This window comes from Caballeronia sp. NCF2, assembly GCF_023631205.1.
GTDB lineage: Bacteria > Pseudomonadota > Gammaproteobacteria > Burkholderiales > Burkholderiaceae > Caballeronia > Caballeronia zhejiangensis.
The window spans coordinates 1-56980 of sequence record NZ_JALQDN010000001.1 but is presented as its reverse complement, the minus strand read 5'-3'; the positions used below and the strand labels follow the sequence as shown (position 1 = coordinate 56980).

52 protein-coding genes and 1 pseudogene (1 of these 53 cut by a window edge) are annotated in these 56980 nt (G+C 64.1%); 25 read left to right on the top strand and 28 right to left on the bottom strand.

The window, feature by feature from the left end:
- The 10 genes from NCS02_RS00265 to mgrA form a co-directional block, all read right to left on the bottom strand.
- Positions 1 to 1072: the 5' portion of a vWA domain-containing protein gene (locus NCS02_RS00265; protein ID WP_033536462.1), read on the bottom strand. It extends 122 nt beyond the left edge of the window; only the first 1072 of its 1194 coding nucleotides appear in the window; the start codon lies at positions 1070 to 1072; its stop codon lies off the left edge, out of view.
- Positions 1069 to 1965 carry an AAA family ATPase gene (locus NCS02_RS00260; protein ID WP_008352332.1) on the bottom strand — a complete coding sequence of 299 codons (897 nt, stop codon included), beginning with the start codon at positions 1963 to 1965 and terminating at the stop codon, positions 1069 to 1071. The genes NCS02_RS00265 and NCS02_RS00260 overlap by 4 nt, the downstream gene beginning before the upstream one ends.
- 6 nt (positions 1966 to 1971) lie before the next feature.
- A complete protein-coding gene (locus NCS02_RS00255; protein ID WP_008352333.1) occupies positions 1972 to 2772 on the bottom strand; it encodes an FAD binding domain-containing protein in 801 nt (266 codons plus the stop codon).
- Between the two features lie 12 nt (positions 2773 to 2784).
- Entirely contained in the window at positions 2785 to 5166 is a 2382-nt protein-coding gene (locus NCS02_RS00250; RefSeq protein WP_250435380.1) for a xanthine dehydrogenase family protein molybdopterin-binding subunit, read from the bottom strand.
- A gap of 57 nt (positions 5167 to 5223) precedes the next feature.
- Positions 5224 to 5700 (bottom strand): (2Fe-2S)-binding protein, encoded by a 477-nt coding sequence (locus NCS02_RS00245; protein ID WP_008352336.1) that lies wholly within the window; start codon positions 5698 to 5700, stop codon positions 5224 to 5226.
- Between the two features lie 226 nt (positions 5701 to 5926).
- Positions 5927 to 7348, bottom strand: a complete 1422-nt coding sequence (bcaP, locus tag NCS02_RS00240) for a branched-chain amino acid transporter BcaP (protein ID WP_284504220.1) — start codon at positions 7346 to 7348, stop codon at positions 5927 to 5929.
- 157 nt (positions 7349 to 7505) lie between these two features.
- Positions 7506 to 8159, bottom strand: a complete 654-nt coding sequence (rqpR, locus tag NCS02_RS00235; protein ID WP_008352341.1) for a response regulator transcription factor RqpR — start codon at positions 8157 to 8159, stop codon at positions 7506 to 7508.
- Between the two features lie 10 nt (positions 8160 to 8169).
- A complete protein-coding gene (locus tag NCS02_RS00230) occupies positions 8170 to 9033 on the bottom strand; it encodes a sensor histidine kinase (protein ID WP_250457073.1) in 864 nt (287 codons plus the stop codon).
- A 343-nt stretch (positions 9034 to 9376) separates the two neighbouring features.
- Entirely contained in the window at positions 9377 to 10147 is a 771-nt protein-coding gene (locus NCS02_RS00225; RefSeq protein ID WP_008352345.1) for a ferredoxin--NADP reductase, read from the bottom strand.
- A gap of 498 nt (positions 10148 to 10645) precedes the next feature.
- Positions 10646 to 11689, bottom strand: a complete 1044-nt coding sequence (gene mgrA / locus NCS02_RS00220; RefSeq protein WP_008352347.1) for an L-glyceraldehyde 3-phosphate reductase — start codon at positions 11687 to 11689, stop codon at positions 10646 to 10648.
- Between the two features lie 234 nt (positions 11690 to 11923).
- Between mgrA and NCS02_RS00215 the strand changes: the two genes are divergently transcribed.
- Both NCS02_RS00215 and NCS02_RS00210 read left to right on the top strand, forming a co-directional pair.
- The gene (locus NCS02_RS00215) at positions 11924 to 12721 is read left to right on the top strand and encodes a mechanosensitive ion channel family protein (RefSeq protein ID WP_008352348.1); all 798 of its coding nucleotides are present in this window, start codon (positions 11924 to 11926) and stop codon (positions 12719 to 12721) included.
- Positions 12722 to 12781: 60 nt separating this feature from the next.
- Complete coding sequence (locus tag NCS02_RS00210) at positions 12782 to 12985, top strand: DUF3185 family protein (RefSeq protein ID WP_008352349.1); 204 nt, start codon at positions 12782 to 12784, stop codon at positions 12983 to 12985.
- Between the two features lie 12 nt (positions 12986 to 12997).
- On the opposite strand, the gene NCS02_RS00205 is transcribed toward NCS02_RS00210, so the two are convergent.
- On the bottom strand, positions 12998 to 13774 hold the full coding sequence (locus NCS02_RS00205; RefSeq protein ID WP_008352350.1) for a phytanoyl-CoA dioxygenase family protein: 777 nt from the start codon (positions 13772 to 13774) through the stop codon (positions 12998 to 13000).
- A 317-nt stretch (positions 13775 to 14091) separates the two neighbouring features.
- Between NCS02_RS00205 and NCS02_RS00200 the strand changes: the two genes are divergently transcribed.
- Positions 14092 to 14442: a hypothetical protein gene (locus tag NCS02_RS00200; RefSeq protein WP_174447735.1), complete on the top strand. Its 351-nt coding sequence runs from the start codon at positions 14092 to 14094 to the stop codon at positions 14440 to 14442.
- Between the two features lie 21 nt (positions 14443 to 14463).
- On the opposite strand, the gene NCS02_RS00195 is transcribed toward NCS02_RS00200, so the two are convergent.
- A complete protein-coding gene (locus NCS02_RS00195; protein ID WP_250457074.1) occupies positions 14464 to 15579 on the bottom strand; it encodes an alkene reductase in 1116 nt (371 codons plus the stop codon).
- 124 nt (positions 15580 to 15703) lie between these two features.
- Positions 15704 to 16891, bottom strand: a complete 1188-nt coding sequence (gene metK / locus NCS02_RS00190; protein ID WP_008352353.1) for a methionine adenosyltransferase — start codon at positions 16889 to 16891, stop codon at positions 15704 to 15706.
- A 254-nt stretch (positions 16892 to 17145) separates the two neighbouring features.
- Here metK and NCS02_RS00185 point away from each other — a divergent pair, with 254 nt between their 5' ends.
- The 12 genes from NCS02_RS00185 (at position 17146) to NCS02_RS00130 (ending at position 30262) form a co-directional block, all read left to right on the top strand.
- Entirely contained in the window at positions 17146 to 18030 is an 885-nt protein-coding gene (locus NCS02_RS00185) for a lipid A biosynthesis lauroyl acyltransferase (protein ID WP_008352354.1), read from the top strand.
- A gap of 50 nt (positions 18031 to 18080) precedes the next feature.
- The gene (gene dapF, locus NCS02_RS00180; RefSeq protein ID WP_008352356.1) at positions 18081 to 18962 is read left to right on the top strand and encodes a diaminopimelate epimerase; all 882 of its coding nucleotides are present in this window, start codon (positions 18081 to 18083) and stop codon (positions 18960 to 18962) included.
- 15 nt (positions 18963 to 18977) lie between these two features.
- Complete coding sequence (locus NCS02_RS00175) at positions 18978 to 19697, top strand: DUF484 family protein (RefSeq protein WP_008352358.1); 720 nt, start codon at positions 18978 to 18980, stop codon at positions 19695 to 19697.
- 2 nt (positions 19698 to 19699) lie between these two features.
- Positions 19700 to 20626 (top strand): tyrosine recombinase XerC, encoded by a 927-nt coding sequence (gene xerC / locus NCS02_RS00170; RefSeq protein WP_008352360.1) that lies wholly within the window; start codon positions 19700 to 19702, stop codon positions 20624 to 20626.
- A 35-nt stretch (positions 20627 to 20661) separates the two neighbouring features.
- Positions 20662 to 21861: a class I SAM-dependent rRNA methyltransferase gene (locus tag NCS02_RS00165; RefSeq protein WP_239294366.1), complete on the top strand. Its 1200-nt coding sequence runs from the start codon at positions 20662 to 20664 to the stop codon at positions 21859 to 21861.
- Positions 21862 to 21971: 110 nt separating this feature from the next.
- Complete coding sequence (locus NCS02_RS00160; RefSeq protein WP_250522792.1) at positions 21972 to 23045, top strand: CobW family GTP-binding protein; 1074 nt, start codon at positions 21972 to 21974, stop codon at positions 23043 to 23045.
- Between the two features lie 568 nt (positions 23046 to 23613).
- A complete protein-coding gene (dksA, locus tag NCS02_RS00155; protein ID WP_008352366.1) occupies positions 23614 to 24030 on the top strand; it encodes an RNA polymerase-binding protein DksA in 417 nt (138 codons plus the stop codon).
- A gap of 357 nt (positions 24031 to 24387) precedes the next feature.
- The gene (gene hslV, locus NCS02_RS00150) at positions 24388 to 24924 is read left to right on the top strand and encodes an ATP-dependent protease subunit HslV (protein WP_008352368.1); all 537 of its coding nucleotides are present in this window, start codon (positions 24388 to 24390) and stop codon (positions 24922 to 24924) included.
- 12 nt (positions 24925 to 24936) lie between these two features.
- On the top strand, positions 24937 to 26289 hold the full coding sequence (gene hslU, locus NCS02_RS00145; RefSeq protein ID WP_008352370.1) for an ATP-dependent protease ATPase subunit HslU: 1353 nt from the start codon (positions 24937 to 24939) through the stop codon (positions 26287 to 26289).
- A 334-nt stretch (positions 26290 to 26623) separates the two neighbouring features.
- Positions 26624 to 27706, top strand: a complete 1083-nt coding sequence (gene ada, locus NCS02_RS00140; RefSeq protein ID WP_250522791.1) for a bifunctional DNA-binding transcriptional regulator/O6-methylguanine-DNA methyltransferase Ada — start codon at positions 26624 to 26626, stop codon at positions 27704 to 27706.
- Positions 27707 to 27957: 251 nt separating this feature from the next.
- Positions 27958 to 29577 (top strand): glutamate--cysteine ligase, encoded by a 1620-nt coding sequence (gene gshA, locus NCS02_RS00135; protein ID WP_250497125.1) that lies wholly within the window; start codon positions 27958 to 27960, stop codon positions 29575 to 29577.
- A gap of 133 nt (positions 29578 to 29710) precedes the next feature.
- Positions 29711 to 30262: a hypothetical protein gene (locus NCS02_RS00130; RefSeq protein WP_008352375.1), complete on the top strand. Its 552-nt coding sequence runs from the start codon at positions 29711 to 29713 to the stop codon at positions 30260 to 30262.
- A 1-nt stretch (position 30263) separates the two neighbouring features.
- On the opposite strand, the gene NCS02_RS00125 is transcribed toward NCS02_RS00130, so the two are convergent.
- Together NCS02_RS00125 and NCS02_RS00120 are read right to left on the bottom strand one after the other, a co-directional pair.
- Entirely contained in the window at positions 30264 to 31826 is a 1563-nt protein-coding gene (locus NCS02_RS00125) for a DHA2 family efflux MFS transporter permease subunit (RefSeq protein ID WP_033536461.1), read from the bottom strand.
- A 119-nt stretch (positions 31827 to 31945) separates the two neighbouring features.
- Positions 31946 to 32440, bottom strand: a complete 495-nt coding sequence (locus NCS02_RS00120; protein ID WP_008352379.1) for a MarR family winged helix-turn-helix transcriptional regulator — start codon at positions 32438 to 32440, stop codon at positions 31946 to 31948.
- A 206-nt stretch (positions 32441 to 32646) separates the two neighbouring features.
- Here NCS02_RS00120 and NCS02_RS00115 point away from each other — a divergent pair, with 206 nt between their 5' ends.
- Complete coding sequence (locus NCS02_RS00115) at positions 32647 to 32922, top strand: hypothetical protein (protein ID WP_008352380.1); 276 nt, start codon at positions 32647 to 32649, stop codon at positions 32920 to 32922.
- Between the two features lie 186 nt (positions 32923 to 33108).
- Positions 33109 to 34641, top strand: a complete 1533-nt coding sequence (locus tag NCS02_RS00110; RefSeq protein WP_250522790.1) for an efflux transporter outer membrane subunit — start codon at positions 33109 to 33111, stop codon at positions 34639 to 34641.
- On the opposite strand, the gene NCS02_RS00105 is transcribed toward NCS02_RS00110, so the two are convergent.
- The 12 genes from NCS02_RS00105 to gspD form a co-directional block, all read right to left on the bottom strand.
- A complete protein-coding gene (locus NCS02_RS00105) occupies positions 34642 to 35421 on the bottom strand; it encodes a type II secretion system protein N (RefSeq protein WP_008352383.1) in 780 nt (259 codons plus the stop codon).
- The gene (locus NCS02_RS00100) at positions 35418 to 35921 is read right to left on the bottom strand and encodes a type II secretion system protein M (RefSeq protein ID WP_008352384.1); all 504 of its coding nucleotides are present in this window, start codon (positions 35919 to 35921) and stop codon (positions 35418 to 35420) included. Before NCS02_RS00100 ends, NCS02_RS00105 begins: the two co-directional genes overlap by 4 nt.
- Positions 35918 to 37264: a type II secretion system protein GspL gene (gene gspL, locus NCS02_RS00095; RefSeq protein WP_008352385.1), complete on the bottom strand. Its 1347-nt coding sequence runs from the start codon at positions 37262 to 37264 to the stop codon at positions 35918 to 35920. Before gspL ends, NCS02_RS00100 begins: the two co-directional genes overlap by 4 nt.
- A 36-nt stretch (positions 37265 to 37300) precedes the next feature.
- Positions 37301 to 38422 (bottom strand): type II secretion system minor pseudopilin GspK, encoded by a 1122-nt coding sequence (gspK, locus tag NCS02_RS00090; protein ID WP_250457078.1) that lies wholly within the window; start codon positions 38420 to 38422, stop codon positions 37301 to 37303.
- A complete protein-coding gene (locus NCS02_RS00085; protein WP_239294371.1) occupies positions 38419 to 39093 on the bottom strand; it encodes a PulJ/GspJ family protein in 675 nt (224 codons plus the stop codon). The genes gspK and NCS02_RS00085 overlap by 4 nt, the downstream gene beginning before the upstream one ends.
- On the bottom strand, positions 39071 to 39457 hold the full coding sequence (gene gspI / locus NCS02_RS00080) for a type II secretion system minor pseudopilin GspI (RefSeq protein ID WP_008352388.1): 387 nt from the start codon (positions 39455 to 39457) through the stop codon (positions 39071 to 39073). The genes NCS02_RS00085 and gspI overlap by 23 nt, the downstream gene beginning before the upstream one ends.
- Positions 39457 to 39930 (bottom strand): GspH/FimT family pseudopilin, encoded by a 474-nt coding sequence (locus tag NCS02_RS00075; RefSeq protein ID WP_008352389.1) that lies wholly within the window; start codon positions 39928 to 39930, stop codon positions 39457 to 39459. The genes gspI and NCS02_RS00075 overlap by 1 nt, the downstream gene beginning before the upstream one ends.
- 16 nt (positions 39931 to 39946) lie before the next feature.
- On the bottom strand, positions 39947 to 40417 hold the full coding sequence (gene gspG / locus NCS02_RS00070) for a type II secretion system major pseudopilin GspG (protein WP_008352390.1): 471 nt from the start codon (positions 40415 to 40417) through the stop codon (positions 39947 to 39949).
- A 152-nt stretch (positions 40418 to 40569) separates the two neighbouring features.
- Complete coding sequence (locus tag NCS02_RS00065) at positions 40570 to 40983, bottom strand: general secretion pathway protein GspC (RefSeq protein ID WP_175979674.1); 414 nt, start codon at positions 40981 to 40983, stop codon at positions 40570 to 40572.
- A complete protein-coding gene (gene gspF, locus NCS02_RS00060) occupies positions 40983 to 42200 on the bottom strand; it encodes a type II secretion system inner membrane protein GspF (protein WP_008352392.1) in 1218 nt (405 codons plus the stop codon). Before gspF ends, NCS02_RS00065 begins: the two co-directional genes overlap by 1 nt.
- A gap of 4 nt (positions 42201 to 42204) precedes the next feature.
- Complete coding sequence (gene gspE, locus NCS02_RS00055) at positions 42205 to 43692, bottom strand: type II secretion system ATPase GspE (RefSeq protein WP_008352395.1); 1488 nt, start codon at positions 43690 to 43692, stop codon at positions 42205 to 42207.
- Entirely contained in the window at positions 43689 to 46076 is a 2388-nt protein-coding gene (gene gspD, locus NCS02_RS00050) for a type II secretion system secretin GspD (protein WP_008352397.1), read from the bottom strand. The genes gspE and gspD overlap by 4 nt, the downstream gene beginning before the upstream one ends.
- 603 nt (positions 46077 to 46679) lie before the next feature.
- Between gspD and NCS02_RS00045 the strand changes: the two genes are divergently transcribed.
- Together NCS02_RS00045 and NCS02_RS00040 are read left to right on the top strand one after the other, a co-directional pair.
- The gene (locus NCS02_RS00045) at positions 46680 to 47123 is read left to right on the top strand and encodes a lytic transglycosylase domain-containing protein (RefSeq protein ID WP_033536472.1); all 444 of its coding nucleotides are present in this window, start codon (positions 46680 to 46682) and stop codon (positions 47121 to 47123) included.
- A gap of 139 nt (positions 47124 to 47262) precedes the next feature.
- Positions 47263 to 48525 (top strand): GTP-binding protein, encoded by a 1263-nt coding sequence (locus NCS02_RS00040; protein ID WP_250435363.1) that lies wholly within the window; start codon positions 47263 to 47265, stop codon positions 48523 to 48525.
- A gap of 80 nt (positions 48526 to 48605) precedes the next feature.
- On the opposite strand, the gene NCS02_RS00035 is transcribed toward NCS02_RS00040, so the two are convergent.
- The gene (locus NCS02_RS00035; RefSeq protein WP_008352404.1) at positions 48606 to 48884 is read right to left on the bottom strand and encodes an HU family DNA-binding protein; all 279 of its coding nucleotides are present in this window, start codon (positions 48882 to 48884) and stop codon (positions 48606 to 48608) included.
- Between the two features lie 298 nt (positions 48885 to 49182).
- Here NCS02_RS00035 and NCS02_RS00030 point away from each other — a divergent pair, with 298 nt between their 5' ends.
- The 6 genes and pseudogenes from NCS02_RS00030 to NCS02_RS00005 all read left to right on the top strand — a co-directional run.
- Complete coding sequence (locus NCS02_RS00030; RefSeq protein ID WP_008352407.1) at positions 49183 to 50217, top strand: VTT domain-containing protein; 1035 nt, start codon at positions 49183 to 49185, stop codon at positions 50215 to 50217.
- 18 nt (positions 50218 to 50235) lie between these two features.
- Positions 50236 to 52047, top strand: a complete 1812-nt coding sequence (gene mnmC, locus NCS02_RS00025; RefSeq protein WP_250522789.1) for a bifunctional tRNA (5-methylaminomethyl-2-thiouridine)(34)-methyltransferase MnmC2/FAD-dependent 5-carboxymethylaminomethyl-2-thiouridine(34) oxidoreductase MnmC1 — start codon at positions 50236 to 50238, stop codon at positions 52045 to 52047.
- 803 nt (positions 52048 to 52850) lie between these two features.
- Positions 52851 to 54053, top strand: coding sequence for a cation:proton antiporter (locus NCS02_RS00020; protein ID WP_008352411.1), 1203 nt, complete (start codon positions 52851 to 52853; stop codon positions 54051 to 54053).
- Between the two features lie 40 nt (positions 54054 to 54093).
- Complete coding sequence (locus tag NCS02_RS00015) at positions 54094 to 55206, top strand: YbdK family carboxylate-amine ligase (protein WP_008352412.1); 1113 nt, start codon at positions 54094 to 54096, stop codon at positions 55204 to 55206.
- A gap of 734 nt (positions 55207 to 55940) precedes the next feature.
- Positions 55941 to 56585, top strand: coding sequence for a MarR family winged helix-turn-helix transcriptional regulator (locus tag NCS02_RS00010; RefSeq protein WP_008352413.1), 645 nt, complete (start codon positions 55941 to 55943; stop codon positions 56583 to 56585).
- Between the two features lie 153 nt (positions 56586 to 56738).
- Positions 56739 to 56980 (top strand): annotated as a pseudogene (locus tag NCS02_RS00005) (glutamine amidotransferase); the annotation flags it as partial.

Below are 56980 nucleotides of genomic sequence, written 5' to 3'. Positions count from 1 at the left end.
CGCCTCGCGCGCGCGGCGTGAAATCGGCGAAACGCAGCAGCGGATTGAGCCACACCAGCCGATGCGCGAAACGCCTGAGTCTTTGCATCTCGGCATCGAGCACGTCGATGGCTTCGTGATCGAGGCCATCGGTGACGAGCAGCACCGTCGCCCGACCGGCCAGCACACGCCGCGCCCAGCGCCGATTGAACTCCGCGAGCGTCGCGCCGATGCGCGTGCCGCCGGACCAGTCCGCGACGTTCTGTCCGAGCGCGGCAATGGCGACATCGGGATCGCGTTCGCGCAAGGCGCGCGTCGCGTTCGTGAGCCGCGTGCCGAACAGGAACACTTGCAGACGCTCGCGCGATTGCAATAGCGCGTGACAGAAGTAGAGCACGGCGCGCGAATACGCGCTCATCGAGCCGGAAATGTCGAGCAGCAACACGAGCGGCGGTCTGCGCTCGACCGCCGCGCGATATTTCCACACGGTCCAGTCGCCGCCCGAGCGCACGGCGTGTCGCGCGCTCGCTTTGAGATCGGCATGCGTGCCGCGCGAGCCCGCCTTCAGCCTGCGCGTCGGCTCCGTCGCGAGCGGCATCCGATGCGCGCGAATCTGATGCCGCAGCGTGCGCCATTCGTCGGCGCTGAGCGTGTCGAAATCGCGATGGCTCAAGCGTTCCTGCGCGCTGAACGTGATGCGCGCGTGCGCCTCTTCCGGCTTCGATTCCGGCGGCGGCGTTGTCGACGATGCCGCCGCGCGCGTCGCCAACGCATCGGCGAGACGGTTGTTGCGCTTCGGCGGCGGCATGCCGCTCTTCACCTTCGGCAGCAACAGCGCGCGCAGCTTGCCTTCCCAGTCGGGATCGCGCCAGAAAAGATCGAACGCCGCATCGAAGATGTCGCGTTCGTCGCTCGCGTGGACGAGCAAACACGCGAGCGTCGCGCGCACATCGTCGCGGCGATTCAGATCGACGAAGCGCAACGCGTCGAGCGCATCGACCGCGTGCGCCGGCGACATGCCGAGCCCCGCGCCGCGCAGAAGCCTCACGAAATGCACGACGTTGCGCGCGAACGGTTCCATCGTGGTCGTCATGGCGTGGCCGCGAGGCATTGCGCGAGCGTATCGGCGTCCATGCGCGCGAGATCGTCCTGATACTTCAACAGCACGCCGAGCGTGTTCTGCACCGATTGCGGATCCAGTTCCGTCACCGACAACGCCGCGAGCGCGCGGCACCAGTCGATCGTTTCCGCGACGCCCGGCGCCTTGAAGAGATCCAGCGTGCGCAGCTCGTGCACGAACGCGACGGCGCGCTGCTGCAACGCCTGCCCCGCTTCGGGCGCGCGCGCCGCGACGATCGCCAGTTCGACATCGCGCTGCGGATAGCCGATCCACTGATAGAGGCATCGCCGCTTCAACGCATCGTGGACTTCGCGCGTGCGGTTCGACGTCATCACGACGAGCGGCGGTTGCGCCGCGCGCACCGTGCCGTACTCCGGAATCGACACCTGAAAGTCCGACAGCAATTCGAGCAGAAACGCTTCGAACGGCTCGTCGGCGCGGTCGATTTCATCGATGAGCAGAACGCGGCGCGCGTCGGGATTCGACGCATCGGGCAGCAAGGCCTGAAGCAGCGGACGCTTCAGCAGAAACTCGCTGCGATACAGCGAATCGTTCGACGGCGTTTCGCCCGACGCCTCCGCGAGCCGCAGCGCCATGATCTGCCGCGGATAGTCCCACTCGTATAGCGCGCTCGCGGTATCGAGCCCTTCGTAGCATTGCAGGCGCAGCAGCGTCGTGCCGCACAAGCCCGCCGCCGCCTTCGCGAGTTCGGTCTTGCCGACGCCCGGCTCGCCTTCGAGAAAGAGCGGCCGCTGCATCTTCAGCGCGAGAAAAAGCGCCGTCGCGAGCTCGCGGTTCGCGAAGTAGCGATGCTCGCGCAAGCGCGCGAGCGTCTCGTCGATGGATTGCGGCGCCTGTTCCGTCATCGCGAACTAGAACGACATCGCGCGCTCGATCGCGCGGCCCGCGAGCACCGGAATCAGATGCGCGCGATATTCGGCGCTCGCGTGCATGTCCGCGTTCAGCTCGTTGGGCGAGATCGTCACGCCGCGCGCCGATGCCACCGAAAAGTCCTTCGACAACGCCGCTTCCAGCTCCGCCGGACGAAACACCGAAGACGCCGCGCCCGTCACGCCGACGCGCACGCCGTCCTTGAACTTCGCGACGAACACGCCGACGAGCGCGAAGTGCGACGCGGGATTGCGAAACTTCTCGTAGCCCGCGCGCTCGGCCAGCGGAAACTCGACGGCCGTGATGAGCTCGTCGGGTTCGAGCGCGGTCGTGTACATGTCGATGAAGAAATCGTCCGCGGCGATGCGCCTTCTGTCGGTCACGACCGTCGCGTTCAGCGCGAGCACGGCTGACGGATAGCACGCCGCCGGATCGTCGTTGGCGAGCGAGCCGCCGATCGTGCCGCGCTCGCGGACCTGTCGATCGCCGATGCGTCCCGCGAGATCCGCGAGCCCCGGCAGCGCGCGCTGCACATCCGCGTTCGATGCGACCGCCGCATGAGACACCGCGCCGCCGATCGTGAGCTTGTCGCCGTCGAGCGTGACGTTTTTCATCGACGCGATGCGCGTCACGTCGACGAGCGCCGAGGGCTGTGCGAGCCGCAGGCGCATCGTCGGCAAGAGGCTTTGGCCGCCCGCGAGGAACTTGGCGTCGCCGTTGGCGGAAAGCACCGCGACCGCCGCCTTCGCTTCGTCCGCTTTCTGATAGTCGAATGAGTACATTTGCCGGTCTCCTCAGGCGCGTTGAGCGTTATGCATCGCGGTCCACACGCGATGCGGCGTCGCGGGCATCTGCAAGTCCTTCACGCCGAGCGGCGCGAGCGCATCGAGAATCGCGTTGATGACCGCCGGCGGCGAACCGATTGCGCCCGCTTCGCCGCAGCCCTTCACGCCGAGCGGATTGTGCGTGCACGGCGTGCCCTTCGCGGTCTCGACGGTGAAGTTCGGCAGATCGCTAGCGTGCGGCATCGCGTAATCCATGAACGAGCCGGAGAGCAACTGGCCGGTGCTGTCATCGTAGACGCAGCGTTCGAGCATCGCCTGGCCGATGCCCTGCCCCAGCCCGCCATGCACTTGCCCTTCGACGATCATCGGATTGATGACGTTGCCGAAGTCATCGACGGCCGTGAACTTTTCGATGCGCGTTTCGCCGGTGTCCTGATCGACCTCGACTTCGCACACATACGCGCCCGACGGATACGTGAAGTTGGTCGGATCGTAGAACGCGTTTTCGTTGAGGCCCGGCTCCATGGTTTCGAGCGGGAAGTTGTGCGGCACGTACGCGGCGAGCGAGACGTCGACGAACGATTTCGTGCGATCGGTGCCCTTCACGCGGAACACGCCGTTGGTGAACTCGATATCTTCCGCCGACGCTTCCAGCAGATGCGCCGCGATCTTCTTCGCCTTCGCTTCGACTTTATCGAGCGCTTTCATGATCGCGGAGCCGCCCACCGAAATCGAACGCGAGCCGTACGTGCCCATGCCGAACGGGATGCGCCCCGTATCGCCGTGAATGATCTCGACGTTCTCGATCGCGATGCCGAGCCGGTCCGCGACCACTTGCGCGAACGTCGTTTCGTGGCCCTGTCCGTGACTGTGCGAACCGGTGAAGACGGTGACGGAGCCGGTCGGATGCACGCGCACTTCGCCCGCTTCGAAGAGACCCGCACGCGCACCGAGCGCGCCCGCCACGTTCGACGGCGCGAGCCCGCACGCTTCGATGTAGCACGAATAGCCGATGCCGCGCAGCTTGCCCTTCTGCTTCGATTCGTCGCGCCGTTTTGCGAAACCCGCGACATCCGCGAGTTCCAGCGCGCGATTCAGGCACGCGTCGTAATCGCCGATGTCGTACGTGAGACCGACCGGCGTCGCGTACGGAAACTCGCGGATGAAATTGCGCCGCCTCAATTCGACGGGATCGATATTCAGCTCGCGCGCCGCCGTCTCGACGAGCCGCTCGACGACATACGTCGCTTCCGGCCGGCCCGCGCCGCGATAGGCATCGACGGGCACCGTGTTCGTGAAGACCGCTTTCACTTCGGCGTAGATCGCGGGCGTCGTGTACTGGCCCGCGAGCAGCGTCGCGTAGAGCACGGTCGGAATCGACGATGCGAACGTCGACAGATACGCGCCCATGTTCGCCGTCGTATGCACGCGCATGCCGATGAACTTGTTGTCCTTGTCGAGCGCGAGTTCGGCCTTGGTCACATGATCGCGGCCGTGCGCGTCGGAGAGGAAGGCTTCGGAGCGCTCGGCCACCCACTTGATCGGACGCCCGACTTTCTTCGATGCCCACGTCAGCGCGACATCTTCCGGATACAGGAAAATCTTCGAGCCGAAGCCGCCGCCGACATCCGGCGCGATCACGCGCAGCTTCGATTCCGGCAGCGACAGCACGAACGCCGCCATCAGCAAGCGCTCGACGTGCGGGTTCTGATTCGCGACGTAGACCGTGTAGCTGTCGTCGTGCTTCGAATAGCTCGCGTTGACCGCGCGCGGCTCGATCGCGTTCGGCACGAGCCGCTGATTCACGATATCGAGCGTCGTGACGTGCGCGGCTTTCGCGAACGCGGCGTCGGTCGCGGCCTTGTCGCCGTGGCCCCAGTTGTAGCAGACGTTGTTCGGCACGCTGTCGTGCACGAGCGGCTGGCCCGCGTCCGATGCGCTCGCCGTATCGACCGTCGCGGGCAGTTCGTCGTAATCGACCTCGATGAGTTCGAGCGCGTCCTTCGCCTCCTTCACCGATTCGGCGACGACGAGCGCGACCTGATCGCCGACGTGCAACACCTTGTCGTGCGCGATGACGGGATGCGGCGGCTCGTGCATCGGCGAGCCGTCGGTGCTGTGGATGAGCCAGCCGCACGGCAGTCCGCCGACGTTTTCGCCCGCCATGTCCTTGCCGGTGAAGATGCCGATCACGCCCGGCGACTTCAGCGCCGCTTCCATATCGATGCGCGCGATCTTCGCGTGCGCGTGCGGCGAACGCAGGAACACGCCGTAGCTTTGCTGCGGCATGACGACGTCGTCGGTGTACTGGCCCGCGCCCGTCAGGAATCGATAGTCTTCCTTGCGCTTCACGCCAGCGCCGATCAGTTTCTGTTGCTCAGGGGCATTCATCGCGATCTCCTTGGTCAAAGGCGCGATACATCGTGTGGAATGTGGATTGACGCGGAATCAGGCGCCCGCTTTCATGTTTTGCGCGCCCTGCAAGACCGCCTTGACGATGTTGTGATAGCCCGTGCAGCGACACAGATTGCCGTCGAGCTGCTCGCGCACTTCTTCTTCGGAGAGATTCGGCGATTGCGCAGCCAGCGCGCTCGCGCTCATCACCATGCCCGGCGTGCAGAAGCCGCACTGAAGGCCGTGACATTCCCTGAACGCCGCCTGCATCGGATGAAGCTGGCCGTCTTTCGCCATGCCTTCGATGGTCGTGACTTCCATGCCGTCCGCCTGCGCGGCGAGGATGTTGCACGACTTGATCGCGCGGCCATCGAGATGGACGGTGCACGCGCCGCACTGCGCCGTGTCGCAGCCGATATGCGTGCCGGTGAGCCTGAGTTGATCGCGGAGAAACTGGACGAGCAGAACGTGCGGTTCGACGGTGGCGGTCACCGGTTTCCCATTGACCGTCAGGCTGATGCTGAGCGCCATTTTCACTGTCTCCTAAGTGAGGACGATCCAGCTTCACGCCACGCACCTGCCATCTGCCGCCGTGAGCGTTCAGCCGGAATTGGTGTTATGTGTTTGTGACAATGAGTAAAACACAAATCGGCGGGCGTCGCTATCGGCGCGAACGTCCGTCCCAAACTCAAGGTTTTGCCGCTGCAAATGCAAAGCGCCGCCTCGAGGGCGGCGCTTTTGTGTCGAGCAAAGACGCTCAGTGCGTCACGGTCTCTCGCTGCTCGTGCGTTCGACGTCCGAGCACCGAATGGCGTCGCGAGTACAGGAAATAGATCGCGAGGCCGATCACGAGCCACAGCACGAACGCGATCCACGTCATCGCCTGAAGATTGACCATCAGGAACAGACACGACGCCACCGCCAGAATCGGCACGACCGGCACGCCGGGGCAGCGGAACGCGCGCGGCAAGTCAGGATGCGTGCGGCGCAGGATCAGCACGGCGATGGAGACCATCGAGAACGCGGCGAGCGTGCCGATGTTGATGAGCTCGGCGAGCACGTTGAGCGGCACGAGCGCGCCGATCAGACCGAAGAAAATGCCGACGATCCACGTCGTGAGGAACGGCGTCGCGTAGCGCGGATGCACCTTCGAAAGCCGCGCGGGCAAGAGGCCGTCGCGCGACATCGCGTAGATGATGCGCGTCTGGCCGTAGCTCATCACGAGAATCACGGTGAGCATGCCGAGCACCGCGCCGAGATCGATGAAGCCCGCGACCCAGTTCTCACCCGCGACTTGCAGCGCGAACGACACCGGATGCGGATTATTCGCGAACTGCGGCGCGGGCACGATGCCGGTCACGACGGCCGCGACCGCCACGTACAGCACGGCGCACACCGCGAGCGACGAGATGATGCCGATCGGCAGATCGCGCTTCGGATTCTTCACTTCCTCGGCCGCCGACGACACCGAATCGAAGCCGATGAACGCGAAGAACATGACGGCCGCCGCGCCGAACACGCCGGACCAGCCGTTCGGCATGAACGGCTGCCAGTTTGCCGGCTTCACATGGAACACGCCGACCGCGATCACGAGCAGCACGATGGTCACTTTGATCGCGACCATGATGTTGTTCAGGCGCGTCGATTCCTTCACGCCGACCGAAAGCAGCCAGGTGATCGCCATCATCACGAGGAACGCGGGCAGGTTGAAGAACGTGACCTCGCCGGGCAACGCGCCGGGCGCGGCGGTGAGGGCGGTCGGCAGCGAGATACCGAAGCCGGCGAGCAGCGACTGCAAGTAGCCCGACCAGCCGACCGAAACGGCGGACGTCGCGAGCCCGTATTCGAGCATCAGATCCCAGCCGATGATCCACGCGGCGAGTTCGCCGAGCGTCGCATACGAATACGTGTAGATGGAACCGGCGACCGGAATCGTCGACGAAAATTCCGCGTAGGCGAGGGCGGCGAAGCAGCACGCGATCGCCGCGATGATGAACGAAATCATGAGCGCCGGGCCGGCCTGGACGGCGCCGGTGCCGGTCAGCACGAAAATGCCCGTGCCGATGATCGCGCCGATTCCGAGGAACGTCAGATCCAGGGCGCCGAGCGTCTTTTTGAGCGATGTGCTGTGCGCGCCGGCCAGCATGTGCTCGATGTTTTTCTTGCGGAACAACGACATTGCGATGAGTCTCCTTCTGGCGCGCGCGAGCGGCCGTTACCTCGGGAAAACCCGATATTTTATCGGAGACTCAGAGATTGCCTATCCATTGAGCATGCAACGCAGAATTGCGGCAATTTGTTACGATCCACCCGTTTTATCTAGCACGAGATAAAACCTACCCGGCGATGGCGGGATTCATGTCGACGAGACGGTTGCTCATCACATAGAACGTAAGCTCTGCATTGTTCGCGAGCTTCATTTTCTCCAGCAACCGCGCGCGATAAACACTTACGGTCTTAACCGAAAGCGATAAGGCGTTCGCGATATCAGTGAGCCGTTTTCCCGAAGCAAGCATGCACAGCGTCTGATATTCGCGGTCCGATAGTTTCTCGTGCGGCAACCGGTCCGTATCGAGCGAAACGTAGGTTGCGAGGGCTTCGGCCATTTCAGGGCTCACGTATTTTCGGCCTGCGGCGACTTGCTGAATCGCGCCGATCATCAGCGCGGGGTCCGCCGTCTTCGACAGATAGCCCGCCGCGCCCGCCTTCAACGCGCGCACCGCATATTGATCTTCGCGATACATCGAAAACATCAGCACCGGCAGACGCGGGCTTTCGCGCTTGAGACGCTTCAACACGTCGATGCCGTTGATGTCCGGCAGCGAGATGTCGAGCATCGCGACATCGAGCGGGCGACGCGCGGCGAGCGCGAGCGCCTGCATGCCGGTCTCGGCCTCCAGCACTTCGGATGCGACGCCGCGTTCCAGCAGCAATTGCGCGACGCCGCGGCGCACGATGCCGTGATCGTCGGCGAGCAGGATTCTGAGCATCGCGGCGGCCTCAGGCGTTGACCACGCTGAGCGTGAACAGGCCCGGACCCGCCGCAGCCCACGGGAAACGCGCGCGCACGCAAGTGCCGGCGGGCTTCGCCGCCGCGACGCGCAGATTGCCGCCGAGCGCCTCGCAGCGCGCGCGCATCCCGGAAAGGCCGAAGCGTCCGCTCTTGCGACGCGCCGCCGCGCTGATGCCGACGCCATCGTCTTCGACGAGCAGGATCACGCCTTGTCCGTCGAGCGCGACGGACACGCGCGCATGCCCGGCGTGCGCGTGACGCGCGACGTTGCCGAGCGCTTCCTGCATCACGCGAAAGAGCGCGAGCGACATGTCGTGCGACATGCGATCGAGGCGCGCATCGTCGGGGCACGAGAAATCGACGGCGATCGCCGTGCGCGCGCCGAAATCCGCGATCCAGCCGGCCAGCGTGGCGGCGAAGTCGGCATCGAAAGTCGGCGTCTGCAATCCCTCGACGATGCGATGACTCGTCTCGCAGACATCCGCGAGCGCCGCGCGCGCCTGATGCAGCGCGTCGTCGAGCGCGGCGGGCGCATCGGCGGGCAGCCAGTGCTCGGCGCGAGCGAGCGCGATATTCGCGACGGTGAGCGCGGCGCCGCTCGCGTCGTGCAGGTCTTGCGCGAGCGCCTGGCGCGCGCGCTCTTCCGTGGCGGCGAGCAGCGCGGCGAGTTCCTGGACGCGGGCGGTGAGACGCTGAATCTGACGGTCGCCCTTGAGCTTGGCGTCGATCAGCGCGGAATAGGGTGAGGCAAACGACGCGCCGGAGCATTCCGGCGACGGTGACGGAACCGCGCGCAGCGGAGCGCGGCGAATCGGGTTCTCATCGAGCGTGATCGTGGCCGACGGGTTCATTCACTATCCTCGCTTCGAGCGCAACTGGAGCTACGTCCTCGGGTAACTCACGAGCGGCGTAACCGAATTTACACTCAGTAACATCGTTGACGGACTACGGGATGGCCTGCGCCGTCAAAAAGTAAACGCATCATATCTCAAAAAAATGATAAAGCCATGTCGCGCAAGGCTTCGGCGGTCGAACTTCATGTCGTTTGCCAAGTCCGCTGCGCATAATGCGTAGGAAAAAGACCTACCGACCGTGGTCAATTTGTAACAGCGACGCGCGTATGGTGATTTCGTCGAGGCGAAAAAAAACCGGAGCGCGAGGCTCCGGTTTGTGCAATCGCGACGTCGAGACAGCTTATCCGACGAACGCCTTTTCCACGACGTAGTGGCCAGGATGGTTGTTGCTGCCTTCCTGGAAGCCCATCGCGTCGAGCAGTTCGCGCGTGTCGCGCAGCATGTGCGGGCTGCCGCAGAGCATCACGCGGTCGTTTTCGACCGAGAACGGCTCGACCGAGAGATCGGCGAACAGCTTCTTGGTCTCGATCAGATCGGTGATGCGACCACGGTTCGCGAACTCCTCGCGCGTGACCGTCGGGTAATAGACGAGCTTTTCGGACACGATTTCGCCGATATGCTCATGCGCCGGCAAGTGCTCGGTGATGAAATCCTTGTACGCGAGTTCGTCGACGAAACGGCACGTGTGCGTCAGCACGATCTTTTCGTAGCGGTCGTAGACGTCCGGGTCCTTGATGATCGACATGAACGGCGCGAGGCCCGTGCCGGTCGACAGCAGCCACAGCGTCTTGCCGGGCAGCAGATTGTCGGCGACGAGCGTGCCCGTCGGCTTCTTGCCGATCAGCACGGAATCGCCCACTTTCAGATGTTGCAGGCGCGAGGTCAGGGGGCCGTCCGGAACCTTGATGCTCAGAAATTCGAGATGCTCTTCGTAGTTCGCGCTCGCGAGGCTGTACGCGCGCAGAAGCGGCTTGCCGTCGACTTCGAGACCCACCATCGTGAACTGGCCGTTCTCGAAGCGGAACGAGCTGTCGCGGGTGCAGGTGAAACTGAAAAGCGTGTCGGTCCAGTGATGGACGCTCAGAACGGTTTGAGAATTAAGGTTGCTCATGGCTTCTTGAACTGTGCTCTAACTGTGCGAAAGCGGTGACGCTCTGACGCTCGCGCCTGGCTGGCGGCGGATGCCACGCCGGGCCGATGTCGAAAACAAAGCGCGCTACGAGGGCGCAACGAGGGGCGCTGCGCTGTCCGAACGGGACGATCGAATGGTGAAGGTCGCCGATTGATCCGAAACCCGCGATGCGAGGACAGCGATTCACGCCGCGCCACGCGTGAACTTCGCGCAAAAAAACTGACAGCCCGGCGCAATCGGCTATTTTAACCCGATAGTCGTTTCGCGGTCCGAACGTCGATACGGCGGCGGTGGCGCGCACGCGCGCCTCGTGGGCGAACGTGCGTGCAGAAGAAATGCACTTTCGGCTGACTGCGCGGCCGGTGGCCGGCCTCGGCGGCAACTCTTATCGCTGCGGAAAAGCCGCCGAGTCCGCATGATAGCAACGGATGCCGCGCGTATCTCGAAATACCCTTCTGGCGAAAGGCCGCACGCGTGTCAGATGCGCTGATCCGTCGACGGTTTTTCCCACAGGTTGATGCCGCCTTCCTTCGCGTGCTGATCGATTTCCGCGAGTTCTTCCTTCGAGAAATCGAGATTCTTCAGTGCGCCGACGTTCTCGACGACTTGCTCCGCGCGGCTCGCGCCGATCAGCACCGAGGTCACGCGCCCGCCTCGCAGCGCCCACGCGAGCGCCATCTGCGCGAGGCTCTGGCCGCGCTTCTGCGCGAGATCGTTGAGCTTGCGGACGTGCGCGAGGTTCGCATCGCTCAGATGTTCCTGCTTGAGCGAGCCGCCGCCCGGTTTGTTGACGCGCGCGTCCTGCGGCACGCCATTCAGATACTTGCTGGTCAGCAGACCTTGCGCGAGCGGCGTAAACGCGATGCTTCCCGCGCCGATGTCGTCGAGCGTGTCGAGCAGGTCTTCTTCGATCCAGCGGTTCAGCATGTTGTACGACGGCTGATGGATCAGCAGCGGCACCTTGTGCTCGGCAAGCAGCTTGGCCATCTCGCGTGTTTTGGACGCCGAGTACGACGAGATGCCAACGTAAAGCGCCTTGCCCGAATGCACGGCCGTCGCCAGCGCGCCAGCGGTTTCTTCGAGCGGCGTATCGGCGTCGAAACGGTGCGAATAGAAGATGTCGACGTAATCGAGGCCCATGCGCTTCAGGCTCTGGTCGAGGCTCGCCAGCACGTATTTGCGCGAGCCGCCGCCCTGGCCGTACGGACCGGGCCACATGTCCCAGCCGGCTTTCGAGGAGATCAACAGTTCGTCACGATAAGGGCGGAAGTCGTCCTTGAAGATGCGCCCGAAGTTCGTTTCGGCGCTGCCGTACGGCGGGCCGTAATTGTTCGCGAGATCGAAATGCGTGACGCCGAGATCGAACGCCGTGCGCAGGATTTCACGTTGCGTGGAGATCGGCGTCGTATCGCCGAAGTTGTGCCACAAACCGAGCGACAACGCAGGAAGTTTCAACCCGCTCCTGCCACAAGTGCGGTATTGCATTTGCGTGTAACGCTCGGAGGCTGCTTCGTAGGCCATGACGGATTTCCTCTGCGGATGGCGAATTGAACGGACTGGAACGGACAACGTGCCTTTCACGCGGCACGCGCGGACACGCACGCTGTCGAGGGCGTCAATGGTAAGCCAATCGGGGCTGGGCGCGCACGGCACGCGATGCCGTCCCGCTATTCGGTATAGGCCGGATGGCCAGCAAGGGGAACGATCCAACGCGATCGCGGACAAAAGCAGATTCGTTTTGAAGGACCGCTACCCATGGATTCGATCGACAGACTTCGCCCCGCTTACGATTCGTTTAGTGCAATTGCCGTGACTTACGGCATCGATATTCTGCTGGCGCTGCTGATTCTCGCGGTCGGCTGGTGGATTTCGAACGCCGTCGCGAACACCCTGCGCCGCACGCTCGCTCGCACCAATGTCGATGCCACGCTCACCCCGGTGCTCGCCAGCCTCGCGTTGTGGGCGATCCGCGTCGTCGCGATCGTCGCCGCGCTCGGCAAGCTCGGCATTGCCGCCGCCAGCATCCTGACCGTGCTCGGCGCTGCCGGCCTCGCCATCGGCCTCGCGCTGCAGGGCACGCTGCAAAACATCGCGGCCGGCCTGATGCTCCTGCTGCTGCGCCCGTTTCGCGTCGGCGATTACATCGAAGGCGTCGGGACGACGGCGGGCACGGTCAACGAGATCGGACTTTTCACGACGCGCCTCACGAAAGCCGACGGCATCATCATGTTCGTGCCGAACAGCCTCATTTGGGCGAACGCCATCACGAACTACAGCGCGAACGATCGGCGTCGCGTCGTCATCAACTTTCAGGCACAGCATGGGCTGAAGGTCGAGCGTGTGCTCGAGGAACTGCGCAAGCTGATGAGCGACGATCCGCGCATCGTGCAGGACGGGCCGTCGGCGCCGTGGGTCGCCGTGACCGATTACACGGACACCGGCGTCAAATACAACCTCGGCGCGTGGACGAGCAGAAGCGATCATCAGTACGTGATGGCCGACCTCCTGCGCAAGATTCAGCCGTACACGCGCGAGCAGGCGCAGGCGGCGTGAGTGGACGCGCGAGCGCCGACCCGCTAACCTGACGCGCTTTTCCAGCCAAGAGACCACGCCATGACCCGAGCGATTTCCGTTGCGCTGCTAGTCGGCGGCGTCGTGCTGCTGTATTTCGGCGGCCAGTCGTTTCATTCGCTCTCCAGCGACGTCGCGCGCTTCTTCACCGGCTCGCCCACGAACAAGACCATCTGGCTGATCGCGGGCGGCATCGTCGCGTCGCTCGCCGGGCTGATCGGCCTCACGATTCCGTCGAAACGCTGAAACGCTGCGACGTCAAACGAGCGGCACTTCCGGCTTCGACGCCGAGCGCGTGCCGGGCAGCGCCGCGTTGCTCGCGCCGCGATACGTGAACACGAGCGAGAACTTCACCTGATCGGTGAGGTTCTTGCCCGCCGAATGCAGCGTGTTGCAGTGGAAGAACACGACGTCGCCCGGTTCCAGCGCGGGCGACACCGCCGTGCGGATCAGCGCGGCATTCTCGGGCAAGTCGGAGCGGAAGAATTTCGCGTCGTCGAAGCGATCCGATGTGAACGGCAGCTTGTGCGACATCGGCACGAACCACAGCGCGCCGTTTTCCACCGTTTCGTTGCCGAGCGCGACCCACGCGGAAACGAGATCGTCGCGCTCGAACGCCCAGTAGCGCACGTCGCGATGCCAGCCGGTCAGGCTGCCGTACGCCGGGTGCTTCGTCATCATGCAGTTGTGATGCGCGCGCGACAAATACGGCGTCTCGCCGAAATACAACTCCATCCATCCGCGCACTTCCGGCGATGTCGCGAACTCCGCGTAAAGCGGATGCCGCGCGTAGGCGTCGAGCAGGCGGCGCACGGTGTGTCCGCCGGGCGCGTCCTTCGAATCCGGCGCGCCGGGATATTTCAGATCGGCCTCGAACTCGACCGGCGCGGCGGCCTCGGCGAGTTGCCGGCGCGCGACTTCGAGCATCGCGTCGCGGCGTTCCTGCGAAACCAGCCCTTTCACGATCACGTAGCCGTTTCGACGCAGCTCGTGCACCTGTTCCTTCTTCGATTTCAGCAGGTTTTGATCAGACATTTCAGTTCTTGGCTCCGGCGGCTTTCGAATTTATTCATGCCGTCGACGCTATATCCGGAATTGGGGCGAATACGGGGATTGTAAATCCGGCAGCGCAGGAAGGCCCATGCGAGAACGCTTCCGCCGATTTTTATAAGCAGCCGCTTCATGAAACGGCAGGGAAAACGCGGACTTACCCGGGTAATACTGGTCCTGTACATTGATCCGCATCAATTCGGTGCAACTTCGCAAATGCTGTTGAATCGAAGCGTTGAACTTCATTTTTGAGACGACTATCGTCGAGTCTGCTTCCACGCAAACCGACCTTTCCCGCCGACATGAACCACCGAATCGCTATCGGACTTACTCGCGTCGCATCGCGAGCCGCGCGTCCTGCGCGCCGCGGCATGATCCGCGCGCTGCGCCATCACTCCACCCGCACGCAATTGCTCGCCGAGCAACTGAAGAACGTGCATCCGGTCGACGGCATCCGGTCGTGGTTCCGCGGTTTCTTCTTCAATTTGCGCGTGCGCGCGGCCTCGCGCCGGGTGTCGTTGCGCGCGCTGTTGCGCCGTCCGGTGCAGTTGCGCGCGCCCGCGCCGAAGCCGAAAGCGGCTGCGCTGACGAGCCGTCGTCCGCGTCGCGTGTCGGCGACGAGCGCCGGCTGGTACGCGTTCGCGGCGCGCTGAATCGCGCAATCGCGCAATCCCTCACTTGCGCTCGGCCTCGTCGAGCGTCGGATAGTCCGTGTAGCCTTTCTCTCCGCCGCCGTAGAACGTCGCCTCGTCGGGCGCGTTGAGCGGCGCGTTCATCCTGAAGCGCTCGACCAAATCCGGATTCGCGAGAAACGCGCGACCGAAAGCCACGGCGTCGGCTTCGCCTCGTTCGATGCGCGCATTGGCTTCTTCCGCGGTGTATTCGCCGCAGACGATGATCGCGCCGTCGTAAGCCTCCCGCAGCGCGTCTCGATAGCCGTCCGAAAGCGGCGCGCCGCCCGCCCAGTCGCCTTCCGCCAGATGCAGATACGCGATGCCGATGCGCTTCAGCTCGCGCGCCAGATACAGCGATGACGCTTCGCCTTCATCGTCGTGCAGATCGAATCCCGTGAAGTTCGGCGATATCCGGATGCCGACGCGATTCGCGCCCATCACGCCCGCGACCGCCTCCAGCACATCGACGACCAGCCGCACGCGATTTTCGATGCCGCCGCCGTACTCGTCGGTGCGATGGTTGGTGCCCGTCGCCATGAACTGATGCAGCAGATAGCCGTTGGCCGCGTGGACTTCGATCATGTCGAAATCGGCGCGCTTGGCGCGATGCGCGGCATCGACGAACTGCAGCACGATGCCCGGCAACTCGCCGATCTCAAGCGCGCGCGGTTCGTCGGCGTCGGTCATGCCGTAGGTGCCGTCATCGTGTCTCACGAACACTTGCGTGTCGCGCGCGCGGATCGCGGACGGCGCGACGGGCGGCGCATCGCCCTCCTGCAGCGATCGATGCGACACGCGCCCCACATGCCACAACTGCGACGCGATGCGCCCGTGCCGCGCGTGAACCGCGCCCACGACGGCTCTCCATCCGGCTTCCTGCGCGTCGGAATAGATGCCGGGCGTCGCGACATAACCCTGACCTTGCCGCGAAACCTGCGTCGCCTCGGTCACGATGAGTCCCGCGCCCGCGCGCTGCGCGTAATAGTGCGCGTTCATTTCGCTGGGCACGTCGCCGGGCTGCGACGCGCGATTGCGCGTGAGCGGCGCCATCACCACGCGATTCGGCAGTTCGAGATTGCCGATTGTGACGGGAGAAAGAAGCGTTTCGAACGGCATGACGGCTCCGTGGATGATCGGTTTTGCCGTCCGGTTCGGTCGCAAGAAACGCGCCGCGCAGGCGAAAAAAAACCGGCAAGCGCGATGCTTGCCGGTTCTTGTCCCGCGCGTTCGGCGAATGGCGTTACGCCACACTTGCGACCGGCTCCGTGCCCGCCGCTTCGGCCAGCATGAGCGCCTTGTCGGTGGCTTCCCACGAGAATTCAGGCTCTTCGCGGCCGAAGTGACCGTATGCCGCCGTCTTTTCGTAGATCGGGCGCAGCAGATCGAGCATCTGGATGATGCCCTTCGGACGCAGATCGAAATGCTCCAGAACGAGCTTCGTGATTTCGGCATCCGACACGCGGCCCGTGCCGAACGTGTTCACCATCACCGAAGTCGGACGTGCCACGCCGATTGCGTACGAAACCTGGATCAGCGCGCGCGATGCGAGACCGGCCGCGACGATGTTCTTCGCGACATAACGTCCCGCGTACGCCGCCGAGCGGTCGACCTTCGACGGATCCTTGCCCGAGAACGCGCCGCCGCCGTGCGGAGCCGCGCCGCCGTACGTGTCGACGATGATCTTGCGGCCCGTCAGACCGCAGTCGCCCTGCGGACCGCCGATGACGAAGCGGCCCGTCGGGTTCACCAGAAACTTGATGTCGCCCTTGATGAGTTCCTTCGGCAGCGTCGGCTTGATGACTTCTTCGATCACCGCTTCGCGCAGTTGCGGCAGGTCGATGTCCGGCGAATGTTGCGTCGACAGCACGACCGTATCGATGGAATGCGCGCGGCCATCGACATAACGCACGGTGACTTGCGACTTCGCGTCCGGACGCAGCCAGGGCAAACGGCCATCGCGACGAAGGTTTGCCTGACGCTCGACGAGGCGATGCGAAAGGTGGATCGGCAGCGGCATCAGTTCGGGCGTTTCGTCGCAGGCGTAGCCGAACATGAGGCCCTGGTCGCCCGCGCCCTGATCGAGATTGTCGTCGTGCGCCTTGTTCACGCCTTGCGCGATATCCGGCGATTGCTTGTCATACGCGACGAGAACCGCGCAGCCGCGATAGTCGATGCCGAAGTCGGTGTTGTCGTAACCGATGCGCTTGATGGTGTCGCGCGCGACCTGGATGTAATCGACGTTGGCGGTGGTCGTGATTTCGCCCGCGAGGACGACGAGACCGGTGTTGCACAGCGTTTCCGCGGCGACGCGCGAATATTTGTCCTGCGACAGAATGGCGTCGAGGATGGCGTCGGAGACTTGGTCGGCAACCTTGTCCGGGTGGCCTTCGGAAACGGATTCGGAAGTAAAGAGGTAGTCGTTCGACACGCTTCAGACTCCAATAAAAGTACGGTTGATATTCACGTAGCCGTCTTCTTTTGGAGTCTGAAGCGGCGACGCTTTAGCGGATGTGCTTCCAGGCCGGCGCTTCTCGAAAGTAAGAAGACTCCGACCCGCTTCGCCCCGCAAGTTGTCCATTAACTCGGCGAAGGTTTTATTATACCGGTTTCCTTAGTTTTCACAGAATTGACCCTTTTGACTTCCTCGGTCCCGCTCCACTCGTCCGCCCGCCGGAGCGAGTCATGCTAGGTCGTATCGGCGTGGCGCTCGCCATCGGTTTTCTCAAATTCCTCGCGGTGATTCCATACGGCATCACCGCGCGTTTCGGCGACGGCCTCGGCTGGCTGCTCTATCAGATTCCGAGCCGTCGCAAGCGCATCGTCCATACGAATCTGAAGCTGTGCTTCCCCGAGTGGTCCGACGAAAAACGCGAGGACATCGCGCAGAAGCACTTTCGGCACGCGATCCGCAGTTACGTCGAGCGCAGCGTGCAATGGTTCGGCTCCGCGAAGAAGCTCGAAAAGCTGATCGAAGTCGATAGCGCCATCGATCTCACCGATCCCGATCTTCCGCCCACGCTCTTTCTCGGACTGCATTTCGTCGGCATCGAGGCGGGCTCGATCTTTCTCAACTACTCGCTGCATCGGCGCTGCGGTTCGCTGTATCAGCCGTTTTCGAATCCGCAGATCGAGGAACTGGCGAAGAGACAGCGCGCCCGTTTCGGCGCCGACATGGCGAGCCGCGCCGACAGCGCGCGCATCGTGCTGCGCTGGCTGCGCGATCGCAAACCCGTGATGCTCGGCGCGGACATGGACTACGGCATGCGCAACTCCACGTTCGTGCCGTTCTTCGGCATCCCGACGTGCACGCTGACCGCCGTCGGCCGGCTCGCGAAGACGGGCAAGGCGCAGGTCGTGCCCTTCATCGGAGAAGTTTTGCCGAACTACAAGGGTTATCGGCTGAAAGTCTTCAAACCTTGGGAAAATTATCCGAGCGGCGACGACGAGGCCGACGCGCGCCGCATGAACGCGTTTCTGGAAGAGCAGATTCCGCGCATGCCCGAGCAATATTATTGGGTGCACAAGCGCTTCAAGACGCGCCCGCCGGGCGACCCGAGCTTTTATTGACGCCTGAATCGCGCGAAACGCGGCATCGCGGCTCACATACAATAGCGGCCATGAAACTGAAATTCACAAAAATGCAGGGCGCGGGCAATGACTTCGTCGTGCTCGACGGCTACACGCAGGCGCTCGATCTGTCCGCCGAACAGGTGCGCGCGCTCGCGAACCGTCATTTCGGCGTCGGCGCGGATCAGTTGCTGCTCGTGGAAAAGCCGACGATCGAAGGCGTCGACTTCAAGTACCGCATCTTCAATTGCGATGGCGGTGAAGTCGAGCATTGCGGCAACGGCGCGCGCTGCTTCGTGAAGTTCGTCCGCGACCGGCGTCTGACGGATGCATCGACGGTGCGCGTGCAGGTGCAAAACGGCGTCATCACGCTGACGATGCAGGAGAACGGCGAAGTCGTCGTCGATATGAGCACGCCGGTGTTCGATCCGCCGAAAGTGCCGTTCGACGCGCAAGGCCTCGAAGGCCGGAAGGAAGGCAACGACACGCTCTGGCCGCTCGACGTGAACGGCTCGATCAACGACCGGCGCTGGATTTCCGTCGTGTCGATGGGCAATCCGCACGCGGTCCAGATCGTCGATGACGTCGAGGCGTATCCCGTTCTGACCGAAGGTCCGCTCGTCGAACGTCACGCGCGCTTTCCAAAGCGCGTCAATGCGGGCTTCATGGAGATCGTCGATCGGCATTCGGTGAAGCTGCGCGTCTACGAGCGCGGCGCGGGCGAAACGCTCGCGTGCGGCACGGGCGCGTGCGCGGCGGTGGCGGCCGGCATTCGCCGCGGCCGGCTCGATTCGCCCGTTCGCGTCGAGACGCACGGCGGCACGCTCACGATCAGCTGGGACGGCGCGAAGAACGAAACCGCCGCGCTCTTCATGGCCGGGCCCGCCGCAACGGTCTTCGAAGGCGAGATCGAGCTCGATCGCATCGTTTAACGCATACACGTCACCATGAATCCACGCGAAGTCGCCGACTATCTGCTCGACAACCCTGATTTCTTCGTCGAGCACGCGGAACTGCTCGGCACCATCCGGCTTTCGAATCCGCACGGCAAAGCGGCCGTGTCGCTGCAGGAACGCCAGATGGAAATGCTGCGCGACAAGAACAAGCAGCTCGAACGGCGTCTCGCCGAATTGCTGCGCTACGGCCACGAAAACGACAGCATCTCGACCAAGTTCAATCGCTGGACCGTGCGCGTAATCTCGCAGCGCGATCCGTACGCGCTGCCCGCGACCATCAGCAAGGGGCTGTGCGAAATCTTCGACGTGCCGCACGCCGCGCTGCGCGTGTGGGATATCGACGAAGCTTATCGCCAAGCCGATTTCGCCCGTCAGGTCGGCGAGGAAGTACGCCTTTTCACGACCGGTCTCGCCGCGCCGTACTGCGGCGTGAATACCGGCTTCGCCGCCGCGCAGTGGCTGGGCGCGGCGAACTCGGCATCGGCGACGGTCGCGCCGAGCGACGGCCCGTCCGACATCGACCGCAAGATCGAATCCGTGTCGCTCATCGCGCTGCGCGATCCGCAAGCCGGCCCGGATGCGCCGAGCTTCGGCCTGCTCGTCATGGGCTCGCCCGATCCGCGCCGCTTCCACGACGGCATGGCGACGGATTTCCTCACGCAGATCGGCGCGCTCGCGAGCGCCGCGCTGTCCCGCCTGCTGCCGCATTGACGATGAACGCCGCCGCCGACGTGATCGCCGACTATCTCGCGATGCTCGAGCATCAGCGGCATCTTTCCGAGCACACGCTGCGCGGCTATACGCACGAGTTGAGCGAGCTGCGCGCGCTCGCCAAGGATCGTCCACTGGAATCGCTCACATCCGCCGATATTCGCGGCGCGGTCGTGCGCGCGCACGCGAGCGGATTATCGTCGCGTTCGATCGCGCATCGGCTGTCGGCATGGCGCGCGTTCTATCGATGGCTCGCCGAGCGCGTCGAGATGCCCGCGAACCCGGTCGCGACGGTGCGCGCGCCCAAGCGCGAAAAGACGCTGCCGAAGGCGCTCTCCGTCGATGACGCCGCGAGGCTGATGGACGCGCCGCAAGCCGATACGACCGAAGCGCTGCGCGATCACGCGATACTCGAACTGTTCTACTCGTCGGGTCTGCGGCTCGCGGAACTGGTCGGGCTGGACGTTCGCCACGTCGACACTGCCGAACACCGGTCCGAAGGCTGGATCGATCTGGAAGGCGCCGAAGTCACGGTGCTCGGCAAAGGTAAGCGGATGCGCAAAGTGCCGGTCGGCAGCAAGGCGGTCGAAGCGCTGCGCGCCTGGATCGCCGTGCGCGACGAATTCGTCAAGCTCGAACCGCACGCGCTCTTTCTCTCGGTGCGCGGCAACCGCATGTCGCCCGGCGTGGTGCGCGAACGCGTGAAGCGGCTCGCGCTGCTCGCGGGCATTCCGTCGAATGTGCATCCGCACGTGCTGCGGCATTCGTTCGCCACGCACGTCCTGCAATCGAGCGGCGACCTGCGCGCGGTGCAGGAACTGCTCGGCCATGCAAGCATCACGGCCACGCAGATTTATACATCGCTCGATTTTCAGCACCTCGCCCGCGTCTACGATGCGGCGCACCCGCGCGCGAAGAAGCGCGATTAACTCCGCGAGCGCCCTGCGCGCCGCCTCGGCTTGCAATGGACACCATCACGCTCAAACCGGCGAAGGACAAGTCGCTCGTCCGCCGCCATCCGTGGATTTATGCGAACGCCATCGCGCGCATCGACGGCAATCCCGCGCCGGGCGCGACGGTCGTCATTCGCGCAGCCGACGGACGCTTTCTCGCGCGCGCGTCGTACAGCCCGCAATCGCAGATTCGCGCGCGCGTCTGGACGTTCGATGAAAGCGAGCCCATCGATCACGCGTTCTTCAAGCGCCGCGTGCAGCGCGCGGTCGCGCATCGGCGCACGATGGTCAAGGACACCGGCGCGACGCGCCTCATATTCGGCGAAGCGGACGGCTTGCCGGGCCTGATCGTCGATTACTACGTCGCGGATACCGGCGATCACGCACAGCTCGTCTGCCAGTTCATGGCGACGGGCGTCGAGTCATGGAAAGCCGCGATCGTGCAGGCGCTCGTCGATGCGACCGGTTGCGCGAACGTCTACGAGCGCTCGGACGTGTCGATCCGCCAGAAGGAAGGTCTCGAACAGACGACCGGCGTGCTCGCCGGCGACGCGCCTCCGGCGACGCTCATCGCGAACGAATGCGGCGTGCGCTATCACGTCGACGTGCGCAATGGCCACAAGACGGGCTTTTACGTCGATCAGCGCGACAACCGCGTGCTCGTTGCGCAGAACGCGCAAGGCCGCGAAGTGCTCAACTGCTTCTGCTACACGGGCGGATTCTCGCTGGCCGCGCTGAAAGGCGGGGCGACGCGCGTGGTCTCCGTCGATTCATCGGGCGAAGCGCTCGCGCTCGCGCGGGAGAACGTGAAGGCCAACGGCTTCGACGCGGAGAAAGCCGAATGGCTCGACGCCGATGCGTTCAAGACGCTGCGCCGTCTCTACGACGAAGGCCGGCGCTTCGACCTGATCGTGCTCGATCCGCCGAAGTTCGCGCCGTCGAAGGAAACCGTCGATCGCGCCGCGCGCGCGTACAAGGACATCAATCTGAGCGGCTTCAAGTTGCTGCGTCCAGGCGGCCTGCTTTTCACGTACTCATGTTCCGGCGCGATCGATGCCGACTTGTTCCAGAAGATCGTCGCGAGCGCGGCGGCCGACGCGCGCGTCGATGCGCGCATCCTCAAGCGGCTCGGCGCGGGCGTGGATCATCCGTTGCTGACGGCGTTTCCGGAAGGCGAGTATCTGAAAGGGCTGCTGTTGCAAATCGCGTGATCGGCCTCAGTTAAGGGCGATTCGCGAGCGAAGGGCGCACGAAGCGTCGGCTCCGCAAATATGTTCCAATATTCGATTCCGCGCGTTTCCCGAACTTAAAAGGCGACACCATGATTCCCGTAACCATCCTGACCGGCTTTTTGGGCAGCGGCAAAACCACGCTGCTCAAGCGCATCCTGAACGAGAAGCACGGCATGAAGATCGCCGTGATCGAGAACGAGTTCGGCGAAGAGAACATCGACAACGAGATCCTCGTGCAGGAGACGAACGAGCAGATCATCCAGATGAGCAACGGCTGCATCTGCTGCACGATCCGCGGCGACCTCGCGCGCGCGCTCGAAGACCTCGCGAACCGCAAGAAGGCGGGCACGCTCGATTTCGACCGCGTCGTGATCGAAACCACCGGCCTCGCGAATCCGGGTCCGGTCGCGCAGACGTTCTTCATGGACAACACCGTCGCCGACGAATTCCTGCTCGACGCGATCATCACGCTCGTCGACGCGAAGCACGCGAATGCGCAGCTCGACCAGCACGAAGTGGTGCAGCGTCAGGTCGGCTTCGCGGATCGCCTGTTCATCACGAAATCCGATCTCGTTTCCGCCGACGAACTCGAAGCGCTGAAGCATCGCCTGCTGCACATGAACCCGCGCGCGGCGATCAAGGTCGTGAATTTCGGCGACGCAGACATCAAGGAAATTTTCGATCTGCGCGGTTTCAATCTGAACTCGAAGCTCGAGATCGATCCGGATTTCCTCGCGGAAGACGATCACGATCATGACCACGCGCATGACCATGATCACGATCACGATCATTCGACCTGCGGTCACGACCACAGCCACGATCACGAGCACGGGCATCACCATCATCATCACGCGCAGCACGACGACAAGATCAAGTCGTTCGTGTATCGCAGCGACAAGCCGTTCGATCCGAACCGCCTCGAAGACTTCCTCGGCGGCATTCTGCAGATTTATGGCGAGCGCCTGTTGCGCTACAAGGGCGTGCTCTATATGAAGGGCGTCGATCGCAAGGTCGTGTTCCAGGGCGTGCATCAGATGATGGGCAGCGATCTCGCCGGCAAGTGGATGCCGATCGAGAAGAAGAACAGCAAGATGGTGTTCATCGGCATCGAACTGCCGAAGGATCTGATCACCGACGGCCTCGACGCCTGCCTGGTGAAGTAATCCGGCATGCATCTCGCTTGGATTGCCGCGAATCACGCGGGGCGACAAAACGGGCACTGACACAGAACGCCGCCGCGAAGGGCTCGCGCGCGGCGTTTTTCATGTCCGACTTTCGGTGCGCGTATGTAGTCGCGCCCACCAAGCGTCATCGCTTTTTGCGCGTTCAGGCGTTATATTTTTGAAATTCCGGCGCAAATCGACAGGGTTTTCCGTAGGTTTAGTTGGAATTTGCGGTTCAGTTACAATACAGCCCCACTGGAGAAGGGCAGTTCCGCTGAATGCGCGTCTTCGAGGCGCTCGGCCAGCGGATCTTGGGAGAAGGGATGTCCCGTCGGGACGATGCCTCGATTTGCCGGGGGAAGGCAAATCAAGTCAAAGCACCGGGGCCGGAAATCCGGGGCCATGCGAATGCGCCCGGTCTTCCGGAGCATCATCCAATATCGGTTTCCAGAGGAGTTCGGCCCCGCATCGACGTGTCGCGTAGCCCCTAGCGTACGGATGCGCTGAATGCGGGTAACGCAAGTGCGGGCGTTGCGAAGACATCGCCCTACATTGAAGAAGCAAGCTGATGACAACGAAACTCTTGACCGAAGCCGAAATCCTGAAGATGAGCGAGAAGGACTACATGAACGAGGATCAACTCGCCTTCTTCAAGAACCGGCTCGAACAGTTGCAAGCGGACATTCTGAAGAATGCCGGCCAGACGACCGAGAACCTGCGGGAAACGGTGATCGTGCCGGACCCGGCGGACCGCGCGACCATCGAGGAAGAACATGCACTGGAACTGCGCACGCGCGATCGCGAACGCAAGCTTCTGAAGAAGGTGCAGCAGTCGCTCGCGCGCATCGAGTCCGGCGATTACGGCTGGTGCGAAGAGACCGGCGAGCCGATCGGCATTCCGCGCCTGCTCGCGCGTCCGACCGCCACGCTGTCGCTCGAAGCGCAGGAACGCCGCGAACTGCGTCAGAAGCTGTTCGGCGACTGAAATCGCTGTCGGCAGGCGAGCGTCGCGGGACCGCCCGCAACGGGGAAGACGCCGCCGCAAAAAAGTTGTGCAGAAGCAGTCGCATCGGCAAAAAGGCATCCAACGAAGGGATGCCTTTTTTGCTTTGTGCCCGGTAAAAACGGCGAGCGCCGATACCGTACGCCTTGATAAATCCGGCGTCGCCCTAAAATGAATCCGACGCGCGCCGCAAAAGCTTCATCGCGGCAAGCGCGAGCGCGGCGCCGTCCGCCTCGGGCCTCACGCCCGACGGAACCCCGCGCCGTGCACTCCATCGAATTCTCGACTGCGCGGCGGACTTTCATCGCCACGCATCGTCTGTTTATCCAAGGAACGCACATGGAACAATTTCACGGCACGACCATCGTCTCCGTGCGCCGCGACGGCAAGGTCGCGCTGGGCGGCGATGGTCAGGTGACGCTCGGCAATATCGTCATGAAAGGGGGCGCGAAGAAGGTGCGCCGCATCTATGGCGGCAAGGTGCTGGTCGGCTTCGCCGGCGGCACGGCCGACGCGTTCTCGCTGCTCGACCGCTTCGAAGCCAAACTCGAGAAGCATCAGGGCAATCTGACGCGCGCCGCCGTCGAACTGGCGAAAGACTGGCGCACCGATCGCATGCTGCGACGCCTCGAAGCCATGCTGATCACCGCCGACAAGGACAACACGCTCGTCATCACCGGCAACGGCGACGTGCTCGATCCGGAGCACGGCATCGCGGCGATCGGCTCGGGCGGCGCCTATGCGCAGGCTGCGGCGCAGGCGCTCATTGAGAACACCGATCTCTCGCCGCGCGACATCGTCGAGAAGGCGCTGACGATCGCCGGCGACATGTGCATCTACACCAACCACAATCGCGTCATCGAGACGATCGAATAAAGGACTTTTGCGATGACCACCATGACTCCCTCCGAAATCGTCTCCGAACTCGACAAGCACATCATCGGCCAGGGGCGCGCGAAGAAGGCGGTTGCCGTCGCGCTGCGCAACCGCTGGCGCCGTCAGCAGGTCGCCGAGCCGCTGCGTCAGGAGATCACGCCGAAGAACATTCTGATGATCGGGCCGACGGGCGTCGGCAAAACCGAAATCGCGCGGCGTCTCGCCAAGCTCGCGGACGCGCCGTTCATCAAGATCGAAGCGACCAAGTTCACCGAAGTGGGCTACGTGGGCCGCGACGTGGACAGCATCGTGCGCGATCTGATCGAGATTTCCGTGAAGCAGACGCGCGAATCCGAGATGAAGAAAGTCCGCACGAAGGCCGAAGATCGCGCGGAAGACCGCATCCTCGACATTCTTCTGCCGACGGCGCGGCCGGTCGGATTCGGCGCCACGAACGCGATCGAGTCGTCGGGCAGCGAAGGCGGCGACAACGCCACGCGTCAGACTTTCCGCAAGCGCCTGCGCGAAGGCGCGCTCGACGACAAGGAAATCGAGCTCGATGTGGAAATGCCGCAAGTCGGCATGGACATCATGGGGCCGCCGGGCATGGAAGACATGACCGAACAGATTCGCTCGATGTTCGCGAACATCGGCGGCGGCAAGAAGACGCGCCGCAAGGTGAAGGTCAAGGAAGCGCTCAAGCTGCTGACCGACGAAGAAGCCAGCAAGATGCTCAACGACGAAGAGGTCAAGAGCAAGGCGGTGCAGAACGTCGAGCAGAACGGCATCGTGTTTCTCGATGAGATCGACAAGATCGCGTCGCGCAGCGAGACGGGCGGCGCCGAAGTCTCGCGCGCGGGCGTGCAGCGCGACCTGCTGCCGCTCGTCGAAGGCACGACCATCAACACGAAGTACGGGATGATCAAGACCGATCACATCCTGTTCATCGCGAGCGGCGCGTTTCATCTCGCCAAACCGAGCGATCTGATTCCCGAACTGCAGGGGCGCTTTCCGATTCGCGTCGAGCTGGATTCGCTGTCCGTCGGCGATTTCGAATCGATCCTGAATTCGACTGATGCGAGTCTCGTCAAGCAGTATAAGGCGCTGCTGGCGACCGAAGGCGTCGAGCTCGACTTTGCGGAAGACGGCATCCGGCGTCTCGCGGAAATCGCGTTTTCGGTGAATGAGAAGACCGAGAATATCGGCGCGCGGCGGCTTTATACGGTGATCGAGAAGCTGCTCGAAGAAGTGTCGTTCGCGGCGGGCAATCATGCCGGCAAGCCTGTGCGAATCGACGCGCCGTATGTGGAACGCGCGCTCGGCGATGTGGCGCAAGACGAGGATTTGTCGCGCTACGTGCTGTAACGGCGGCGGAATCGTCTACGAGAAACCGGGCCACGCGCCCGGTTTTTTTGCGCTGACGTTTCGAACAAGCAAAAACCACGGACGAAAAAAAGCCCGCCTTAGTGGGCGGGCTGAATCCATATCAGGAGGAGACATGGAGGAGACAGTTCCAATCATACACAGCCACTTGATGCGACGCAATAGAAATTTCGGTAAAAACCCCTATGGCGTCCCTTTGTGGTATCTGAGCGTCACTTTTCGGATTTCGCAGACCGATGACAGAGCAAGAACCGGCGCGTAACCTCAGTTGGGCGGCTCTACAGTGGTCACGTACCCAAGAGCCATCGAGGTCGTCATGAAAACCGTCACGAACCCTGTTTTTTCCTCCGATGAAAGCCGCTGGCAAGCCGTCGTCGATCGCGACGAGCGCGCCGACGGTGCCTTCTTCTTCGCCGTTCGCACGACCGGCGTGTTTTGCCGACCGTCGTGCGCGTCGCGTGCGCCGCGTCGCGAGAACGTCGAATTCTTTCCGACGACCGACTCCGCCGAACAAGCCGGATACCGCGCGTGCAAGCGCTGCCAGCCGACGAGCCTGCCGCGCGAACTCGCGATCGTCGAGCGCGCATGCAAGGTGCTCGACGCCGATCCGCAGCAACGCATGACGCTCGCGCAATTGAGCGACGCCGTGCATGTCAGCCCGTTTCACCTGCAGCGCCTGTTTTCGCGAATCGTCGGCATTTCGCCGCGTCAGTATCAGGCGGCGCAGCGTGCCGGCGTGCTGCGCGATGCGTTGCAGCGCGGCCGCGACGTCACGCGCGCGACGCACGACGCCGGTTTCGGCTCGCCGTCGCGCATGTACGAGGCCGTGCCCGCGGAACTCGGCATGACGCCCTCCGCGTATAAGCGTCAGGGCGCTGGGCTGACCGTGCGTTACGCGACCGCCGCGACGCCGCTGGGTGCCGTGCTCATCGCCGCGACCGACAAGGGCGTCTGCAAGATCGCGTTCGGCGACGACGCGCCCACGCTCCTCGATCAGCTCGCCGCCGATTTCGCGCAGGCCGAACGCGTCGAGGATGCCGCGAAACTGGAGCCGTTCATCGCGCAGATTCGCGCGTATCTGCAAGGCACGCGCGAGCGCTTCGACTTGCCGCTCGACATCGGCGCGACCGCATTTCAACGGCGCGTGTGGGACGCGTTGCGGCGCATCCCGTATGGGCAGACGCGCAGTTACACCGAGATCGCCGAATCGCTCGGCGCGCCGCGCGCGGTGCGGGCGGTGGCGAATGCGTGCGCGTCGAATCCGGTGGCGCTCGCGATTCCGTGTCATCGCGTCATCGGCAAGGATGGCGCGATCGCCGGCTATCGCTGGGGCACGCCGCGCAAGGAAGCGCTGCTCGAAACCGAACGCGCGCGCAACGAAACCAACAAGGTTGCATGAAGCAGGCGCGCTCGCCGTCGACATGACGCGCGAGCGCTTCGATGTCCTCGCGAGCCGCTCCAAGCGGCTCCAAAGCGCACCGCCGCGTATTCCGCGGATCTCCCGCGAATCTCCCGCGAATCTCCCGAAAAACCCGCAATCCCTTGCCTGATATGGGCCCAAGCACGCCTTACACCGAGATGTTAAAGTGCCCGCTACCCTAAAAATACGACCGCGCGCACACGCGCTCGCGCTCCTCGCAGAACGCTTCAATGGCAAACAAGAATCCCGCTCACACCAAGGCCGGCGCTTTCGAGCGCAGGCTTGCCGCGCTCGCGTCCGGTCCGCATGCCGACGCGTTGCGCCAAGGCTTGCGCGGCATCGAAAAAGAAAGCTTGCGCGTGACGCCGCAGGGCAAGCTGGCGATGACGCCGCATCCGCGCTCGTTCGGCTCCGCGCTGACGCATCCGCTCATCACGACCGATTACTCCGAGGCGCTCGTCGAGCTCATCACGCCCGCCGAATCGGATGTGGCGATCACGCTCGATCGCCTCGACGCGCTGCATCGCTTCGCGTACGCGCACATGGGCGACGAGTTGCTGTGGAACAATTCGATGCCCAACTCGCTGCCGCCCGAGGACGAGATTCCGTTCGGCTATTACGGCACGTCGAACATCGGCATGTTGAAGACGGTGTACCGGCGCGGCCTCGCGCTGCGCTACGGCCGCACGATGCAATGCATCGCGGGCATCCACTACAACTATTCGCTCGATGAAAACGTATGGCGCGCCTGGCAGGCGCTCGATGCGACGAGCACGCTGTCCGCGAAAGACTTTCAGTCCGAGCGCTACTTCGCGCTGATCCGCAATTTCCGCCGCACGAGTTGGCTCCTGATGTATCTGTTCGGCGCGTCGCCGGCGCTGAACAAGCGCTTCGTCGCCGGCAAGAAGCATCATCTGGAAACGTTCGATGCCGACACGTTCTATCTGCCGCACGCGACCAGCCTTCGCATGAGCGATCTCGGATACACCAACAATCCCGCGCAGGCCGATCTGCTGCCGAGCTACGACAATCTCGACGCGTATCTCGACGTGCTCGCCAAAGCCGTGAGCCAGCCGTATGCGCCGTATGAAGCCATCGGCACGCAGCGCGACGGCGAATGGGTGCAGATCAACACGAACGTGCTGCAGATCGAAAACGAGTTCTACTCGACGATCCGCCCGAAGCGCGTCACGCATTCGGGCGAACGTCCGCTGCATGCGCTGGCCGAGCGCGGCGTGCAGTACATCGAAGTGCGCTGCCTCGACATCGATCCGTTCGTGCCGACGGGCATCTCGCTCGAAACCGCGCGCTTTCTCGATGCGTATCTGCTCTATTGCGCACTGGAAGACAGCCCGCTGTTGCCGCCCGGCGCGAGCATCGAAGCCAACGCGAATTTCATGACGGTGTCGAAGGAAGGGCGCAAGCCGGGTCTCGCGCTGCAACGCGACGGCGCAAGCGTGCCGATGCAGCAATGGGCCGAAGAACTCTTCGATGCAATCGAACCGGTCGCGAAGACGCTCGACACGCTAAACGGCAACGGCGATCACACGCGCGCGCTGGAAGCGCTGCGGCCGCGCATCGCCGACGCGTCGCTCACGCCGTCCGCGCGCGTGCTGCAAACGATGCGCGACAAGCAGCAAACCTTCGACGAGTTCGCGCTCGATCTCAGCGCGCGTCACGCGGAAGATTTTCGTGCGCGTCCGCTTTCCGTCGCAGAAGAGCGCGTGATGAACGAGCTTGCGGCAAAATCGCTTGTGGAACAGGCGGTCGTCGAAAGCAGCGACACCGAAACGTTCGACGCCTTCGTTGCGGCGTATCAGGTCTACAAGCTGAACCCCGCGAACGCGTGAGGCGATTTTTCCGCTGCGGTGTCAGCACGCGGCGGCAATTGTTTCCGGCTTATGCAACAGAGGGAAACGCGTCATCACATCATCCGATTTGAGGGGTCAAAATATGGCCGACTTTTCGACGATCGGGGGAGTAATGAAGAAGAAGTACTTCGCCGCCGCCGCGCTTGGGGCTGCATGGCTCGCCCTTTTTAGCGGCTGCGCCGTGCAGGACCAGGTCAGCAGCACGACGATGGAGCAGGCCACGCAACCGCTCACCTGCATGAGCAAGCCGGAATGCGACGCGTGGTGGGCGCGCGCCCAGGTCTGGGTGACGAACCATTCCGAATACAAGCTGCAGACCGTCACCGATTCGATCATCCAGACGGCGGGGCCGTCGAGCGGCAAGCGCGCGCTCGCGTATCAGATCACCAAGACGCCGACCAACGAAGGCACCGCGACGATCGGTTTCGCCGCGCATTGCGATAATCCGCTCGGCTGCCAGCCGAATCCGTGGCAGGCAGGCGCGGATTTCAAGCAGTTCATCAAGAACGGCCCCGGACTGCGCAAGACCGAAACGCCGCAAGCCACGCAGACCCCGCCTGCACCCGCGCCGAGCGGCGTGCAGGTCAGCCCGCTGGATCAGCCGGTCCCGCTCAATCTGGAAAACCAGCCGGGGCAGTCGGTCACGCCGCTCACGCCTCAGTAGTTCAGTGTCCCATCGAGGCTGACGCGCCCTTCTTCGGCCGCGTCAGCCAGACCATCGCGGCCAGCACGAGAAACGCATAGAACGAAATGCGGAAGAAGTCGTTGGTCGACATCATGTACGCCTGCGCCGACACCACGCGATCCAGTTGCGCGGTCAGCGCCTGTCCCGACAAGCCGAGTCCCGACAGCAGGTCCGAATACGCGTTCGTGCCCGCCGAATAAGGCGTGACCGATTCGGTCAGACGCGCGTGATGGCGGATCATGTCGTTTTCCCAGAACGTCGTGCTGACCGCCGTGCCGATCGCGCCCGACAGCGTGCGCAGGAAGTTCGACAGGCCCGCGGCGCCCGCGAGCCGTTCGTCGGAGACGCTGGAGAGCGTGATCGTCGTCATCGGCACGAAGAAGCACGCGACGCCGATGCCCTGAATCAAGCGCGGATAGATGATCTGGTCGAACGGCGTATCGAGCGTGAAGGTCGAGTTCCAGTGCGACACGAACGCGAACGTGAGGAACGCGAAGCTCGCGACCACGCGCAAATTCAGCCGATGCATGTTCTGCCCGATGATCGGCGACAGCACCAGCGCGAGAATCCCGACCGGCGCGGTGGCGAGACCCGCGAGCCACGGCGTGTAGCCGAGCACGGTCTGCAACCACAACGGCAACACGACGACCGAGCCGAAGAACGCGAGAAAGCCGAGCGACGTGATGAGCACGCCCATCGCAAAGTTGCGGTCGCGAAAGAGCGAAAGGTCGATCACCGGTTCCTTCTCGGTCAACTCCCACGCGAACATGAACGCGAGCGAGACCGCCGACACGATCGCCAGCGTCACGATGAAGTTCGAGTTGAACCAGTCGTGGTCCTTGCCGAGGTCGAGCATCATCTGCAGGCTCGCGACGCCGATCACGAGCAGCGCCAATCCGACACCGTCGATGCGCTGCTGCGTCGTCTTCGTCTCGTGGCCGCGCAGCAGGAAGTACGCGATCGCCGCCGAGAACACGCCGATCGGCACGTTGATATAGAAGATCCACGGCCAGGTGTAGTTGTCGGTGATATAGCCGCCCATCACCGGGCCGAAGATCGGCGCGACGATCACGGTCATCGCCCAGAGACCGAGCGCGAGGCCGCGCTTTTCGGGCGGATAGCTGCGCATGAGGATGGTTTGCGACAGCGGGACCATCGGGCCGGAGACGAGGCCTTGCAGCAGCCGGAACGCGATCAGCGATTCGAAGTTGTGAGCCAGCCCGCACAGCGCCGACGCGATCGAAAACAGCAGCACGGAAATCGTGAAGAGCTTCACCTCGCCGACGCGCCGCGCGAGCCAGCCGGTCAACGGCACCGCAATCGCCGAAGCGACCGAGTACGACGAAATGACCCACGTGCCTTCGCTCGTCGCGACGCCGAGGCTGCCCGAAATGGTCGGCACGGCGACGTTCGCAATCGACGTGTCGAGCACTTCCATGAAGGTGCCGAGCGCGAGGCCCATCGTCAAAAGGGCGAGGATGCCGCCCGTGAGCGGCACGGGCGTGGGCGGCGTGGCGGGCGTGCCCGCAGTGGATGTGGACATCGAAGGTTTCTCCGGCGCGCGGCGCTCGAAACGCGCATGGCACGCAAACTATTTCTTGTCGCGGCATTCTCTGCTCAGACAGTGAAATCGGCGCAGAAATGCAGGTTAATTCCGATGAATCAGGGCAAGTCGTCGTCGAGCATGCATGGCGCGCAGTCGCCCATCGGCGTATTGCCGACGATGCGCGCGAGCATCGCGATCAGCAGATCCAGCTCGGCGCGGGTAAAGCCGTGCAACTGCTCGTTGAGCACGGCCGCGCCGATCACCGGCAAACGCGCCGCCGCGTCACGTCCGCGCTCCGTCAGACTGAGTTCGACGATTCGCCGGTCCACTTCGCTACGCGCGCGGCTGACGAAACCCTTCTTCTCGAGCCGGTCGAGCATGCGCGTCATCGAGCCGCTGTCGTACGACAGCTCGCGCGACAGTTCCAGCGGCGTGCGCGCCCGCCCCGACGCGAGCAGCAGAATCACGCCGATCTGCGGCGACGTGAGTTCGAGCGGCTTCAACGCCTGATCCGTTCGCATGACGAGCACGTTGCGCGCCTTCGCGAGGTAGTAGCCGAGGCTCGTTTCGAGCTGGATCGTCGCGGGATCGTAAAGCGGTTCGCCGTTCATGCGACATCGGTCAAACCGCGGATGCAAAAGTGTGACACTGCGCCGCGTCTCCTAAAGGCAACAATTGCGAAAAGCAATCAGCAGTATCTTGAAAAGTAGTTGCACAGTCAATATTATTCTATGCAACGAGTTACGCGCTTCATGCGCCGCCCGAGACCATGTTCTGACCGCCCGCCGTCGCTCGCCGACGCCCGAAGGACCTTTCGATGACCCGCTTTGTCCGTACCGCCCGCCGACGCTTCGGCCCCATCAGCAGCAAGATCGCCGACGCCTCCCGTCACTTCGTCCCGCCGAAGCTGAGTTCGTGGAAACTCGCGTTGTATCTGATCGTGTTCCTGCTGCCGGGCGGATCGTTCGTCGTCTTGGGCATGGGATGGTTCGAGAACCGGCAGCGTCGCAAGGCGGCGGCCGCGCCCGCGAAAGCGCCGGCGCGACCGTTGCTCTCGGCGCCCTGCTCGCCGTGTCCCGGTAGCGGACGATAATCGTCACCGTAACGCGTCGTAACCGATTCCACCCGCTGCGTAACACCCGCCTTACGGCGAACCCGTTACGCTAACGTCTGCCTGACGCGCGCGCCGCACGAGCGCCCGTCGCGTTCCGTTACCATTTCGGCTTGCCGCGTCCGTCATATCGAACGGCGCGGCGCCGACAGGAATTCCGACAAGCAGATGCCGTATCGCCCCGCCTTTCCCGCTTCCGCCGCCGCGCGCCTGACCACGACGGCGCTCGCCGCCATGCTCGCGATGTTCATCGCCGGCTGTGCTGTCGGGCCCGATTATCAGCGCCCGACGACGGCGGTCCCGGCCAGCTACAAGGAAGCGCCCGAAGGCTGGAAAGTCGCGCAGCCCGCCGACCAGGCCGATCGCGGCGCATGGTGGAGCATCTATCGCGACGAGCGCCTCGACGATCTCGAAGCGCGCCTGAATCAATCGAACCAGACCATCGCGCAATACGCGGCCGCGTATCGTCAGGCACGCGCGCTCGTCGGCGAGGCGCGCGCGGCGTATTTCCCGACGATCGGCGCATCGGCTTCGGCGGCGCGTTCGGGAACGGGGGCGGGCAACCGGTCGACCAGCAGCTCCAGCCTCGGGCAGACGGGTGCCGTCACCAACCAGTTCAGCCTTGCGCTCGACGCATCGTGGGAACCGGATCTGTGGGGCAGCGTGTCGCGCACGGTCTCCGCGCAAAAGGCCGGCCAGGAAGGCGCCGCCGCCGATCTCGCCAACGCGCGGCTGTCCGCGCAGGCCACGCTCGCGCAAACCTATTTCCAGTTGCGCTCGCTCGACGCGCAGCAAAGGCTCCTCGACGACACCGTCGCGGCCTACGAGCAATCGCTCAAGCTCACGCAGAATCAGTACACGCAGGGCATCGTCGCGCGTTCGGACGTGATTCAGGCGCAGACGCAGTTGCAGTCGGCGCAGGCATCGGCCATCGATAACGGCGTCGCGCGCGCGCAATACGAACATGCGATCGCGGTGCTCGTCGGCGAGGCCGCTTCCACGTTTTCGATTCCGCCGATTCCGCTCGACGCCACGCCGCCGACCGTTCCCGTGCAGATGCCATCCGCGATTCTCGAGCGACGGCCCGACATCGCGTCGGCGGAACGCAAGGCCGCGGCGGCGAACGAGCAGATCGGCATCGAAATGGCCGCGTACTTCCCGACGCTCACGCTCTCCGCGCAAGGCGGCTTCGAAAGCTCGGTGCTGTCGCAATTGCTGCGCGCGCCGTCGCGCTTCTGGACGCTCGGGCCGGACATCGCCGCGACCATTTTCGACGGCGGCCTGCGCTCCGCGCGCACCGAAGCCGCGCGCGCGACTTACGACCAGAACGTCGCGACGTATCGGCAGACGGTGCTGACCGCGTTCCAGGACGTCGAAGACAATCTCGCGTCGCTGCGCATTCTGGAGAAGGAAATCGTCGTGCAGCAGCAGGCCGTGGAATCGGCGCAGCAGGCGCTCGCGATCATCAACAATCAGTACAAGGCGGGAACGGTCGCGTTCATCAGCGTGCTGACCGCACAGACAACCGCATTCACCGCGCAACAGAAGCTCGCGAACATCGCGGGACAGCGGATGGTGTCGTCGGTCGGACTGGTGAAGGCGCTCGGCGGCGGCTGGGATGTCGGGCAGATGGATCGCGAAACGGGCGCGGTTCAAGCGCCCGCGCCCGCGTCGAGTCCGGCGCAAACCGCCAGCCGCTGATCAACGCATGAAGGTCAGGGCGACCGTGTCCGGATCGGTGTGACGGCCGAGCAGGTTGAGCAGACCCGCGAGGTTTTCCCGCTGATCCGGCGCGGCCGTCGCCGTGCCTTGGAACGACGTCGATTCCGGTGAGATCGCGCCGTTGCCGGTGAGCATCAGCGGACCTTTGCTCGTCGAAAGATCGATGGTCGCGGACGCGCCCTGCGCCTGCAACGCGACGCGATACGAACCGAGCGGCTTCACGCGCGAGACGCGCGAAGCCATGTCATCGAGCGTGACGACCACTTGCCCGTACGCATTGCGGTTCAGCAGGCGGAACTCCGTCCACGAGAGCCGCACGCTGCCGTCGAAATCGAGCGTATTGAACGGCGCGCCGAGGCCCGAGAGCAACGTCGCGGGCACGGCGATCTGGCCGGCGGTGATGACCGCGCCGCGCGTGGTGGCGTCGACGATCACGGCATCGGGCATCGCTTCGGTCTGACGCATGGTCATGTGAACGCGGCCGGTGAAGAGCGGCAGAAACGCCGTCGTCCATTCGATGCGCCCCGGCAAGAGCGTCGCGCCCGCGCCGTCGCTGCCCGCGGCGAGCATCAGCGTGGCCGAGCCGCTCCACAGCGAGCCCGCCGGATCGACCAGATTCACATGGCCGCCCGTTGCCTTCGAGAACTGCGGCACGATCCACGCGGCGGGCATCATCGCGAGCAGCGTGCCGGCGACCGAAATCACGATCACGAAAAGCGCCGGCAACGCGAGCCGGATTCGTCGCGTCCAGTAACTCATTTCGTGCCGGCCGGTTGCAGCGATGCCGTCAGATCGACCTGGCCATCCGGCTTCAGCGCCGTAACGTGCGCCTCCGAGACCTGCACCTTGAACTGCTTGCGGGCGTCGTCGAGCCACGCCGTCCAGTTCGGAAAGGACGCGTTCTTCAACTGAATCTGCACCGCCGCGCCGATCACCTGAACCTGCGTCGGCTGCATGCCGTTGTCGGCGAGCGACTTCGCGAGCGCATCGCGCAGCGCGGCGCCGGTCGGCATCACGCCTTCGGCGGCGGGCGCGAGCGAGCGCGCGTCGTTGGCCTGCGCGGTCATCGTCGCGAGCTGGCGCTGCATCGTCGGCAGCGATTCGCGCAGCCGCGCGCGGCCTTCATAGGCGGGCGCCCACAGCACGAGATAGACGAGCGCCAGCCCGACCGCGATGCCGCCCCACATGAGAATGGTCTTCTCGCGCGGCGTGCGCGCTTCCCAGAATTCCGACAGGGAACGTCCGATTTCCGCTTTCATTGGCCGCTCCTGATCGTCCATTTGCCTGTGTTCGTATCGATCGATCCGTTCAGGCCGTTCGCGGCAAGGCGCTTCGAAAGATCGGGATCGACCTTCGTCTCCGGCTTGAAGGTCACTTCCAGCCGACGCTCGCGATAATCGAGCCCCGCGACGCCGTTTACCGGCACCGGACCGAGCGAGCGCGCGAGGCCGTCGGCGAGCGACAGGAAATCCGACGGCGACAGCTCGCCCGATGCCACGCGCAGACGATCGAGATTGCGCGTCATCTGGTCGGGCGCATCGAGCACGGTCGTCGTCTTCGGGAAGGCGTTGAGCAGGAGCTCGGTTTCCTGCGCGCTGATCGCGTCGCGCTGACGCGCAAGCTGCAGCCATTGCACGTTGATGCCGATGATCGACACGACCACCGACGCCGCCACGAGCGCGATCGGCACGCGCAGACGCCGCATCGTCGCGCGGTCGAGCCGCCACGGTTGCGCGGCGAATTCGAACTGGCACAGGTCGAAGCGGCACGCGAGCGCGTTGCGCGCGAGCGCCTCGAACGTGATCGGATGCGCGCCGGCGATGGCCGCCGCAGCATTGCGCGAACCGGACAAGCGCGGTTCGTCGCCGGGCAGATCGGCGAGCGAATAAAGCGTCACGGGTTGATCGCCGGCGAGCGCGGCGAGCGTTGCCTCGATCGAATCGGCGGGCAGCGCGAGTCCTTCGCCGAGCGCCGCGCGTTCGCCGCGCGCAATCGCCACCTCGATGCGCGGCGCGCCGAGCGCGGCGGGCGAGGGCGCGGCCATTTCGCCGATCAGCGCGGGCGCGGTCGACACGACATGACCGAGCAGCCCCGCGATAAACGGCTGCGGCGGCGCTTCGATCTCTTCGGCTTCGCCGGTTTCATCGAATGGCACGGCGGCCGGAACCGGCAGGCAGCGCATCGCGGGCACGGCCTTCAGATTGCGATGCCCCGCGCCCGAAAACGCGCCGACCACGAAGCGGAACCAGCCGCGATCGATCACGCCGACGACGCGCTTGCCATCGGCGAGGGCGACCGGATCGACGGCGATGTGGCACGTCTGCGGATCCTGGATCAGCTGATCCTCGACGACGTTCGGCAGCGCCTGCCGCAAGCGCGGCCCCTTGAGTGGCGGCACGGCAGCGGCGAGCAGAAGCGTGTCGCGCGCAGCGACGATCAGCACGGTCGCACTCGCGCGCGGCAACAGCCCGATCGCCGCGCGGCCGATGCGTTGCGGCTCGCCGCGCTTGTCGAGCAGCAGAAACGGCAGATCCGGCAGATGCCACTCTTCCGAGCGCACCGCGGGATCGCGCGGCGGTAACAAAACGATCAGTGTGCTCAAAGGCCACTTCCTCTCATCAATAACAGCGCATCGGTTCTACAGCGAATCACGCGTGTAGACGATGCGCGTCGTATGCGTCGTCGGATCGCGATACACGAGCGTCGTGCGCTCCAGTTGCGCGCGCTCGTGTTCGACGCGCCCGTGGATCACGAAATACTTCGTCGTGACGTCCATCTCGTTCGAATCGATCGAGACCGTCTTGACGCCCGCGCCGGTCAGCGCGAGCTGCACGTTGCCGATGTCGTGAAAGAACACCGTCTCGCGGCGCGCGACGAACGCTTGTCCCTGCGACAGATTCATGCCCGGGATCAGCGCGGCGATCACTTCGGCGGGCGCGGTGTTCATGTTCACGGCGGTCGTCGTCGGCAGCACGGTGACGAACGGCCTCAGCTTCGCGACCGCTTCCGCGGAAAAACCCGGCACGTCGAGCAGCGAATCGACGGTGATCATCTGCAAGGGCGCGACCGGCGCGTTGCTGTCCGCGTCCTTCAGGCCGGGATCGTCGGTGAAATTGCCGCCGCCGGCCGCGCCGCCGCCCTGCGCGATCGCCGCGAGCGTCGTCGATTCGTTGTTCTGGCCGCTCGCCGTGGTCGCGCTGTTGCCCGTTTGCGTCTGGAAGCGCGTTGCGGAGCGCGCGAGGCCGGCGCGCATCTGCAGCGCGACCGTCTTCGCGAGCGAACCGTTGATGCCGAGCATCGTCAGCAGCCGCTGAAACGCCTGAATCTGCGCGACGTTGATCGTCAGCACGCCGGGCGTCGGCGTCGACACCAGATTGCGCAGGTTGAATTTCGCCTGCGCGTCCTCGATCGAGCCGGACAGATACGTCGACGCGCCTTGCTGCGCGCGCACTTCACCGATCTGCCCGAGAAAATCCGACAGCTTCGTCCGCGCGATCGGCACGCCCCACACGCCGCCGAGATACGTGACCGTCGGCGAAGTATCGGCTTCCGAGCGCAGGATGAGACGCGTCCAGTCGAGCGCGCTGCGCGAAATCCATTGCGCCTGCGCGAGCAGCCGCTGATTCTCGATGCGCCGAATCTGCACCTGCTGACGCCACAGCATGCCCGAGACGAGAATCGCCGTGAGCGATACGACGAGCAGCGCGCTGATGATCGCGACGCCGCGCTGCTTCTTCCGGTTCGGAGCGCCCATGTTCATTCTCCGACCAGAAAGACGCGCGTGATCGGCGTCGCCAGCGTGCGCGCGCCGACCGCGACCTGAACGCCCGACACGGCGCGCGCCAGCGGCGCGTTGCCCAGTTGCGGCACTTTCAGGTTGTTGTCGTTCTGGTTGATCTGCGCGAACACGTCGCCCATGCGCGTCGTCCAGCCTTTTTCCGGAATGTAGACGCGCGTCGCGAGCGACGCCACGCCGCCCATCAGCGGAATCGATGTCCAGCCGTCGCCCGAATCGCCCGACTGCAACGCGCGCCGCACTTCGCCGACATTCGACAGCGGCGGCGATGCATAGCGCACGATCCGCCCGTTCGACAGCCTGTAGCGCACCACTTGCAGACGCGGCGCCGTACCGGGCGCGAAGACGCCGCGCACGATCTGCAGCGAGCCATTGCCGATCTGCACGGCGGGCTGGCCGGCTTCGTCGTCGGTTGCGGCCTGGCGCGCGTCGATACGCATCTGGTCGAACAATTGCGCGACGATGCGCTCGTCCTGCATCGCGTTCTCGATGGTCGCACGGCCGCGAATCACCGAATCGAGCCCGCGCCACGACAGCACCGCGAGCACCGCGAGAATCGCGATGGCGATCAGCATTTCCAGCAGCGTGAAACCGCGCTGACTGGTGCGGCGGTCAGAGCGAGCGGTTCGTTTCATTCGCCACCACCGTGACCATTTGCGCCAGATAGCCGGAGCGGCCCGGCGTCGTGACCAGCATCTCGACGCGCCGGAAAATCGGATTGGGCGTCTGGCTCACGCGCTGCGTGCACGAGAGTTTCAGATTGCCCTGCGAGCAGTCGAACGTGCGCGAGCCGATCGCCGGAAACTGATGCGAGAGCCTGAGCTGCGCGAGTTCGTTGTCCGCGCTCCAGCCCGCGAGCAGCCGCCGATGAAGCTCCGCTTCGCCCGTCGCGAGCGAGCCGACCGCGCGCACCGAGGCGGCGAGCGCCACCGCGATGATCGCCAGCGCGACGAGCACTTCGATCATCGTGAAGCCGCGTTGATGACGACGCTGGCGCATCACTGCACCTGATAGCGGCCGTTGCCGCTGCCGACGATCGTCACGCGGCCTACAGCCGAGAACAAGGTGATTTCCATGGGCGAGTCGATGGCCTCCGTGCCGAACACGAGCCGGCCCGCCGTTTTGTCCGAATCGAGGAACTGGATGGATACGCCGGTCACGCCGCCTTCCCAGCGCCGCTGACGCAGGAGTTCGTCGCGCAACGGACGCCAGCCGTCCTCGGTGCGGATGTCGAAGCGATACCCGCCGTCGATGGGCTGCCACGCGATCGGCCGCGCGCGCACCTGCGCTTCGTCGCCCGCCGATTCGAACAGCAGCGCGAGACGCTGCGCTTCTTCCTTCAGATCGGTGCGCGGGTTGCGCGTGAGTTGCAGCGACGCGAGCGACACGAGCAGGCCCGCGATCACCAGCACGACGAGCATTTCGAGCAGCGTGAAGCCTGCCTGACGCCGCGCCGCCGAATGCCCGTTCACGATTCAAGCCGCCGATTTACTGCCAGGAGCCGACGTCGGCATCGTTGCCTTCGCCGCCGGCCTTGTTGTCCGCGCCGTAGCTGAACACGTCGACTTCGCCGTGCACGCCCGGATTCAGATATTGATACTGGCCGCCCCACGGATCGGCCGGCAGGCGCTCGAGATAGCCGCCGTCTTTCCAGTTGTTCGGCACCGGCTCGGTCGTCGGCTTTTCGATCAGCGCGCGCAGGCCTTGCTCTTGCGTCGGATAACGGCCGTTATCGAGGCGATACAGCTTCATCGCCTGCATGATGGTGCCGATGTCCTGCTTCGCGGCGACGCGGCGCGCCTCGTCCGGGCGGCTCATGATCTTCGGCACGATCAGCGCGGCGAGAATGCCGAGAATCGCGATCACGACCATGATTTCGATCAGCGTGAAGCCGCGCTGGCGGCGTCCTTGCGCCTGAGCTTGTTGAATTCGCATGCGGCGTTGGGTCCACAATTGCATGACTGCTACCTCTTGAATTGAAAATATTGTTTCCGGGTCTTGCCCGGTGATTACAAAAATCGCGCGGCTTTCCGCCTTGCCGAAGCCGCCGGTCATTCTATCGATCCGCTTTCGTCGCGTGATTCGGCCGCAAGCGAGGCATCGCGTCGCGCTCAGCGCACCCAGATCGTCGGGCCGGGCGGATTCTGCGGCAGGAAAATCTCCGACTTGACGCCGTTGCGCTCGATGATGATCGAGCGCGCGCGCACTTCCGAAAGCTTCACGCCTTGCGTGAGCGGACCGCCCAGCGACACGGCTTTCGCCGCCTCGCCGCCGTAGCTCACGATGGCCGCCGCGCCGCCCTGCAGCGCGAGAATGCCGAACAGATGCACGTCCGAATTGGCCTGACGCTCCAGCCGTCCGCCGAAAATGGTCGCAGCCTGCTCGACCGACGGCTGGCGCGTCGCCGCCGCGGCGGGCAGCGGCGCGGTTTGCCGCGAAGTCAGCGTGACGACCCAATACGTCACCGTCACGCAAAAGAGCGCGAGCGCGGCGAGCGTCAGTAAGCGAGTTTGAAGGGCGTTCATCACTGCACCAGATTATTCAGTTCGATGATCGGCAGCATCACCGCGAGCACGATCACGAGCACGACGCCGCCCATCGCAAGGATAAGCAGCGGTTCGAGCAGGCTCGTGAGGAACATCGTGCGGCGTTCGAGTTCGCGCGCTTCGCCTTCGGAAGCGCGGTCGAGCATCGTGGTGACGTCGCCGGTCGCTTCGCCCGAGCGGATCAGGTGAACCAGCACCGGCGGAAACGTCTTCGTGTTGCCGAGCGCGCGCGACAGCGACGAGCCTTCGCGCACGCGCACGATGGCGTCGTCGACGTTCTCGCGCATCGCCGTGTTGCTGAGCGTTTCGCCCGCGGCCTGCAGCGCGCGCAGGATCGGCACGCCGGCGGCGGTGAGGATCGCGAGCGTGCTGGCGAAGCGCACGGTGTTGTAGCCGCGCACCAGCTTGCCGATGAGCGGCGCGCCCAGCAGCCAGCGGTCGAACGACATGCGCGGCCCGGGCCGCGCGAGAATCGTCTTCACGAGCCACGCGAAAATCACGACGCCGATCAGCACCGCCCACCAGTAACTTCGGACGAAGGCGGAGAGCGCCATCATCATGACGGTCAGGAAGGGCAGCGCCTGCTTCGTGCTCGCGAACACGTTCACGACCTGCGGCACGACGTAACTCAGCAGGAACGTGACGATGCCGAACGCAATGATCGTCACGATGCCCGGATACGTGAACGCCAGAATGATCTTCTGCTTCAGCGCATTACGCTGTTCGATGTAGTCCGCGAGACGCGACAGCACGAGGCCGAGCTTGCCGGTATGCTCGCCCGCCGCGACGAGCGCGCGGTAAATCTCCGGAAAGTCCTTCGGATGCTGCGCGAGCGCGTTGGCGAACGAATGGCCGCCGAGCACTTCGGCGCGGATCGCGGCCATCAGTTCGCGGATGTAATCGCGCTCGGATTGCTCGGTCAGCACCGCGAGCGTCTCGCCGAGCGGCAAGCCCGCGATCAGAAGGCTCGCGAGCTGACGCGTGAGAATCGCCTGTTCGCGCTGCGACAGCCGCCGCCCGAGCGACAGGCGCTGCTGGCGCTCGCCGCGCGTGCGCGAGCCCGCCGCCTCGACGACGAGCGGTGTCAGCCCTTGCGTGCGCAACTGGCTGCGCGCGGCGCGGGCGCTGTCGGCATCGAGCACGCCTTTTTGCGTCTTGCCCGCGTGATCGATCGCCTCGAAACGGAATGCCGGCATCTGCTTATTCTCCGCCCGTCACGCGCAACACTTCTTCCAGCGACGTCACGCCGGCCGCGAGCCAGCGATCGCCGTCCTCGCGCAGCGTGCGCATGCCTTGCTTGCGGCCCGCCTCGAGAATCTCGGCATCGGCCGCATTGCGATGGATGAGCGGGCGGATCGCGTCGTCGATCAGCAGCAGCTCATAGACACCGCGACGGCCGACATAACCCGACTGGCCGCATCGGTCGCAGCCGACCGGATGGTAATGCTTCGTGCCGTCTTCCTCGACGCGCTCTTCCTTGCACACCGGACAGAGCTGGCGCACGAGCCGCTGCGCCAGAACGCCGAGCAGCGACGACGCGAGCAGATACGGCTCCACGCCCATGTCGGTGAGACGCGTGACGGCGGAAGCGGCATCGTTCGTGTGCAAAGTGGCGAGCACGAGGTGGCCGGTGAGCGAAGCCTGCACCGCGATCTGCGCGGTCTCGAGATCGCGGATTTCACCGATCATGATGATGTCCGGATCCTGACGCAGAATCGACCGCAACGCGCGCGCGAACGTCATGCCGATGCGTTCGTTCACCTGCGTCTGGCCGATGCCCGACAGGTCGTATTCGATCGGATCTTCCACCGTCATGATGTTGGTGGTCGTCGTCTCGAGGCGCGACATCGACGCGTACAGCGTGGTCGTCTTGCCGGAGCCGGTCGGGCCGGTCACGAGCACGATGCCGTGCGGGCGGCCGATCAGCTTGTCGAACTGGACGAGCGTGTCGCGCGCCATGCCGAGCGTTTCGAGATTCAGGCGCTGCGCGTCCTTTTCCAGGAGACGCAGCACCGCGCGCTCGCCGTGGCCGGTCGGCAGCGTGGACACGCGCACATCGACCGGACGGCCGCCGACACGCAACGTGATGCGCCCGTCCTGCGGCAAACGTTTTTCGGCGATATCGAGCTGCGCCATGATCTTGATACGCGAGATCAGCGCGCCGTGCAGCGCCTTCTTCGGCCGCACGACGTCGCGCAGCGTGCCGTCGACGCGAAAGCGCACGACCGACGCGTTCTCGAACGGCTCGATGTGAATATCCGATGCCTGTTCGCGCGCCGCCTGCGTGAGCAGCGCGTTGATCATGCGGATGATCGGCGCGTCGTCTTCCGATTCCAGCAAGTCTTCCACTTCCGGAATGTCCTGCATCAGGCGCGACAGATCGACTTCGCCTTCCACTTCGCCGACGACCTGCGCGGCGCTGCCGTCGTTGCGCGCGTAGGCCGAGTTGATTGCCGCGGCGAGCTCGTCGGCGGGCTTGCGGATGATCGACAGCGCGCCGAAATTACGCGCGACTTCCGCGAGCGCCGCGTCGGTCGTGCGCTCGCTTATCCAGACTTCGATGCTGTCCGCGTGCTGATGCGCGAGCAGAATCTGCCCGCTGCGCGCGAAGCCGTAAGGCACGAGCCGGGCCGCCAGCGGCGACGCCGCGGTGCTCGCGCTCTCGACTGCATCGTTGACCGTGCTCACGGATGGACTCCCGTTGCGGCATTGCCCGGCATGGCGTTGGTCGCGCCATTGGCCGGAATCGCGTTCGTCGCGCCGTTCGACGGCGCCGGATACGTGCTTTGCGGCGGCAGCGTCGATTGCGGCGCGGTCTGCGTCGGTTGCGGCGCGGGGCCGGCATCCGGATTCTGTGGCAGCGTCGTGCTCGGGCCGGGACCGCGCGTCGTATCGCTCCAGTCCAGCAGATTTTGGGCCGGCGGTCCACCGCCTTCGGAAGGACCGAGCGGTTTCGGCGGCATGACCGGCACGTTCTGATCCTTGATGATGCGGTTATCCGTCGTCGAGCCGTATTGCTGCTGACGCAGATAGTCGTAACGCGTGTTGGCGATCTGCGTGGCCGTCGCCTGGTCGCGCACGATCACCGGACGCAGGAACACCATCAGGTTGGTCTTCGTGCGCGTCTTGCCTTCGCTGCGGAACAGGCTGCCGATGAACGGAATGTCGCCGAGCAGCGGAATCTTGCTGTTGTTGTTGTTGTACTGATCCTGCATCAAACCGCCGAGCACGACGATTTCGCCGTCGTCCGCGAGAATCGTCGACTGCACCGAGCGCGTGTTGATCGTCACGCCGCCCGGATCGTTCTTCGTCGTGGAATCGACGCTCGAATCTTCCTGATAGATCTGCATCTTGAGCACGCCGCCGTCGGTGATCTGCGGCTTGACGTGCAGGGTCACGCCCACGTCGCGGCGGTCGAACGTGTTGAACGCCGTGACCGACGTGGCGGCGTTGGCGGTCGGCGTCGCGTACGAACCCGTCACGACCGGCACGTTCTGGCCGACAACGATCTTCGCTTCCTCGTTGTCGAGCGTGATGAGGTTAGGCGTCGAGAGGATGTTCGCATCCGCCGATGTCGACAGCGCCTGCAAGAGTCCGCCGAGACCGAAGAGATTGCCGAAGCGGTGCAAAAGGCCGATGTTCAAGCCTTGCGCGAGCAGGCCGGACGTCGACGTGAGGGACGACGGATTCTGCGCGATCGCGTTGCCCTGCAAGGTCAGATCGACGATGTTCGTATTGCCGGCGCCGAAGCTCGAGCTGCCGTAGAGCGCGTTGTTGCCGCTGTTGGAAAGCAGCGCGCCCTGCCACTGAATGCCGAGATTCGAACCGCTCGTCGCGGAAAGTTCGACAATCAGCGCTTCGATGTACACCTGCGCGCGGCGCGCGTCGAGCTGGTCGATCACGGTGCGCAGGTTCCGATAAACCGGATCCGCCGCGGTGATGATCAGCGAATTCGTCGCGGCATCGGCCTGGATCATGCCGCCGCCCTGGTCGTTGCCGGAATCGTTGTCCTTGTTCGACGAGAAACTCGAGTCCTTGTTGCCGGTGCCGCCCGACATCGGATTGCTGCCGCTGCCCGAACTGCCGCTGAGTCCGCCCGGCAGCGGCGGCGTGCCGGACGTTCCGGTGGACATCGACGAATTGCCGAGACCGCCGCCGCTCTGACCGAACGTGTTCGAGCTGGTGTTCGACGTGTTGTCCGAGCTGTTGTTGCCCTTGCCGAGCATGCCTCGCAGCGTCTTGGCGAGACGCGTCGCGTCGGCGTTGCGCAGCGCCACGACGTGCATGTTGCCGGGCTGGGTCGTGGGCGCGTCGAGCTTCTGCGCCAGTTGCTTCGCCGCGGCGAGGCGCGAGCTGCTCGATGCACGGAACATCAGCGAGTTGGTGCGGGCATCGGGCGTGACGGTGACTTTCAGCGTCGCGTCCGTGCTGCCGATCGCGCCGGGATCGAGCAGCTTGTTCATCTGCTCGGCGACGTCGATCGCATTCGCGTTCTTCAGCGTGACGATGTCGACGGAGCGGCCCGCCGCCGTATCGACGCCCGCGATGATGCCCGCGATGCGGCGCACGTTGTCCGCGTAATCGGTGACGACGAGCGTGTTGTTCGCCGGATACGCCGCGATCGTGTTGTTCGGCGAGATCAGCGGACGCAGCACCGGCAGAAGGTTGTTCGCCGATTCGTTGTGCAACTGAAAGACCTGCGTGATCACCTGATCGCCGCGCGCCGCCGGCGCATTGCCGACATACGTGGGCACGCCCTGCAGCTTGGCGTCGGCTTCGGGCACGACCTTCAGGACGCCGTGATCCTGCACGAGCGCGAAGCCCTGCATGCGCAGCGACGACTGGAGCGTCTTCAGCGCTTGGTCCTCGGGAACCGAATTCTCCGAAACCAGATTGAGTTGCCCCTTGACGCGGGGATCGACGATGATCGTTTTGCCGGTAGCGGCGCCGATCGCTTTCGCGACCTGGTCGATATCCGCGTTGACGAAATTCAACGTCACCTGCGCGTGCGCGGCTTGGGCGACGATAAGTCCCGCCGCCAGCATTGCCGTCGCCAGACGACGCAGTGCCATAGGTTGTCTTCTCATGGGTTTGATGTCAGAGCCGGGTCTTCGGAGCCGGCTGAGGCAGCCCCGCTCGTCAGCCGAGAGCGCCGCCAACCGCGGTGTGGAACGGGCAGGCCCGACCCCTCGCGGTTATTTTAAAAAATATGACGATAGCAGCTTTGTGTAACGGAATTGTGCCAATTCGTTCCGGATCACGTTGCCCTAGGCTGCCACGTGCGATACAAAATCCAGCGCTCTCAAGCTTTCGAATAACTTGCCGATAGACCGTATCTGAACGATTCCGAGACTCGGCCGATGTACGCGGGAGCCGAATTGTACAACGTCCAGAAGTCTTATTATTCAGACATTTAGAACAAGTCCGATCAATAGGCCGGTGCGCCTCGCGCGCATGCGGGTTTCGGAGGGCGAAACGGGCGTATGTCTGATAGCCAACTTTTGGGCGGATTCGTCAGCCGGTATGATACGGTCGGTTCCGCATTCCGGGCGGTTACAGAAAGGGTGGGTTTTCCCCATGCACGCCCGGCCGCGGACGTTGATTTGTTGGCGTTGGCGCCAAGGCGCCGCAACGGCGGCATGACGTTCCGCGTGCGCGGATGGAGCAGAAGGAAGATGAAGAGAATATTGCGATCACTGGCGATATGCGGGCCGCTCATGGCGGCCGCGGCCGCGCACGCAGACTGCTTCGACGAAGCGGCGAAGTATCAGAAGGTCAATCCGCTCATCCTGCGCGCGATCGCGTGGCAGGAATCGCACAACAAGCCCGACGCCATCAACAAGAACGCCAATGGTTCGACCGATTACGGGCTGATGCAGATCAACTCGATCCATCTCAACACGCTCGCCCAGTACGGCATCTCGAGCGGCACGCTGATGGAGCCGTGCAAGAGCGTCTATGTGGCCGCGTGGCATCTGCGTCAGAAGATGAACAAGTATGGCAATTCGTGGCAGGCGGTCGGTGCTTACCATTCCGAAACACCTGCGCTGCGCGACAAGTACTCGGCGCAGATCATCGAGATCCTGCGTCGCTGGAAGCTGCTTCAGGCTACGCGCTGACCTTCGCCCGCGCTTTTCCGCATGTGCGCCGCGCACGGCGTGCATTTGATGCAAAATCCCCTATTCGATCGCCCGCGCCGCCCGACCGGCAGCGCGGGTTCGCGCTCGTGCGCTCCGTTCCCTGTCACGCTCCATTGCGATGAATCAGATGCCATTGCCCATTACCGTGCTATCGGGATTCACCGGCGCGGGTAAGACCACGCTCGTCGATGCCTTGCTCGCGAACGCCGCAGGCGTGCGCATCGGCGCAGTGACGTGCAGCAAAGCCGCTTCCGGCGCCGATCGCGAAACCACCGAACTGCCCAACGGCTGCCTGCTTCTGACACTCGGCAGCCGGTCGATGCAAGCGCTCGAAAGCGCGATCAGCTGGATCGCGGAGCAGCAGCGCTTCGATGCGATCGTCGTCGAAACGTCGGGCATCGCCGAACCGATGACCATCGCCGAGCATCTCGCGTTCGGCGACGACGACGATGCGACGCTCGCGGGCCACGCGCATCTCGACACATTCGTCACCGTGATCGATGCCGCGAGTTTCCTGCGCGATTACGCGTCCGCGGATTCGCTCGCCGAGCGCGGTCTGTCGCCGGAAGGCCATGACGACGAAGACGATCGGACGGTCGTCGAGACGCTCATCGAACAGATCGAATTCTGCGATGTCATCGTCATCAACAAGATCGATCTCGCCAGCGCGGATGAAATCGAAAAGGTCGCGCGCATCCTGCATGGTCTCAATCCGCGCGCGCTCCAGGTCCGGGCGCAATCGGGCGACGTTCCCATCGGCGACGTGCTGAACACCGGCCGTTTCGATTTCGATGCGACCGCGAGCGCGCCCGGCTGGCTCGCGATCCTGAACGGCGAACATCCGTCGGCCGACGAACCCGATGCGTTCGGCGTGGGCCATTTCGTGTATCGCGCGCGCCGGCCGTTTCATCCCGAGCGTCTGTGGAATCTGTTGCATCAGGAATGGCCCGACGTGCTGCGCGCGAAGGGCTTCTTCTGGCTCGCGACGCGAAGCGATGTAGGCGGCTCGCTGTCGCAAGCGGGCGGAACGGTCCGGCATGGACCGGCGGGACTATGGTGGGCCGCGCAGGATCGCAGCGAATGGCCGACTGACGATCCCGAGCTCGAAGCCGAAATCGTCGCGGAATGGTATGGCGATCCGGATGACAACAGCATCGGCGATCGCCGGCAGGAGCTGGTGCTGATCGGATTGAATCTCGATCCTGCCGTCTGGCAAGACCGCTTCGACGCATGTCTGCTCACCGACGACGAATGGGCGCGCGGTCCCGACGCCTGGCGAAGCTTCGCCGATCCGTTCCCCGCGTGGGAAGTCGAGGACCACGATCATGAGCACGACCACGACCACGGTCCCGACTGCGATTGCGACGATCATCGGCATTGATGCCGGACGAAAAAAAACCCGCCGAAGGGCGGGTCATGTACATCTGGCTACTTCGAGTAGCCGCACAATCGGCAAGATGCTTACCGCTTGTTCACTGCGTCCTTGAATGCCTTGCCAGCCGTAAACTTGACCGTCTTCGCGGCCGGAATCTTGATGGACTCGCCGGTCTTCGGATTGCGGCCGGTGCGCGCTGCGCGCTTTCCCGAGCCGAAGCTGCCGAAGCCGATCAACTGCACTGCGTCACCTTTCGAGACAGCCTTCTTGATCACTTCGAGCAACGTGTCCAGCGTTTCGCCGGTTTGAGCCTTGCTGGCGCCGGTCTGCGCGGCTACGGCGTCGATCAGTTCCTGTTTGTTCATTAAGGTTCCTTTATCAGTTTAGGTTGACACGAACAGCGCGAACGCGCCGATTATACGTGCGCAAACCGTGCAGTCGAGTAGGGACGGCCTTCTGGCGTGCCTCCCCGACGATTCGGCGCTCTTGCGCGGCATCTCACCGGCATTGCTTCACTTCGTCGCCTTCGCGCCGCCTCTATACGCGGCGCTTGGTATGATAGCGCAGCGCAAACCCAATCAGGATAAGGGTTTCAAAGATTTACCCTTATATTTTTGAGGCTCCCGGCCGCTTTTTTGGGCGTAGAACACCAGGGCGCGAACCATGCTACGCGAGCTGATCATCGAATACGGCCTGCCGTTGGTTTTTGCCAACGTTCTGCTCGAGTGCCTCGGCTTGCCGCTCCCAGCCTTGCCCACATTGGTTTTGACGGGAGCGATCGCGGTCTCCGCGAGCTTCGCTTCGGCGTCGGGTTCGGGGCTTGCAACGAGCTTTCCATCGGCGGTGTGGGAGGCGCTCGCGGCCATCGTGGCCACGGCCAGCATCGCGGCGCTCATCGGCGATGCGCTCTGGTTCTGGCTCGGGCGCCGCTACGGCAGCCGCGTGCTCGCCTTCATGTGCAAGCTTTCGATCTCGCGCGATACCTGCGTGAACCGCAGCCTCGACTTCTTCGGCCGCTTCGGCGTACGCATTCTCGCGGTCTCGAAGTTCATCCCCGGCTTGTCGACGTTGGCTATTCCCGTCGCGGGCGCGACCGGTATCGGCATCGGCAGCTTCCTTCTCTATGACGCGCTCGGCGCGCTCTTGTGGTCCGGCATCGGCGTCGCGTTCGGCGCGATGTTCGCCGATCTCGTCGATAGCGTGCTCGCCTGGCTCGACCTGTTCGGACGCGGCGTGATCGCGATCGCGGTCATCGCGCTCGCGCTTTATCTCGCCGTGCGCTGGTGGCAGCGCGTGTCGCTGTTGCGCAGGCTGCGCATGGCGCGCATCGATATAGCAATGCTCCGCACGCTGCTAGAAGGCGAGCCGCCGCCGCTCGTCATCGACGTGCGCCGACGCGAACGTCGCGCGATGGATCCGTTCGCGATTCCCGGCGCGCTGCTCTTGCACGACGACGCCGCATCGCAACTCGCCGGCATATCGCGCGATCGCAAGCTCGTGACCTACTGCGATTGCCCGAGCGAAGTATCGGCCGCGCTCGCCGCCAAAGAGCTGACGGCGCACGGCTTCACCGATGTCGCGCCGCTGCTCGGCGGCCTCGAAGCATGGCGCGCGGCGGGCTACGCGCTCGAACCGCTGATGATCGAAGACGCCGCGAACGGCATGGCGCCGGCCATCGCCAAGTCATCTTCGGCTTGATGTTTCCCAATCTTTCGCATGACCGAATCCCTGCTTTTCGCGCCGCACGATCTGCCCGTGCGCTGGCGGCATGAACGCATCTTCACTTTCGTCGATACGACGTTCAGCGCCTTCCTTCCGCTCTGGCAACGCTGGCGCGACGACGAAGCGCGTTGCGAGCGGCTGCATGTCGTCGCTATCGCGCAGCCGAATGCGCTGAACGAACCGCCTTCGGCCGACGATCCATCGCCGCTCGCCGCCGAACTCGCGCGCGCCTGGCCGGTGCGCGTGCCGGGCGTGCATCGCCTCGAGTTCGATGATGGGCGCGTCGTGCTGACGCTCGCCATCGGCGATGACGTCCACGAGATGCTCGCGAAACTCTGGCTGCGCGCCGACGCGTTTCATCTCGATGCGCCGGACGATCCGCGCAAGCTGTGCAAGACGCTCGCGCGCTTTGCCGGCGACGGCGCGACGGTTTGCGCGAACGCCTCTCCGGCGCATCGTCCGACGTTGCGGCGCGCGCTGGCATCGTCGGGTTTCGACTGCTCGCCCGACGCAACGGATTCGCCGCTCGTTGCGCGCTTCGCACCGCGCTGGCGTGTGCGTCGTCATGAACCGCCGCTGCGTTGCGACGCGAGCTCGCGCGAAGCCATCGTCATCGGCGCGGGGCTCGCGGGCTGCGCGGTGAGTTCGCGGCTCGCCGCGCGCGGCTGGCACATCACGCTGATCGATCGTCATGCGGTCTCCGCGCGCGATGCATCGGGCAATCCGGCGGGCGTGTTTCATCCGATCGTCTGGCGCGACGACAGCGTCGCCGCACGCCTCACGCGCGCGGCATTTCTCTACGCGTTACGCCGATGGCGCGCGCTGGAAGACGCGAATCACGAGTTGCATCGCAGCGGCGCGGGTCTGCTTCAGATCGCCGATACGGCCGAAGACGCCGATGCGCTCGCCGCCACCATCGCGCGATTCGCGTATCCATCCGACTACGTGCAGGCTATGACGCGCGCGGATGCATCGCGCATCGCGGGCGTTGATGTCGCGCGCGGCGGCTGGTTCTTTCCACGCGGCGGTGCGATCTCGCCTGCGGCCGTGTGCGCGGCGCAAATCGATGACGCTTCGGCGCGGATCACGGCGCGCATGAATACCGAAGTGACGCGCATCGAACACGATGGCCGCATCTGGCGCGCGCTCGACGCGAGCGGCGGTGAGATCGCGAGCGCGCCGGTCATCGTCCTTGCGAACGCGCACGATGCGGCGCGGCTCGCTGGCCTGTACGGCGAACCGACGCGCAGCGTGCGCGGCCAACTCACCGTGCTCGATAGCTGCGCGCTCGATCCTCTGCGCATGCCGGTGATTGGCGAAGGCTACGCGGTGCCGCTCGGCGCGGGCGGCACGCTCGTCGGCGCGACGTATGACATCGACGATCCCGATCGCGCGATCCGCGAGGCCGGACATCGGGAGAACATCGGGCGCGTGGCGGGCATGTTGCCAGACCTCGCGCTGATGCCGGGCACAGTACGCGCGGGTCGCGTCGCGTTTCGCTGCGTGACGAGCGACCGCATGCCGATGATCGGCCAGCTCGCCGACGAACACGCCGCGCGCCGCGATGCGCGTGAACTGTCGGGCGCGTGGCCGCTCGATCTGCCGCGCATCCCGGGTCTCTATGGCGCGTTTGCGTTCGGCTCGCGCGGACTCGTCTGGGCGACGCTCGCGGCCGAGCTGATCGCTTCGCTCGTCGAAGGTGAACCCTGGCCCATCGAGCGCGAACTGGCCGAAGCCATCGATCCAGCCCGCTTTTTGCTAAAGGCGTTGAGGCACGGCGAGATATCCCCGGCAAGTTGTGGATAAGCCGTCGAATTGCGTGTGAAAGTCGTGTGAACGCGTTGTGCACGTAAACGGGACAACTGAGGCGTCCGGTTTACGCGGCCAAAAGTTGTTCCGCGTTCACCGCGCGGCGCCAACATGTTTACGGCCCGCTTCTGCTTTCTCCAAATGATTGAATGAAAAGACAAAACCCATGTTATCCACAGAAAAGGCGTTGCTTTGTTAACCACTACTACGTTTATATACAGTAAACCTGTAAACACCTGACGGCGAGTTCATCGGCCGGCCGTAAACGTGGAAGTCCGATCGACGGGCAAGCCGGTAGCCGGTCAGGTTTGCCATTCGCGTTCGAGCCTGGCAGTCGCTTTTACTTCATAAGAATCATGAGCTTGGACTTTCTGCCGGGCGACGCGAGGTATGGCACAATCGCGCTTCTTCCTGCGTTGCGCCCTCTCCAAGATGGCGTCCGCTTCAATGGAACGATGGTTGCGAGCCAAGAATCTGATCAACGAAGCCGCAACCGTCGTTTGCTGCGTTCGGCCCGGCATCCGAGCGGGCGCCGCATGCGCCACTCATGTCACACGGATCGGAGATGTCCGGTGCGACATTGAGGGCATGCAAGGCGTCTCGTGGTCAGCCGGACGCGTCGTCTAATTCGTGCACGGTTCCGCCGTGACGCCGTGTTCGTTCGCATTTCGATTCGCCTGAATGAACCAACGCTCGCGTAGCCGGGCGGATGCGCCTCGTCCGCGAGCGCGCGCCGCCGATGCGAGTCACGCAACGGAACGTGCACGCTCTGCTGCAGCACCGAAGGAGAATCCCATACGATGAATTCGGCATTTTCATTTTTGCCCGCCTGGCCGCTCGAACCCGACGCGATTCTCTGGGCCGGCCTCGCGCTCGTCACGGCGGGCCTCGCCGGCGAGTTGCTGTGGCGCGCGTGGCGCTTGCCGCGCATCACCGGTTTCGCGGTGATCGGGCTGATTGCCGGCAACGCGGGCCTCGGCGTCATCGACGCGAGCGCGGGCGGACTGTCGCGGCCGCTGCTCGATGTCGCGCTCGGGCTCTTGCTCTTCGAACTGGGCGGACGGCTCGACTTGCGCTGGATTCGCCGCAATCCGTATCTGATTCTGTCGAGCATCGCCGAATCGACGCTCACGTTCGGCCTCGTGCTGATCGCGCTGACGCTCCTCAACGTGCCGACGATGCCTTCGGTCGTGATCGCATCCATCGCGATGGCCACGTCGCCCGCGATGGTCATCCAGTTGAAGACCGAATTGCGCGCGGAAGGCCAGGTCACGCAGCGCCTCCTGACGCTGACGGCGCTGAACAGCATGTACGCGGTGGTCGTCGAGAAGCTCGCGGCCGGCGTGCTGCATCAGGAAATCTACGGCAATGCGTTTGCGACGATCCTGCAGCCGCTTTATCTGCTGATCGGTTCGCTCGTGCTCGCGTTCCTGCTCGCGCGCGCGTGCAACATGCTCGTGCGGCGCCTGCCCGCGAACGACGAGCATTCGTTCGTCGCGCTCTTCGGGCTCGTGCTGCTGGCGATCGCGATCGCGCACATCTTCAAGCTGTCGACGATTCTCGCGCTGCTCGCCGCGGGCATCATCGTGAAGAACGCCGATGAACGCCCGCAACTGTGGCCGTCGCATTTCGGTTCCGCCGGATGGCTGCTCACCGTGATCCTGTTCGCGCTGACGCTGACATCGTTTCACTGGCGCGACATCGCGCTCGGCGGCGTTGCGGCGGTCGGGCTGATCGTTGCGCGTTTCGTCGGCAAGCTGGTCGGCGTGCTGATTTTCGCGAAACCGAGCGGCCTCAACTGGAAGCAGGGCGCGGCGCTCGGCGTCGCGCTCACGCCGATGTCCGCGCTCGCGTATCTGCTCGTCGACGACATGTACGTGCTCTATCCGGACTACGACCCGACGTTGCGCGCGATCGTCATGTGCTCGATCGTCGTGTTGCAGATCGTCTCGCCTTTCGTCGTGTACCGTAGCCTGTCGGCGGTGGGCGAGCGGCGCGAGTAAGCGCCCGTACTCTTCAAGCATTGTTCATTCAAGAGGCGCCATGGCACTCGAACCTTTCATCAACTCCGAACCGTTCACGTTCGGCGTCGAGCTGGAGATCCAGGTCGTCAACACGCATGACTACGATCTGACGCGCGCCGCGTCGGACCTCATGCGTCTCATCAAGGACGAAAAGATTCCGGGCAACATCACGCCCGAAATCACCGAAAGCATGATCGAGCTGTCGACCGGCATCTGCACGACGCACGAGCAGGCCGTGACGGATCTGCGCAAGATCCGCGACGTGCTCGTCGCCGCGGCGGACCAGCTGAACGTCGGGCTTGCGGGCGGCGGCACGCATGCGTTCCAGCAATGGAGCGATCGCCAGATCTATGACGCGCCGCGCTTTCAGTACATTTCCGAGCTGTACGGATACCTTGCCAAACAGTTCACGGTGTTCGGGCAGCACGTACATATCGGCTGTCCCGATCCGAACAGCGCGCTCTTCCTGCTGCATGCGATGTCGCGCTACATCCCGCATTTCATCGCGCTTTCGGCGTCGTCGCCTTACATTCAGGGCGTCGATACGGGCTTTCACTCGGCGCGTCTGAACTCGGTATTCGCTTTTCCGCTGTCGGGACGCGCGCCCTTCGTGCTGACCTGGGACGGCTTCGAGGAATATTTCTCGAAGATGGTCAACACGGGCGTCGTCAACAGCATGAAGGACTTCTACTGGGACATCCGGCCGAAGCCCGGCTTCGGCACGATCGAAGTGCGCGTGATGGACACGCCGCTGTCCGTCGACCGTGCCGCGGCGATCGCCTGCTACATCCAGACGCTCTCGCGCTATCTGCTGCTGGACAAGCCGCTGACGCCGCGGGAGGACGACTATCTGGTCTACACGTTCAACCGTTTCGAGGCGTGCCGCTTCGGGCTGGAAGGCACTTGCATCCATCCGCAGACGGGCGAGCGGCAGACCATCGGCGAGGACATTCTGGCAACGCTCGACGTGCTCGCGCCGCACGCCGAAGCGCTCGGCTCGCAGGCCGCGCTCGCGGAAGTCGCGGACATCGCGCGCGGCGTGAACGACGCGACGTGGCTGCGCGGCGTGGTCGACAAGGAGAAGTCGCTGCACGAGGCAGTCAGACAGCAATGTCTGCAATGGCGTCGATAACGCAGCGCTTACGCTTACGCTGATGCAATTCAGCGAATCATGACGAAAGGCCGCTTCGAACTATTCCGAAGCGGCCTTTGTTTTTGAGCCGAATGAAACATGTGCTTGACGAGCAACGGGAATAACGCGCTCACGGCAACGTTTGAAAAAGAACCGATTCGACGTCGCTAAGGTTTACTTCGAAGAATCCGTATACATCCGTAATAGTAGTTAACAAGGCCGGTGCGTCGCTGTGGAAAACGTCAAAAAGAGGTTCAGAGTCAACGTGCTAGCGCGATGATAACCATGTGGATCATGCGCTCGTCGCGATACGAAATTCTGGACAACCGAAGGGCGTGCGACGCGCCGGCAGTGTTATCAAGAATACGTCCACAAACAAAGAAGACGTTTTTCCACGGGTTATCCACAGTTCTGCGTGGATAATTAAGGTGTACGTTTGTTCTAGGTCGCTTAGAATGGCGACTTTGCTGGCGTAGCGTTATAGTCGGCAGGAAAACAGCGCCACGAGCAGGACCATAAGAAGGCGCAAAACGAAGAGGGTTGCAATGTCCCCAATCAGGCACCGCTAATTGGCTTGGCACGCCTGAATTTTGAGACGGCGGGGACCGAGAACGAAGTGCAGCTCGCAAGGGGTTCGGAGTACTCTTCTGCGGACGGCGTTTCGGACGAGGTGTTCGCGGCGGTCGGCGCGAACGTGCCGTCAAACACATAAGCGGAACAACAAGCGAAAGACTATGAGTGAAGGCGTTTACGGAGAGCAGGCGACGGGGCGGGTGACCCACGGCCTGCTGAGGCTGAGCACCGCGATGCGCAGCCAGGCATGGGAATGGGCGGAAGGCGCGGGGCTGACGCCGACCCAGGGTGAAATTCTCGTTCTGCTGATGCAGCGCAAGGGGCCGATGCGCCTCGGCGAGATCGCGCGTGAAACGGCGTTGACCGCCGCCACGACGAGCGATGCGGTGAGCACGCTCGAAGGCAAGGGTCTCGTCGAAAAGCGCCGCGCGCTCGACGATGGCCGCGCGCTCGCGGTTCGTCTGACCGCGCGTGGCCGCACGGCCGCGAAGAAGGCGCTGCAATGGCCGGACTTCCTCGCGAAGGCGGTCGGCACGCTGCGCGAGGACGAGCAGGTTGCGTTCTACCGCACGCTGCTCAAGACCATCCGTCAGCTCGAATCGCAACAGCAGATTCCGGCGCACCGCATGTGTCTGTCCTGCTCGCACTTCGAAGCGAGCAAGAATCCCAAGAAGACGCCGCATCACTGCTCGCTTCTTCAGATCGACATGGCGGACACCGATCTGCGTCTCGACTGTTCGGTATACGAAGAAGCCGACGTCGCCACGCAGAAGAAAAGCTGGAAGGTCTTCGCCCAGGTCGCCTGATCCGGGCGGACGGCGTACAAGCCATTCGGCGTCATCCGGCGCTGTGGGGCCGCGGCGAGTCGGTTAGACTGTGCCCGTCGCGCCTCACCGCGAGGCGCGGCTCGTCACAACTTCGTTCCGGGCCACACGCGCTCGACCTACGGAAAGCCGCCGATGAAACATGAAGTCCTGGCGATTCGCCACGTCTATTTCGAAGATCTGGGCAGCCTCGAACTCGTGCTCGGCGATCGCGGCCTGCCGGTGCGGTATCTGGACGTCGGGCGCGGGGGGGGGGGGGGGGCCCCGCCCCCCCCCCCCCCCCCCCCCCCCCCCCACCCCCCCCCGCACGGGGCGTTTGTAGACCCGCACAAAAACAAAATACAGCCCCACCTTACCAAAATACAAAAAACAAAACA

Excerpts from the sequence above, each read along its gene's own strand:
- NCS02_RS00260 (WP_008352332.1), bottom strand. The coding sequence starts at position 1,965 with ATGACGGAACAGGCGCCGCAATCCATCGACGAGACGCTCGCGCGCTTG.
- NCS02_RS00255 (WP_008352333.1), bottom strand. The coding sequence starts at position 2,772 with ATGTACTCATTCGACTATCAGAAAGCGGACGAAGCGAAGGCGGCGGTC.
- NCS02_RS00250 (WP_250435380.1), bottom strand. The coding sequence starts at position 5,166 with ATGAATGCCCCTGAGCAACAGAAACTGATCGGCGCTGGCGTGAAGCGC.
- NCS02_RS00245 (WP_008352336.1), bottom strand. The coding sequence starts at position 5,700 with ATGGCGCTCAGCATCAGCCTGACGGTCAATGGGAAACCGGTGACCGCC.
- bcaP (WP_284504220.1), bottom strand. The coding sequence starts at position 7,348 with ATGTCGTTGTTCCGCAAGAAAAACATCGAGCACATGCTGGCCGGCGCG.
- rqpR (WP_008352341.1), bottom strand. The coding sequence starts at position 8,159 with ATGCTCAGAATCCTGCTCGCCGACGATCACGGCATCGTGCGCCGCGGC.
- NCS02_RS00230 (WP_250457073.1), bottom strand. The coding sequence starts at position 9,033 with ATGAACCCGTCGGCCACGATCACGCTCGATGAGAACCCGATTCGCCGC.
- NCS02_RS00225 (WP_008352345.1), bottom strand. The coding sequence starts at position 10,147 with ATGAGCAACCTTAATTCTCAAACCGTTCTGAGCGTCCATCACTGGACC.
- mgrA (WP_008352347.1), bottom strand. The coding sequence starts at position 11,689 with ATGGCCTACGAAGCAGCCTCCGAGCGTTACACGCAAATGCAATACCGC.
- NCS02_RS00215 (WP_008352348.1), top strand. The coding sequence starts at position 11,924 with ATGGATTCGATCGACAGACTTCGCCCCGCTTACGATTCGTTTAGTGCA.
- NCS02_RS00210 (WP_008352349.1), top strand. The coding sequence starts at position 12,782 with ATGACCCGAGCGATTTCCGTTGCGCTGCTAGTCGGCGGCGTCGTGCTG.
- NCS02_RS00205 (WP_008352350.1), bottom strand. The coding sequence starts at position 13,774 with ATGTCTGATCAAAACCTGCTGAAATCGAAGAAGGAACAGGTGCACGAG.
- NCS02_RS00200 (WP_174447735.1), top strand. The coding sequence starts at position 14,092 with ATGAACCACCGAATCGCTATCGGACTTACTCGCGTCGCATCGCGAGCC.
- NCS02_RS00195 (WP_250457074.1), bottom strand. The coding sequence starts at position 15,579 with ATGCCGTTCGAAACGCTTCTTTCTCCCGTCACAATCGGCAATCTCGAA.
- NCS02_RS00185 (WP_008352354.1), top strand. The coding sequence starts at position 17,146 with ATGCTAGGTCGTATCGGCGTGGCGCTCGCCATCGGTTTTCTCAAATTC.
- dapF (WP_008352356.1), top strand. The coding sequence starts at position 18,081 with ATGAAACTGAAATTCACAAAAATGCAGGGCGCGGGCAATGACTTCGTC.
- NCS02_RS00175 (WP_008352358.1), top strand. The coding sequence starts at position 18,978 with ATGAATCCACGCGAAGTCGCCGACTATCTGCTCGACAACCCTGATTTC.
- xerC (WP_008352360.1), top strand. The coding sequence starts at position 19,700 with ATGAACGCCGCCGCCGACGTGATCGCCGACTATCTCGCGATGCTCGAG.
- NCS02_RS00165 (WP_239294366.1), top strand. The coding sequence starts at position 20,662 with ATGGACACCATCACGCTCAAACCGGCGAAGGACAAGTCGCTCGTCCGC.
- NCS02_RS00160 (WP_250522792.1), top strand. The coding sequence starts at position 21,972 with ATGATTCCCGTAACCATCCTGACCGGCTTTTTGGGCAGCGGCAAAACC.
- dksA (WP_008352366.1), top strand. The coding sequence starts at position 23,614 with ATGACAACGAAACTCTTGACCGAAGCCGAAATCCTGAAGATGAGCGAG.
- hslV (WP_008352368.1), top strand. The coding sequence starts at position 24,388 with ATGGAACAATTTCACGGCACGACCATCGTCTCCGTGCGCCGCGACGGC.
- hslU (WP_008352370.1), top strand. The coding sequence starts at position 24,937 with ATGACCACCATGACTCCCTCCGAAATCGTCTCCGAACTCGACAAGCAC.
- ada (WP_250522791.1), top strand. The coding sequence starts at position 26,624 with ATGAAAACCGTCACGAACCCTGTTTTTTCCTCCGATGAAAGCCGCTGG.
- gshA (WP_250497125.1), top strand. The coding sequence starts at position 27,958 with ATGGCAAACAAGAATCCCGCTCACACCAAGGCCGGCGCTTTCGAGCGC.
- NCS02_RS00130 (WP_008352375.1), top strand. The coding sequence starts at position 29,711 with ATGAAGAAGAAGTACTTCGCCGCCGCCGCGCTTGGGGCTGCATGGCTC.
- NCS02_RS00125 (WP_033536461.1), bottom strand. The coding sequence starts at position 31,826 with ATGTCCACATCCACTGCGGGCACGCCCGCCACGCCGCCCACGCCCGTG.
- NCS02_RS00120 (WP_008352379.1), bottom strand. The coding sequence starts at position 32,440 with ATGAACGGCGAACCGCTTTACGATCCCGCGACGATCCAGCTCGAAACG.
- NCS02_RS00115 (WP_008352380.1), top strand. The coding sequence starts at position 32,647 with ATGACCCGCTTTGTCCGTACCGCCCGCCGACGCTTCGGCCCCATCAGC.
- NCS02_RS00110 (WP_250522790.1), top strand. The coding sequence starts at position 33,109 with ATGCCGTATCGCCCCGCCTTTCCCGCTTCCGCCGCCGCGCGCCTGACC.
- NCS02_RS00105 (WP_008352383.1), bottom strand. The coding sequence starts at position 35,421 with ATGAGTTACTGGACGCGACGAATCCGGCTCGCGTTGCCGGCGCTTTTC.
- NCS02_RS00100 (WP_008352384.1), bottom strand. The coding sequence starts at position 35,921 with ATGAAAGCGGAAATCGGACGTTCCCTGTCGGAATTCTGGGAAGCGCGC.
- gspK (WP_250457078.1), bottom strand. The coding sequence starts at position 38,422 with ATGAACATGGGCGCTCCGAACCGGAAGAAGCAGCGCGGCGTCGCGATC.
- NCS02_RS00085 (WP_239294371.1), bottom strand. The coding sequence starts at position 39,093 with ATGAAACGAACCGCTCGCTCTGACCGCCGCACCAGTCAGCGCGGTTTC.
- gspI (WP_008352388.1), bottom strand. The coding sequence starts at position 39,457 with ATGCGCCAGCGTCGTCATCAACGCGGCTTCACGATGATCGAAGTGCTC.
- gspG (WP_008352390.1), bottom strand. The coding sequence starts at position 40,417 with ATGCAATTGTGGACCCAACGCCGCATGCGAATTCAACAAGCTCAGGCG.
- NCS02_RS00065 (WP_175979674.1), bottom strand. The coding sequence starts at position 40,983 with ATGAACGCCCTTCAAACTCGCTTACTGACGCTCGCCGCGCTCGCGCTC.
- gspF (WP_008352392.1), bottom strand. The coding sequence starts at position 42,200 with ATGCCGGCATTCCGTTTCGAGGCGATCGATCACGCGGGCAAGACGCAA.
- gspD (WP_008352397.1), bottom strand. The coding sequence starts at position 46,076 with ATGGCACTGCGTCGTCTGGCGACGGCAATGCTGGCGGCGGGACTTATC.
- NCS02_RS00045 (WP_033536472.1), top strand. The coding sequence starts at position 46,680 with ATGAAGAGAATATTGCGATCACTGGCGATATGCGGGCCGCTCATGGCG.
- NCS02_RS00040 (WP_250435363.1), top strand. The coding sequence starts at position 47,263 with ATGAATCAGATGCCATTGCCCATTACCGTGCTATCGGGATTCACCGGC.
- NCS02_RS00035 (WP_008352404.1), bottom strand. The coding sequence starts at position 48,884 with ATGAACAAACAGGAACTGATCGACGCCGTAGCCGCGCAGACCGGCGCC.
- NCS02_RS00030 (WP_008352407.1), top strand. The coding sequence starts at position 49,183 with ATGCTACGCGAGCTGATCATCGAATACGGCCTGCCGTTGGTTTTTGCC.
- mnmC (WP_250522789.1), top strand. The coding sequence starts at position 50,236 with ATGACCGAATCCCTGCTTTTCGCGCCGCACGATCTGCCCGTGCGCTGG.
- NCS02_RS00020 (WP_008352411.1), top strand. The coding sequence starts at position 52,851 with ATGAATTCGGCATTTTCATTTTTGCCCGCCTGGCCGCTCGAACCCGAC.
- NCS02_RS00015 (WP_008352412.1), top strand. The coding sequence starts at position 54,094 with ATGGCACTCGAACCTTTCATCAACTCCGAACCGTTCACGTTCGGCGTC.
- NCS02_RS00010 (WP_008352413.1), top strand. The coding sequence starts at position 55,941 with ATGAGTGAAGGCGTTTACGGAGAGCAGGCGACGGGGCGGGTGACCCAC.